General features: G+C 64.2%; 65 protein-coding genes and 1 riboswitch (1 of these 66 cut by a window edge). Of the genes, 26 read left to right on the forward strand and 39 right to left on the reverse strand.

Annotation, left to right across the window (positions count from 1 at the left end):
• Positions 1-107: 107 nt before the first annotated feature.
• The 3 genes from FJ988_RS22770 to FJ988_RS22780 form a co-directional block, all read right to left on the reverse strand.
• Positions 108-890 carry a GGDEF domain-containing protein gene (locus FJ988_RS22770; RefSeq protein ID WP_140820589.1) on the reverse strand — a complete coding sequence of 261 codons (783 nt, stop codon included), beginning with the start codon at positions 888-890 and terminating at the stop codon, positions 108-110.
• A gap of 415 nt (positions 891-1,305) precedes the next feature.
• A complete protein-coding gene (locus FJ988_RS31050; RefSeq protein ID WP_210242785.1) occupies positions 1,306-1,890 on the reverse strand; it encodes a hypothetical protein in 585 nt (194 codons plus the stop codon).
• 344 nt (positions 1,891-2,234) lie between these two features.
• A complete protein-coding gene (locus FJ988_RS22780; protein WP_140820591.1) occupies positions 2,235-2,747 on the reverse strand; it encodes a DinB family protein in 513 nt (170 codons plus the stop codon).
• A 60-nt stretch (positions 2,748-2,807) separates the two neighbouring features.
• Between FJ988_RS22780 and FJ988_RS22785 the strand changes: the two genes are divergently transcribed.
• Entirely contained in the window at positions 2,808-3,500 is a 693-nt protein-coding gene (locus FJ988_RS22785) for a glutathione S-transferase family protein (RefSeq protein ID WP_140820592.1), read from the forward strand.
• A gap of 15 nt (positions 3,501-3,515) precedes the next feature.
• Here the strand turns inward: FJ988_RS22785 and FJ988_RS22790 are convergent, their stop codons facing one another.
• A complete protein-coding gene (locus tag FJ988_RS22790; protein WP_140820593.1) occupies positions 3,516-3,734 on the reverse strand; it encodes a hypothetical protein in 219 nt (72 codons plus the stop codon).
• A gap of 154 nt (positions 3,735-3,888) precedes the next feature.
• Between FJ988_RS22790 and ndk the strand changes: the two genes are divergently transcribed.
• Entirely contained in the window at positions 3,889-4,311 is a 423-nt protein-coding gene (gene ndk / locus FJ988_RS22795; RefSeq protein WP_027165590.1) for a nucleoside-diphosphate kinase, read from the forward strand.
• Positions 4,312-4,420: 109 nt separating this feature from the next.
• Entirely contained in the window at positions 4,421-5,029 is a 609-nt protein-coding gene (locus FJ988_RS22800) for a class I SAM-dependent methyltransferase (RefSeq protein WP_140820594.1), read from the forward strand.
• Between the two features lie 41 nt (positions 5,030-5,070).
• Here FJ988_RS22800 and FJ988_RS22805 read toward each other — a convergent pair whose 3' ends face one another.
• The 3 genes from FJ988_RS22805 to crcB (FJ988_RS22815) are packed head-to-tail and all read right to left on the reverse strand — an operon-like array spanning position 5,071 to position 6,270.
• Positions 5,071-5,415: a DUF190 domain-containing protein gene (locus FJ988_RS22805; protein WP_140820595.1), complete on the reverse strand. Its 345-nt coding sequence runs from the start codon at positions 5,413-5,415 to the stop codon at positions 5,071-5,073.
• Between the two features lie 15 nt (positions 5,416-5,430).
• Positions 5,431-5,838 carry a fluoride efflux transporter CrcB gene (gene crcB, locus FJ988_RS22810; RefSeq protein WP_407067702.1) on the reverse strand — a complete coding sequence of 136 codons (408 nt, stop codon included), beginning with the start codon at positions 5,836-5,838 and terminating at the stop codon, positions 5,431-5,433.
• An 18-nt stretch (positions 5,839-5,856) separates the two neighbouring features.
• Positions 5,857-6,270, reverse strand: coding sequence for a fluoride efflux transporter CrcB (gene crcB, locus FJ988_RS22815; protein ID WP_140820597.1), 414 nt, complete (start codon positions 6,268-6,270; stop codon positions 5,857-5,859).
• A gap of 98 nt (positions 6,271-6,368) precedes the next feature.
• Positions 6,369-6,431: riboswitch (Fluoride riboswitch) on the reverse strand.
• Between the two features lie 203 nt (positions 6,432-6,634).
• On the opposite strand from crcB (FJ988_RS22815), the gene FJ988_RS22820 reads away from it, so the two are divergent.
• Both FJ988_RS22820 and FJ988_RS22825 read left to right on the forward strand, forming a co-directional pair.
• Positions 6,635-7,774 carry a helix-turn-helix transcriptional regulator gene (locus tag FJ988_RS22820; RefSeq protein WP_140820598.1) on the forward strand — a complete coding sequence of 380 codons (1,140 nt, stop codon included), beginning with the start codon at positions 6,635-6,637 and terminating at the stop codon, positions 7,772-7,774.
• Positions 7,775-7,880: 106 nt separating this feature from the next.
• The gene (locus tag FJ988_RS22825) at positions 7,881-8,720 is read left to right on the forward strand and encodes a DUF1194 domain-containing protein (protein WP_281407757.1); all 840 of its coding nucleotides are present in this window, start codon (positions 7,881-7,883) and stop codon (positions 8,718-8,720) included.
• Positions 8,721-8,798: 78 nt separating this feature from the next.
• On the opposite strand, the gene FJ988_RS22830 is transcribed toward FJ988_RS22825, so the two are convergent.
• The 5 genes from FJ988_RS22830 to FJ988_RS22850 all read right to left on the reverse strand — a co-directional run bounded on the left by FJ988_RS22830 (position 8,799) and on the right by FJ988_RS22850 (position 13,114).
• Entirely contained in the window at positions 8,799-9,275 is a 477-nt protein-coding gene (locus tag FJ988_RS22830; protein ID WP_140820600.1) for a molybdenum cofactor biosynthesis protein MoaE, read from the reverse strand.
• A 1-nt stretch (position 9,276) separates the two neighbouring features.
• Positions 9,277-9,528 carry a molybdopterin converting factor subunit 1 gene (moaD, locus tag FJ988_RS22835; protein WP_140820601.1) on the reverse strand — a complete coding sequence of 84 codons (252 nt, stop codon included), beginning with the start codon at positions 9,526-9,528 and terminating at the stop codon, positions 9,277-9,279.
• Between the two features lies 1 nt (position 9,529).
• Complete coding sequence (gene pgsA, locus FJ988_RS22840; protein WP_140820602.1) at positions 9,530-10,126, reverse strand: CDP-diacylglycerol--glycerol-3-phosphate 3-phosphatidyltransferase; 597 nt, start codon at positions 10,124-10,126, stop codon at positions 9,530-9,532.
• Between the two features lie 121 nt (positions 10,127-10,247).
• Positions 10,248-12,353 (reverse strand): excinuclease ABC subunit UvrC, encoded by a 2,106-nt coding sequence (gene uvrC, locus FJ988_RS22845; RefSeq protein ID WP_140820603.1) that lies wholly within the window; start codon positions 12,351-12,353, stop codon positions 10,248-10,250.
• Positions 12,350-13,114, reverse strand: coding sequence for an SDR family oxidoreductase (locus tag FJ988_RS22850; RefSeq protein ID WP_140820604.1), 765 nt, complete (start codon positions 13,112-13,114; stop codon positions 12,350-12,352). The genes uvrC and FJ988_RS22850 overlap by 4 nt, the downstream gene beginning before the upstream one ends.
• 413 nt (positions 13,115-13,527) lie before the next feature.
• Here FJ988_RS22850 and FJ988_RS22855 point away from each other — a divergent pair, with 413 nt between their 5' ends.
• On the forward strand, positions 13,528-14,175 hold the full coding sequence (locus FJ988_RS22855) for an outer membrane protein (protein WP_140820605.1): 648 nt from the start codon (positions 13,528-13,530) through the stop codon (positions 14,173-14,175).
• A 169-nt stretch (positions 14,176-14,344) separates the two neighbouring features.
• On the opposite strand, the gene FJ988_RS22860 is transcribed toward FJ988_RS22855, so the two are convergent.
• The 5 genes from FJ988_RS22860 to FJ988_RS22880 all read right to left on the reverse strand — a co-directional run bounded on the left by FJ988_RS22860 (position 14,345) and on the right by FJ988_RS22880 (position 17,602).
• Complete coding sequence (locus FJ988_RS22860) at positions 14,345-14,773, reverse strand: GFA family protein (protein WP_140820606.1); 429 nt, start codon at positions 14,771-14,773, stop codon at positions 14,345-14,347.
• A gap of 177 nt (positions 14,774-14,950) precedes the next feature.
• Positions 14,951-15,328 carry a TfoX/Sxy family protein gene (locus FJ988_RS22865; protein ID WP_140820607.1) on the reverse strand — a complete coding sequence of 126 codons (378 nt, stop codon included), beginning with the start codon at positions 15,326-15,328 and terminating at the stop codon, positions 14,951-14,953.
• A gap of 113 nt (positions 15,329-15,441) precedes the next feature.
• Positions 15,442-16,038: a glutathione S-transferase gene (locus FJ988_RS22870; protein WP_140820608.1), complete on the reverse strand. Its 597-nt coding sequence runs from the start codon at positions 16,036-16,038 to the stop codon at positions 15,442-15,444.
• Positions 16,039-16,299: 261 nt separating this feature from the next.
• Entirely contained in the window at positions 16,300-16,647 is a 348-nt protein-coding gene (locus FJ988_RS30940) for a hypothetical protein (protein ID WP_181183640.1), read from the reverse strand.
• Between the two features lie 403 nt (positions 16,648-17,050).
• Complete coding sequence (locus FJ988_RS22880) at positions 17,051-17,602, reverse strand: DinB family protein (protein ID WP_140820609.1); 552 nt, start codon at positions 17,600-17,602, stop codon at positions 17,051-17,053.
• A 157-nt stretch (positions 17,603-17,759) separates the two neighbouring features.
• Here FJ988_RS22880 and FJ988_RS22885 point away from each other — a divergent pair, with 157 nt between their 5' ends.
• Positions 17,760-18,347, forward strand: a complete 588-nt coding sequence (locus FJ988_RS22885) for a TetR/AcrR family transcriptional regulator (protein WP_140820694.1) — start codon at positions 17,760-17,762, stop codon at positions 18,345-18,347.
• Between the two features lie 36 nt (positions 18,348-18,383).
• On the opposite strand, the gene FJ988_RS22890 is transcribed toward FJ988_RS22885, so the two are convergent.
• On the reverse strand, positions 18,384-19,220 hold the full coding sequence (locus FJ988_RS22890; RefSeq protein WP_140820610.1) for a DMT family transporter: 837 nt from the start codon (positions 19,218-19,220) through the stop codon (positions 18,384-18,386).
• Positions 19,217-19,816, reverse strand: a complete 600-nt coding sequence (locus FJ988_RS22895) for a TetR/AcrR family transcriptional regulator (RefSeq protein WP_140820611.1) — start codon at positions 19,814-19,816, stop codon at positions 19,217-19,219. The genes FJ988_RS22890 and FJ988_RS22895 overlap by 4 nt, the downstream gene beginning before the upstream one ends.
• 186 nt (positions 19,817-20,002) lie before the next feature.
• On the opposite strand from FJ988_RS22895, the gene FJ988_RS22900 reads away from it, so the two are divergent.
• The 4 genes from FJ988_RS22900 (at position 20,003) to FJ988_RS22915 (ending at position 22,722) form a co-directional block, all read left to right on the forward strand.
• Entirely contained in the window at positions 20,003-20,407 is a 405-nt protein-coding gene (locus tag FJ988_RS22900; RefSeq protein WP_140820612.1) for a YciI family protein, read from the forward strand.
• Positions 20,404-21,693, forward strand: a complete 1,290-nt coding sequence (locus FJ988_RS22905) for an RNA polymerase sigma factor (protein ID WP_140820613.1) — start codon at positions 20,404-20,406, stop codon at positions 21,691-21,693. The genes FJ988_RS22900 and FJ988_RS22905 overlap by 4 nt, the downstream gene beginning before the upstream one ends.
• Positions 21,694-21,850: 157 nt before the next feature.
• A complete protein-coding gene (locus FJ988_RS22910) occupies positions 21,851-22,414 on the forward strand; it encodes a hypothetical protein (protein ID WP_140820614.1) in 564 nt (187 codons plus the stop codon).
• Positions 22,414-22,722, forward strand: a complete 309-nt coding sequence (locus FJ988_RS22915) for a transcriptional regulator (protein ID WP_140820615.1) — start codon at positions 22,414-22,416, stop codon at positions 22,720-22,722. Before FJ988_RS22910 ends, FJ988_RS22915 begins: the two co-directional genes overlap by 1 nt.
• Before the next feature lie 19 nt (positions 22,723-22,741).
• On the opposite strand, the gene FJ988_RS22920 is transcribed toward FJ988_RS22915, so the two are convergent.
• The 7 genes from FJ988_RS22920 to FJ988_RS22950 form a co-directional block, all read right to left on the reverse strand.
• Positions 22,742-23,356, reverse strand: a complete 615-nt coding sequence (locus FJ988_RS22920) for a LysE family translocator (protein ID WP_140820616.1) — start codon at positions 23,354-23,356, stop codon at positions 22,742-22,744.
• A 102-nt stretch (positions 23,357-23,458) separates the two neighbouring features.
• Positions 23,459-23,911: a hypothetical protein gene (locus tag FJ988_RS22925; RefSeq protein ID WP_140820617.1), complete on the reverse strand. Its 453-nt coding sequence runs from the start codon at positions 23,909-23,911 to the stop codon at positions 23,459-23,461.
• Positions 23,912-24,038: 127 nt separating this feature from the next.
• Positions 24,039-24,851 (reverse strand): class I SAM-dependent methyltransferase, encoded by an 813-nt coding sequence (locus tag FJ988_RS22930; RefSeq protein ID WP_140820618.1) that lies wholly within the window; start codon positions 24,849-24,851, stop codon positions 24,039-24,041.
• A 150-nt stretch (positions 24,852-25,001) separates the two neighbouring features.
• A complete protein-coding gene (locus FJ988_RS22935; protein WP_140820619.1) occupies positions 25,002-25,424 on the reverse strand; it encodes a VOC family protein in 423 nt (140 codons plus the stop codon).
• 5 nt (positions 25,425-25,429) lie between these two features.
• Positions 25,430-26,278, reverse strand: a complete 849-nt coding sequence (locus FJ988_RS22940) for a 23S rRNA (adenine(2030)-N(6))-methyltransferase RlmJ (RefSeq protein ID WP_140820620.1) — start codon at positions 26,276-26,278, stop codon at positions 25,430-25,432.
• Positions 26,279-26,280: 2 nt separating this feature from the next.
• Complete coding sequence (locus FJ988_RS22945) at positions 26,281-26,904, reverse strand: hypothetical protein (RefSeq protein WP_140820621.1); 624 nt, start codon at positions 26,902-26,904, stop codon at positions 26,281-26,283.
• Between the two features lie 32 nt (positions 26,905-26,936).
• Complete coding sequence (locus FJ988_RS22950; RefSeq protein WP_140820622.1) at positions 26,937-27,608, reverse strand: TetR/AcrR family transcriptional regulator; 672 nt, start codon at positions 27,606-27,608, stop codon at positions 26,937-26,939.
• A gap of 85 nt (positions 27,609-27,693) precedes the next feature.
• On the opposite strand from FJ988_RS22950, the gene FJ988_RS22955 reads away from it, so the two are divergent.
• From FJ988_RS22955 to FJ988_RS22970, 4 genes are all read left to right on the forward strand, one after another.
• Positions 27,694-28,164 carry a carboxymuconolactone decarboxylase family protein gene (locus tag FJ988_RS22955; protein WP_140820623.1) on the forward strand — a complete coding sequence of 157 codons (471 nt, stop codon included), beginning with the start codon at positions 27,694-27,696 and terminating at the stop codon, positions 28,162-28,164.
• Positions 28,165-28,321: 157 nt separating this feature from the next.
• Positions 28,322-29,239, forward strand: coding sequence for a lysylphosphatidylglycerol synthase domain-containing protein (locus FJ988_RS22960; protein ID WP_140820624.1), 918 nt, complete (start codon positions 28,322-28,324; stop codon positions 29,237-29,239).
• Positions 29,240-29,244: 5 nt separating this feature from the next.
• Positions 29,245-30,324 (forward strand): glycosyltransferase family 2 protein, encoded by a 1,080-nt coding sequence (locus FJ988_RS22965; RefSeq protein ID WP_140820625.1) that lies wholly within the window; start codon positions 29,245-29,247, stop codon positions 30,322-30,324.
• 78 nt (positions 30,325-30,402) lie between these two features.
• A complete protein-coding gene (locus tag FJ988_RS22970; protein ID WP_140820626.1) occupies positions 30,403-31,569 on the forward strand; it encodes an ATP-grasp domain-containing protein in 1,167 nt (388 codons plus the stop codon).
• Positions 31,570-31,587: 18 nt separating this feature from the next.
• Here the strand turns inward: FJ988_RS22970 and FJ988_RS22975 are convergent, their stop codons facing one another.
• The 8 genes from FJ988_RS22975 to FJ988_RS23010 are packed head-to-tail and all read right to left on the reverse strand — an operon-like array spanning position 31,588 to position 38,421.
• Positions 31,588-31,893: an addiction module antidote protein gene (locus FJ988_RS22975; protein ID WP_140820627.1), complete on the reverse strand. Its 306-nt coding sequence runs from the start codon at positions 31,891-31,893 to the stop codon at positions 31,588-31,590.
• Between the two features lies 1 nt (position 31,894).
• Positions 31,895-32,182: a type II toxin-antitoxin system RelE/ParE family toxin gene (locus FJ988_RS22980; RefSeq protein WP_140820695.1), complete on the reverse strand. Its 288-nt coding sequence runs from the start codon at positions 32,180-32,182 to the stop codon at positions 31,895-31,897.
• A gap of 52 nt (positions 32,183-32,234) precedes the next feature.
• On the reverse strand, positions 32,235-33,233 hold the full coding sequence (locus FJ988_RS22985) for a Rieske 2Fe-2S domain-containing protein (RefSeq protein WP_140820628.1): 999 nt from the start codon (positions 33,231-33,233) through the stop codon (positions 32,235-32,237).
• Positions 33,230-34,378, reverse strand: a complete 1,149-nt coding sequence (locus tag FJ988_RS22990) for a GNAT family N-acetyltransferase (protein ID WP_140820629.1) — start codon at positions 34,376-34,378, stop codon at positions 33,230-33,232. Before FJ988_RS22990 ends, FJ988_RS22985 begins: the two co-directional genes overlap by 4 nt.
• Positions 34,375-35,631 (reverse strand): F390 synthetase-related protein, encoded by a 1,257-nt coding sequence (locus tag FJ988_RS22995; protein WP_140820630.1) that lies wholly within the window; start codon positions 35,629-35,631, stop codon positions 34,375-34,377. The genes FJ988_RS22990 and FJ988_RS22995 overlap by 4 nt, the downstream gene beginning before the upstream one ends.
• Positions 35,628-36,449 (reverse strand): MBL fold metallo-hydrolase, encoded by an 822-nt coding sequence (locus FJ988_RS23000; RefSeq protein WP_140820631.1) that lies wholly within the window; start codon positions 36,447-36,449, stop codon positions 35,628-35,630. The genes FJ988_RS22995 and FJ988_RS23000 overlap by 4 nt, the downstream gene beginning before the upstream one ends.
• Positions 36,446-37,429, reverse strand: a complete 984-nt coding sequence (locus tag FJ988_RS23005; RefSeq protein ID WP_140820632.1) for an NAD(P)-dependent oxidoreductase — start codon at positions 37,427-37,429, stop codon at positions 36,446-36,448. The genes FJ988_RS23000 and FJ988_RS23005 overlap by 4 nt, the downstream gene beginning before the upstream one ends.
• A gap of 2 nt (positions 37,430-37,431) precedes the next feature.
• Positions 37,432-38,421, reverse strand: coding sequence for a 3-oxoacyl-ACP synthase III family protein (locus FJ988_RS23010; RefSeq protein WP_140820633.1), 990 nt, complete (start codon positions 38,419-38,421; stop codon positions 37,432-37,434).
• Positions 38,422-38,576: 155 nt separating this feature from the next.
• Here FJ988_RS23010 and FJ988_RS23015 point away from each other — a divergent pair, with 155 nt between their 5' ends.
• Positions 38,577-39,164 carry a T6SS immunity protein Tdi1 domain-containing protein gene (locus tag FJ988_RS23015; protein ID WP_140820634.1) on the forward strand — a complete coding sequence of 196 codons (588 nt, stop codon included), beginning with the start codon at positions 38,577-38,579 and terminating at the stop codon, positions 39,162-39,164.
• 152 nt (positions 39,165-39,316) lie between these two features.
• Here FJ988_RS23015 and FJ988_RS23020 read toward each other — a convergent pair whose 3' ends face one another.
• A complete protein-coding gene (locus FJ988_RS23020) occupies positions 39,317-40,282 on the reverse strand; it encodes a LysR family transcriptional regulator (RefSeq protein WP_140820635.1) in 966 nt (321 codons plus the stop codon).
• 111 nt (positions 40,283-40,393) lie between these two features.
• Between FJ988_RS23020 and FJ988_RS23025 the strand changes: the two genes are divergently transcribed.
• Both FJ988_RS23025 and FJ988_RS23030 read left to right on the forward strand, forming a co-directional pair.
• Complete coding sequence (locus FJ988_RS23025) at positions 40,394-40,984, forward strand: DUF4440 domain-containing protein (protein WP_246688644.1); 591 nt, start codon at positions 40,394-40,396, stop codon at positions 40,982-40,984.
• A gap of 121 nt (positions 40,985-41,105) precedes the next feature.
• Positions 41,106-41,528: a hypothetical protein gene (locus FJ988_RS23030; RefSeq protein WP_140820636.1), complete on the forward strand. Its 423-nt coding sequence runs from the start codon at positions 41,106-41,108 to the stop codon at positions 41,526-41,528.
• 36 nt (positions 41,529-41,564) lie between these two features.
• Here the strand turns inward: FJ988_RS23030 and FJ988_RS23035 are convergent, their stop codons facing one another.
• Together FJ988_RS23035 and FJ988_RS23040 are read right to left on the reverse strand one after the other, a co-directional pair.
• Positions 41,565-42,014 (reverse strand): DNA polymerase III subunit chi, encoded by a 450-nt coding sequence (locus tag FJ988_RS23035; protein ID WP_140820637.1) that lies wholly within the window; start codon positions 42,012-42,014, stop codon positions 41,565-41,567.
• A gap of 9 nt (positions 42,015-42,023) precedes the next feature.
• Positions 42,024-43,547, reverse strand: a complete 1,524-nt coding sequence (locus tag FJ988_RS23040; RefSeq protein ID WP_140820638.1) for a leucyl aminopeptidase — start codon at positions 43,545-43,547, stop codon at positions 42,024-42,026.
• Between the two features lie 361 nt (positions 43,548-43,908).
• On the opposite strand from FJ988_RS23040, the gene lptF reads away from it, so the two are divergent.
• The 8 genes from lptF to FJ988_RS23080 all read left to right on the forward strand — a co-directional run bounded on the left by lptF (position 43,909) and on the right by FJ988_RS23080 (position 52,468).
• Complete coding sequence (lptF, locus tag FJ988_RS23045; RefSeq protein ID WP_140820639.1) at positions 43,909-45,108, forward strand: LPS export ABC transporter permease LptF; 1,200 nt, start codon at positions 43,909-43,911, stop codon at positions 45,106-45,108.
• A gap of 3 nt (positions 45,109-45,111) precedes the next feature.
• On the forward strand, positions 45,112-46,194 hold the full coding sequence (gene lptG / locus FJ988_RS23050) for an LPS export ABC transporter permease LptG (RefSeq protein WP_140820640.1): 1,083 nt from the start codon (positions 45,112-45,114) through the stop codon (positions 46,192-46,194).
• On the forward strand, positions 46,194-48,605 hold the full coding sequence (locus FJ988_RS23055) for an LPS-assembly protein LptD (RefSeq protein WP_181183641.1): 2,412 nt from the start codon (positions 46,194-46,196) through the stop codon (positions 48,603-48,605). The genes lptG and FJ988_RS23055 overlap by 1 nt, the downstream gene beginning before the upstream one ends.
• A 203-nt stretch (positions 48,606-48,808) precedes the next feature.
• On the forward strand, positions 48,809-49,732 hold the full coding sequence (locus FJ988_RS23060; protein WP_140820642.1) for a peptidylprolyl isomerase: 924 nt from the start codon (positions 48,809-48,811) through the stop codon (positions 49,730-49,732).
• A gap of 182 nt (positions 49,733-49,914) precedes the next feature.
• On the forward strand, positions 49,915-50,949 hold the full coding sequence (pdxA, locus tag FJ988_RS23065; protein WP_140820643.1) for a 4-hydroxythreonine-4-phosphate dehydrogenase PdxA: 1,035 nt from the start codon (positions 49,915-49,917) through the stop codon (positions 50,947-50,949).
• Positions 50,950-50,973: 24 nt separating this feature from the next.
• Positions 50,974-51,807 carry a 16S rRNA (adenine(1518)-N(6)/adenine(1519)-N(6))-dimethyltransferase RsmA gene (gene rsmA, locus FJ988_RS23070; RefSeq protein ID WP_140820697.1) on the forward strand — a complete coding sequence of 278 codons (834 nt, stop codon included), beginning with the start codon at positions 50,974-50,976 and terminating at the stop codon, positions 51,805-51,807.
• Positions 51,808-51,878: 71 nt separating this feature from the next.
• Positions 51,879-52,187 (forward strand): type II toxin-antitoxin system RelB/DinJ family antitoxin, encoded by a 309-nt coding sequence (locus FJ988_RS23075; RefSeq protein WP_140820644.1) that lies wholly within the window; start codon positions 51,879-51,881, stop codon positions 52,185-52,187.
• A complete protein-coding gene (locus FJ988_RS23080) occupies positions 52,184-52,468 on the forward strand; it encodes a type II toxin-antitoxin system RelE/ParE family toxin (protein WP_140820645.1) in 285 nt (94 codons plus the stop codon). The genes FJ988_RS23075 and FJ988_RS23080 overlap by 4 nt, the downstream gene beginning before the upstream one ends.
• Before the next feature lie 47 nt (positions 52,469-52,515).
• Here FJ988_RS23080 and gmk read toward each other — a convergent pair whose 3' ends face one another.
• Positions 52,516-53,190 carry a guanylate kinase gene (gmk, locus tag FJ988_RS23085; RefSeq protein WP_140820646.1) on the reverse strand — a complete coding sequence of 225 codons (675 nt, stop codon included), beginning with the start codon at positions 53,188-53,190 and terminating at the stop codon, positions 52,516-52,518.
• 4 nt (positions 53,191-53,194) lie between these two features.
• Positions 53,195-53,387 carry the 3' end of a YicC/YloC family endoribonuclease gene (locus FJ988_RS23090; protein ID WP_140820647.1) on the reverse strand. It continues 698 nt past the right edge of the window, so 193 of the gene's 891 nt are visible here — the last part of the coding sequence; its start codon lies beyond the right edge, outside the window; it ends in the stop codon at positions 53,195-53,197.

Raw genomic sequence — 53,387 nt, forward strand, 5'->3', positions numbered from 1 at the left:
TTTCTTGCGATGGTTTCCTGGATTGCACCAAACTGCCTGATCGCTGACTACGGAACAGTTGGCTGCGCGCGTTCCATCGCAATTCAAGCGTGAAATCGCGAAAATGCTCAGTGCATCGTGCCGCCGGCAAGCGCGCTGCGCGGGACGGAGCTCTCGAGGCTCACCTGATCACGGCCATTGGACTTGGCCTTGTAGAGGTGGCGGTCGGCGACCTGGAACATGTCGTGATAGGTGGTGGGTCCGCTGAAAGCGATGCCGCCAATGCTGACCGACAGCGGCCAGGGACGGCCGTCGGGTGCGAACTCGGCCTCGCGGATGCAGCGCCTGATGGTCTCGGCGACCAGGAAGGAACGCGCGGCGTCGGCGCCCGGCAGGAAGACGGCGAATTCCTCGCCGCCGATGCGGCCGACAATGTCTGCGCCATGCACCTGCCCCTTGATGGTCGCGGCGATCAGCCTCAGCGCCTGGTCGCCGCAATCGTGGCCGAGCCGGTCGTTGATCGACTTGAAATGGTCGGCATCGACGATCAGCAGCGCGCCGGCGTCTGCGACCGTATGGCCGCGCGCCTGCTCGAGATAGGCCTCGACCAACATCGAGAAGGCGCCGCGGTTGAAGACGGTTGTCAAACTGTCGGTCGCCGCGACGATGCTGAGCTCCTTTTGGGCGATCGCCAACTGACGCATCTTCCACATCAGGAAGAACAGGAACGAGCCACCCAGGATCAGCGGCAGGAACAGATCCGTAAGCTGCGCCCAGAGCAAAGCTTCCGGCGACAGCGAGGGAAAGTTGAAGGAATCGACGAAGAACGCGGCGCCGATGAAAAAAGCTGTGCCGGCGATGGTGACCACCAGGACCCTGCCCCAGCTCGTGGGGGACAAATCGATGCGCATGCCATTGCTCCCCGTTGCGTTCCGGATTCCGTTGCGTCGGGCCATCTTGCCGCGGGAAGGCAAACGAACTGCTAATATAAGCTCGGTTCCACGAACTTGGTTAATTCTCATTAAGCGGCCGCGCCGCGTTTCAAGGTCATGACCAGAAAGCCGTCACGCCAGAAAGCCCACCACCAAGGTGGCGGGCTTTCCGACTGGCCGGAGGCTCTCGTCAGCGCGGCGCCGGCTGTGGTCGGCGACACGGTAGGAGAGTGCCGCAGAGCCTCACGGCTGGTCCGACACTCCCGGCTGACCGTTCAAGGAACTACCCGAGGCGGTCCCGGAAACGGCATGACATTCTCTGACCTTACGCATGGTCCTTGCCGAATCGGTTTTGGATCATGCGGCAATCGTTTGTTGATGCACCTCGTTCGCATCAGCGACGCGCTATCATCAGGCAAAGCGCCCTGAGGTCGCTGTCATACGTTCCTTCGCTGGAGAGAACGTCAGCACAGCGCTTCTTCATGCGCATGAGCTGAGTTCCCGACATCTGGGTGACAAGGCGGGCTGGATTGACGCCTGGGGTTCCAGGGGTTCCGGGCGTGCCGGGGGTTCCCGGAGTACCGACGCCAACGCCGACGCCCAGGCCCACGCCATCACCGACATTGGCGCTCACGCCGACGCCCACGCCGTTGCCGACATTGGCGCCGAGACCTGCGTTGACGCCGCTGGAGCCGCCGATGGAAGCAGTGGCGCCTGCGTCGATACCACCTGAACCGCCGACCGACGCGCCGGCGCCGGCATTGACGCCGCTCGAGCCGCCAACCGAGGCGCCGAGGCCCGCGTTCACGCCACCCGAACCGCCAACACTAGCGCCGACACCGGCATTGATGCCGCCGGAGCCGCCCACAGACGCGCCGACACCGACACCAAGGCCTGCCGCATTCACCGGAAAGGCCAAAATAGCGATAATCGAGCCACAGGTCGTAATTCTAGCGATATTTTTTACGATACTAGACATGACACTCTCCTCTTATATCTCACTATTTGCTGCGCTGCATCATGCCAATATCGTCTACTTGCATGTGCTTCACGCACCCAAACCTACGCAATAGGCTTCACTAAGGTTTCAGCGATATTGTTGCAAGAATAGGTTGTAGTTGTTGATTGTTATATCTACTTTCTACTATTAGAATCGACTTTGCTTAAATGTTTAAATTGATAACGATTCTTTCAACCAAAATTCGACCATGCGTTGTGCTTGGTTGCATTCGCGCTAAGAGGACCGCTGCATGGTCGCAACCATGCGGCTGGGGCTCCACTCACCACCTAAGTAAATTTGGAATACCGAATGGCTGGCACGCCTCAGGCGTAGGCGCGGCCTTCCTCGGAGCGCTGAAACAGCGTCAGATCGAGCGGCACGGAGGGCCGGCCGAGAACGGTGAGCACCATATGCGCCTGGCCGCGATGGTGGGTCTGGTGATTGAAGAGATGGCTGAGCGCCGGCGCCACACGCTGCGAGACGGTGCGCATGTCGGTCAGCGTCGTATAGGAGAAGCGGCCGGCGAGCGCCTTGTCGCTCATGCCGTTCACCCAGTCGACGATCCGCCTGTCCTCGGCCTCGCGCGCCGCACGCAGGCCAGGCAGGGCGCGGTGGAGAAGCGTCGCGGTATCGGACGGCGCGTCGCCCTCACCGGTGAAGCGCTTCATCCACACCCGGTCGACCGACAGCAGATGATTGAGCGTGCCCAGCATCGAGCCGAAAAAGGCGCCGACGTCACGGGCGAGCTCCTCCTCGCCGAGATTGGCAGCGGCATCGTAGAGCCGCGTATTGGCCCATTGATTGTAGGCCGCGAACATCATGAAATGCTGTTTCATTCTTTGACAGGCTCACCACCGAATCCCGGCTCTTCGTAAACTGCCGCAAGGGACCCGCCAATGACCATTCTGCTCTACGACCTCGTCGGCCATGACGCCGGCCGCCCGTTCAGCCCGCATTGCTGGAAGGCCAAGATGGCGCTGGCGCATAAGGGGCTCGACGCCGCCAAGGTGCCGACGCGCTTCCTCGAGGTGCCCAAGGTCGAGGGCGGCGTGTCGAAGACGGTGCCGGTGATCCGCGACGGCGACAAAATCGTGGCCGATTCCTTCGCCATCGCGCTCTATCTCGACGAAGCCTATCCGGAGCGGCCGACGCTGTTTGGCGGCGAAGGCGGTAAGGCGATGGCGCGCTTCGTCGAGCGCTGGTCGCAGCTCACCATCCACCCCTATATCGCAACGGTGGCGCTGACCGACCTGCACGCCATGCAGGACGAACCGAACGCCGCCTATTTCCGGGAAAGCCGCGAGCAGCGCTACGGCAAGCGGCTGGAAGAGGTCATCGCGGGCCGCGACGCAGGTCTTTCCGCATTCCGCGCCTCACTGGAGCCGTTGCGCGCGACGCTCACCTACCAGCCATTCCTCGGCGGAGCTTCGCCGTTGTTTGCCGATTACATCGTGTTCGGCGCGCTGCAATGGGGCCGCATCGCTTCGCCCTTCCGGCTGCTCGACGACACGGACAGCATCGCACAGTGGTTCGGGCGCTGCCTCGACCTCCATGGCGGGATCGGCAGGGAGGTCGAGGCGGCTGCGTGATCTGCGCCAGCCGAACTACTTCGCTTCGTCCTTGTCGAGCAGCCTGACGCAGATCGGGTCGCCCTTTCCGACGGGCGCGCACTGCCATTCGGGACCGAAGCCGTAGTTCCCCTCACGCAGGGGATGCAGAAGCGCGTAGCCGACCACGGCAAAAACCGCGGCCATCAAAAGAATGCCGGCAAGGTCGCCGAGTCTGAGATAAGGCCGGTGCATCGCCTCGAACTCCTTCGGCACGGCGCCGACATTTCGACGGCCCGGCGCGCATGCAGCCGTCTAGTTATCCGCCAAACCATGGCTTCTGGCCAGATGCCGCCTCCCCTTGGCAAGGCGCAATGCGGCTTGTATAGAGCCCGCCACTCCCATCTCCATTCGAAAACAAGGACGACCTATGGCGATCGAACGCACCTTCTCCATGATCAAGCCGGACGCGACCAGGCGCAACCTGACGGGCGCCATCACCAAGATGCTGGAAGACGCGGGTCTGCGTGTCATCGCATCGCGCCGCGTGTGGATGAGCCGCCGCGAGGCCGAGGGTTTCTACGCCGTCCACAAGGATCGGCCGTTCTTCGGCGAGCTGGTGGAATTCATGTCGTCGGCCCCGACCATCGTGCAGGTGCTGGAGGGCGAGAACGCGATCGCGAAAAACCGCGAAGTGATGGGCGCCACCAACCCGGCCAACGCCGCCGAAGGCACCATCCGCAAGGTGCATGCGCTGTCGATCGGCGAGAACTCGGTGCACGGCTCGGATGCGCCCGAGACCGCCGCGCAGGAGATCAAGTACTGGTTCTCCGACACGGAAATCGTCGGCTAAGCCGCGAGGCACGCCCTTTATCAACGAAAGGCCGGCGGTTCGCCGGCCTTTTTGTTGTTCAGCGGTCGTCTTAGGCCGGCAGCTGCGATAGGCTTCGGCTGGAGGGACGATGACCAGCAGCATTCCAGGCTTCTTCCAGGGCACGGAGATGCCGTCCGCCACATGGTGGGAGGCGCTGTGGCCAGATCCCGCCGGCGTGCTTTCGGCAACGGGCTTCAAACCGGGCATGAATGCGGTCGACCTCTGCTGCGGCGACGGCTGGTTCACGTTGCCGATGACGAGACTTGCTTCGCATGTCACGGCCATAGATATCGATGCCGAGCAGCTCGATTTTGCCCGCCGCCGGCTAGCCGAGACGGGTGTAGCCGGCTGCGATTTCGTGGCGGGCGACGCTTACGCACTTGCCGAGCTGGTGTCCCGGCCATCCGATTTCATCTTCATGGCCAATGCTTTCCACGGCGTGCCCGACCGGCCGCGCCTGACGCGCGCGGTCGCGGCGGTGCTTGTGGCGGCCGGACGTTTCGTCATCGTCAACTGGCACCAGAAGCCGCGCGAGACGACCAAGGTGCTTGGCGAGCCGCGCGGGCCGAGGACGGAACTGAGGCTTTCGCCGGAGCAAACCATCGCCGACGCCGAGGCGGGGGGCCTTCGGCTCACGGCGCTGGTCGACGTGCCGCCCTATCACTACGGCGCGGTGTTCGCAAAGGCAGGGCAATAGGCAGCTGGGCAGTACATCCCCAATCCGCCATTGCCGACGCCTTATTCCCCATCGCCGTAGCGGATGACCTCGACCTTCTCGCGAGTGATCAGACAGCTCTTCGCCTTGGTCAGCGCCTTGATCTCGGGGATTAGAGCGTCGATCTTTTCCGGCGCGTCGACAATCTCGACGACGATCGGCAGGTCCTGCGACAAGCGCAGGATCTTGGCGGTGTGGAGCACGCTGGAGCGGCCGAAGCCGAGCGGACCTCTCAGCACTGTGGCGCCGGCCATGCCGTTTTCACGGGCCTTGATGACGATCGCCTCATGCAGTGGCTTGCTGTCGGCCGACCGGTCGTCCTCGCCGAAAAATATCCTGAGCAGCGCGCATTGCGTGGGAAGTTCCATTTTTCTCCTCCCTGGTCAGTTGCCGGCCGGCAGACGGTTAAGCCTGGACGCCATGAGATAGCCCAACCAGGCGGAGGCAAGCGACAGGCCGACCACACTGATGAGATAGGTCGCGGCGAGCTTGAAGTCGCCCTTGAACAGCAGGATGAAGGTGTCGAGGCTCATCGCCGAAAAGGTGGTGAGGCCGCCGCAGAAGCCGGCCATGACGAAGGCGCGGCCGGCGGGGCCGATCATCAGCCGGCCGTCCGGCCGAGTCAGCGTGGCGAAGGCCATGATGATCCAGGAGCCGGCGACATTGACGAAAGCGGTAGACCAGAGCGCGTTCAGGCCGAACAGCGAGACGATGACATAGCCCGACAGGAAACGGGCAAGCGAGCCGATCGCCGTGCCGCAGCCCACCGCCAGATAAAGCCGCGTTGCCATTTGTCTGTCCGTCATCTCTCAGCCTGCTGCCAAGGTGGTTGAACCAACCATCCAGACGACGGCCCAGAAGCCGAGGGCGACGGCAAGCACGCAGAGCGCGGACGAAGCGACGACGTTGAAAGCGGCAAGCCGCCCCTCGCCTTCGAGCGCCAGGTTCAGCGTCTGCAGCGAGAAGGAGGAGACGGTGGTGTAGCCGCCGAACAGTCCGACGACGATCAGGTCGCGAACGAGATCGCTGGCGAAGACGCCGCCGATGGCGCGCGCGGCGCCGGCGAAGGCGCCGATGGCCAGCGCGCCGGAGACGTTGACCAACAGCGTGCCCCACGGAAAGGTCTCACCCACGCCGCGGCCGACGAGACCGGACAGGAAGAAGCGGGAAATGCCGCCGAAGAAACCGCCGATCAGGACCAGGGCGCAAGCCGCAAAGGTCATCGCTTCACCACCTCTCAACCGGCGATTCCAGTGTGGAATCGCGCCACAGAAGAAGACGTGAAGCGTGCAGAAAAAACAAATCCTGCCGCGCAAGAGCACGCCTGGCAGGAGTCATCAGCCCATAAGGGCGGTTTCGGGGGAACCCCATCCCCATTTTTCACAGCAAAACTAGGCGTCTGCGAAGTCGCGGTCAATCGGCTAGAGGCAATTGGTCGGCGCCAAACGGCAATGCCGCGAATTCGCTGCGGAAACACCCGCTTCGCCAAGTCCCCGCCGGATGGCGCGAAGGAACTTGCGATTTTCTGATCCACAAGCTTATGCTAATATGAAGGCGTGGAAGCCCGTCCACTCAGGGTCAATTCGAATGGCCGCCAAGAGGGGTATCGCGTCCGCGATCGAGGATTGCTACGACGCTGCCTTCGAATTCGGGCGGTGGCCGCAGGCGCTGCAAAATCTCGCCGATACGCTGGGTGCGACGAGTTGCGTCATCCGCGTGTGTGATGACACTCACCCTTTCCGGAGCGACCAGCGCAAGCGGACCGCACCGAGGCCGGACTCGACAGAACATGCCGAATTCTCGGCTCTCTGGCTCAAGAACATCGAAGGTGCTCCCGACCCTCGTGACGAGAGGTTGAAGCGGCGGGCGAAACCAGCAACCTGCTTCATCGTCGAGGACGAAGTCACCACTCCCGAGGAGCGACGGTTTTCTCCGTACTATCAGGAAATAGCTTGCCCTGGAGACCGTGAGTGGTGGGCAGCCGTCTACTTTTTGGCGAAGAAACACAGGTGGTTCCTGTCGGTGTTCCGCGATGCCCGCAGCGGGGCCTTTGATCCGTCCGAGGCCGGCCATTTTCTGCGCGTGGCTCCGGACCTGGCTCGGATCATCAGCCTGGCCGAAAAGATCTGGGAGGTTTCAATCGACCCCGCGCTGGCCGTGCTCGACCAATTCGATTGCGCGGCGCTGCTGCTTGATTGCCGTGGCCGCGTCAAGCGCTGCAACGAGCATGCGGATGCCTTGTTCGGCTCCGGCCTGATGATCCGGCATGGTCGCGTCCGCGCCGCCGATCACGAGAGCGATAGACGTCTTCAATCGATGATTCAGGCTTCCGTCTCAAGCGCCTCGGACGGAACGTTTTTCGCCGAGCCGCAGGTCGTCAGCCGCAATGGGTCGTTCTGGCTGCTGGCCGAACTCGTTCCGATGACGGCCTTCCTGCGCGACCTGTTCAATTGCGGCGACTTCCTGCTTTGCCTTACAGATCTTGTCAGCCAACGGCCGCCCTCGGAACGGTTGCTTGGCCGGGCCTTCCAACTGACCGCGGCCGAGTCACGGCTCGCCTCCAGCCTCGCCGCCGGCGAGGGTATCGATGCGGCAAGCGCACGACTGGCGATCGGCCGCGAGACGGCGCGCACACAACTGCGCGCGGTCCTCGCCAAGACCGGAACGCATCGCCAGGCCGAGCTCACGGCCTTGCTGTCCCGCCTGCGCGCGCCTTCACGCCACTGAGGGGTGCCCTCACCCGTTCGGGTGAAGCGCCCGGCGGCTCGTCGCTGCACAATTCCCGATCGGATTGACGAAATGGGCCTGCGAACGAGGGCACTGCCAAATGGCAATGGCGTTGGGCTGGGGGCTTCGACCAGCGCGCAAGGGATCGCGGCCGGTACGGTCGCGTCTCGTCGCGACGGCGCTCATCGCCTGCGCTCTCTGCTTGCCTTCGACGGGCCATGAATTCGCGACAAGCGGCGTCGACCTCGAACTGGTGCTTGCCGTCGATGTCTCGTCCTCGATGACCCTCGCCGAGCAGCGTGTCCAGCGCGACGGCTATGTCAACGCCTTCCGGCACCCCGATCTTGCCAAGGCGATACGATCCGGCGCCCGCGGCATGATCGCGGTTTCCTACCTTGAATGGGCCGGGCCAAGCCATCAGCGCGTCGTGCTGCCGTGGACGATTGTCGGCAGCGCCGAGGATGCGAGGCGTTTTGCCGACGCCCTTGCCGCGAAGCCGATCGTGGCGCAGCCCGGCACGTCAATTTCCGGTGGACTGCTGGCGGCGGCTGCCCTCTTTGTCAAAAGCCCGGTGGTCGGTGAACGCCGGGTGGTCGACATTTCGGGCGATGGGCCGAACAATGCCGGGCAGCCGGTCGGGCCGGTACGCGCCATGCTCACGGGATCAGGGGTCACTATCAATGGCCTGCCGGTCTCTCTGCCGCGCAGCAGCTCGAACGGCTTTCAATCCTTTGCCCGGCAGTATCTCGCGCTTTATTACGAGCACTGCGTCATCGGCGGGCCCGACGCTTTCGTAATCGGCATCGACGATCTAGCCATGTTCGAGGTGGCGATTCGCCGAAAGCTGCTGCTGGAAATTGCCGGCCAGCCTATACGACCCAGGCTCGCTTCCTTTGCGAGGTCGGCGGCATTCGACTGTTCGATGCCCGGGGCAATTCCCCGCTGAATTCAGGCGGAAGCATTCCGCACGCCGGCCTATTGGCGAGACATCCGGCGTCAGGTCGCCGCCAATTTCAGCGACGGTTCATCCACCCGATTTCTTCCAGCGATCCGCCGCTCGGTCATCAGCCTCCTTGGCCTCGACCCAGCCGCCATGCGAGCCGTCGGTGAGATGCTCTTTCTTCCAAAACGGCGCGCGCGACTTCAGGTAATCCATCAGGAAATTGGCGGCCTCGAAGGCGGCTTGCCGATGCGCGGACGCGGCGACCACCAGAACGATGTTCTCGCCCGGCGCTATCTTGCCGTGACGGTGGATTACGGTCAGCCCTTGCAGTGGCCAGCGCTCGGTCGCTTCGGCGGCGATGCGGCCGATCTCCGCCTCGGCCATGCCGGGATAATGCTCGAGCTCGAGCTCCGACAGCGCGCCCTGCTCGTCGCGGCAGAGACCTGAGAAGGTGACCACGGCGCCGATGTCGGCGCGGTCCCTGGTCAGGGCCGCGATCTCGGCGGCGACGTCGAAATCCTCGCGCTGGATGCGGATGCCGGGCACAGCGCCGGCCATCTCAGCCTCCGGTCATTGGCGGAAACAGCGCGATCTCGCGCGCGCCCGCGATCTTCTCGCGGTGGCCGACATGTTCCTGGTTGATGGCGACGCGGATCACGTCGGGAAATTGCAGCGCGTGCTCGTACTCCTCGCCGCGCGACTTCAGCCAGCGCAGCAGGTCGGCGACGGTCTCGATGCCGGCGGGCAGCTCGACATCCTCTTCCGGCTTGCCGATCCGCTCGCGCACCCAGGCGAAATAGATCAGCCGCATCTCACTCGTCCATGATGTGCTTGAGGCCGGCGCGGAAATAGTCGTAGCCGGTGTAGAGCGTGACGAGAGCCGCGACCCACAGCAGCACCAGCCCGGTCTGCGTGGTCAGCGGAAAGATCTTGTCGCCGGCCGGGCCTGCCAGCAGGAAGGCGATGGCGACCATCTGGATGGTGGTCTTCCATTTGGCGAGCTGGGTGACCGGCACCGAGACTTTCAGCGCCGCCAGATATTCGCGCAGGCCTGAAACCAGGATTTCGCGGCACAGGATGATGATCGCCGCCCACAGCGACCAGCCGGCGATGCCGGCATGGCGGTCGGTGTCGGCGGCCAAAAGCAGCAGGCAGGTGGCGACCAGCAATTTGTCGGCGATCGGGTCGAGCATCTTGCCGATGTTGGAGGTCTGCTGCCAGGCGCGGGCAAAATAGCCGTCGAAGTAGTCGGTGATCGAGGCGAGCAGGAAAATGGCCAGCGCCGACCAGCGGGCGAAGTCGGACGACTTCAGATGGCCTTCGAGGAAAAAGCATAGCACGACCAGCGGCACCGCGACGATGCGGGCGTAGGTGAGGATGTTCGGCAGGTTGAATGCGCGCTGGGCCATGTCGTCTCGGAATATCTCCTCCGCCACAGGTACTCAAATCAGAAGCCAATGTAGGGGGTCAACAGGCGAGATTCGATTGGACAGGGAAAAATGGCGTGAGATGCCGGTGGGCAACCACCCCTCAACTCTCGTGAAAATGATTGTAGACGAGCTTCGCCACGTGCTCGGAAATGCCGTCGACCTTGACCAGGTCCTCGACCGCGGCGCGGCTGACGGCCTTGGCGGTGCCGAAGGCGTGCAGCAGCGCGCGCTTGCGGCCGGGGCCGATGCCGGCGATCTCGTCGAGCGGGCTCTTCACCATCTCCTTCTTGCGCCGCGCCCGGTGGGAGCCGATGGCGAAGCGGTGCACCTCGTCGCGCAAACGCTGGACGAAATAAAGCACCGGATCGCGCACCGGCAACATGAAGCTCTCCCTGCCCTTGACGAAGAAGCGCTCGCGGCCGGCATCGCGGTCCGGACCCTTGGCGATGCCGATGGCGACGACCCGGTCCTCGACGCCGAGATCGGCGAGGATCTGGCGCACCGCCGTCATCTGGCCCTGGCCGCCGTCGATCAGGATGACGTCGGGCCAAGCGGGAAAGCTCCCATTGCCGGTGACCAGATCTTCCTCTCCGCCGTCGTCCTCGGCTTCCGCGCCTTCCGATGCGGAAGGCTTCTGCTCGTCGCCGTGCTCGCGCAGCAGCCTTGAGAAGCGGCGCTGCATCACTTCGCGCATCATGCCGAAATCGTCGCCGGGCGTGATCTCGGTCGAGCGGATGTTGAACTTCCGGTACTGGTTCTTCACAAAACCTTCCGGCCCGGCGACGACCATGGCGCCGACGGCATTTGTGCCCATGATGTGCGAGTTGTCGTAGACCTCGATGCGCACCGGCGGTTTTTTGAGGCCGAAGGTCTCGGCAAAACCGTTGAGCAGCCTCGCCTGAGTCGAGGTCTCTGCCAGCCTGCGGCCAAGCGCCTCGCGCGCGTTCTGCAGCGCGTGGTCGGTCAGGTCCTTCTTCTCGCCACGCTGCGGCACCGAGATCGCGATCTTGCGCCCTGCACGGGTGGAGAGCGCCTCGGCGAGCAATTCCTGCTCCTGCACGGCTTGAGAGAGCAGAAGCGTCCGTGCGGGCAGTTTGTCATCGTAGAACTGCGCCAGGAACGAGCCCAGCACCTCGGCCGGCTCCAGCGCCGGATCGGCCTTCGGGAAATAGGCGCGATTGCCCCAGTTCTGGCCGGTGCGGAAGAAGAACACCTGGATGCAGGTCTGGCCGCCCTCGGTGTGGATGGCGAAGACGTCCGCCTCCTCCACCGTCTGCGGGTTGATGCCCTGATGCGCCTGCACATGCGAGAGCGCCGCCAAGCGGTCGCGATAGATGGCGGCGCGCTCGAAGTCGAGTTCTTCGGAGGCCTGCTGCATGGCGCCTGAAATCTCGGTCCGCACCTTCTGGCTACGGCCGGAGAGGAAATCCTTGGCTTCGGCGACCAGTTCGGCATAGCCCTCATGCGAGATCTCGCCGGTGCAGGGCCCGGCACAGCGCTTGATCTGATAAAGCAGGCAGGGCCTAGTACGGTTCTCGTAGAAAGAATTGGTGCAGCTTCTGAGCAGGAAGGCGCGCTGCAGCGAATTGATGGTGCGGCCGACCGCGCCGGCCGACGCGAAAGGCCCGAAATAGTCGCCTTTGCGCGAGCGCGCGCCGCGATGCTTGTAGATGCCGGGCGAAACATGGTCGCCGGTCAAAAGGATGTAGGGGAACGACTTGTCGTCCCGCATCAGCACGTTGAAGCGGGGCCGGAGCCGCTTGATCAAATTCGCTTCGAGCAGCAGCGCCTCGATCTCGGTGCGGGTGACGACGAACTCCATCGTCGCCGTCTCGCGCACCATGCGGCCGATGCGGACGGTGTGGAAACGCCCTTGCGCGTACTGGGTGACGCGCTTCTTCAGGCTGCGCGCCTTGCCGACATAGAGCACATCGCCGTTAGCATTCATCATGCGGTAGACGCCGGGCTGGTTGGGCAGGCGCTTGACGAAGGTCTGGATCACCTCGGCGCCGACCATGCCGTCGGCATCGCCGGCATGAGGCGTCCAGTCGATGGCCGTGAAGGCGACATCGGGACCGCTGGGCGCGACTTCCGGCTCGACGATCTCTTCGGTCGCCTCGTCCTCGATGTCGAGATCGGGGTCGAGATCGCGCGGCATGTCGTCGGCGGCGCCGCCGCGTCCAAGTTTGCGGGCTGAAGGACTCATTCCACCATGCCTGTCACATCCGGCGTCTGCCACGCAAGATGCTGGCCCCCGTCGAGCGCGATCATCTGTCCGGTGACCGAGCGCGCCTGCCAGAGATAGCGGATCGTAGCGCCGAATTCGGCCAATTGCGGGCCGCGCTTCAGGATCAGGCCCTCGACCTGCCGGTCGAAATCGCGGTCTTCCTGGCGCGTATTCTTCAAGGTCGGACCGGGACCGATGGCATTGACGCGGATGCGCGGACCCAGCGCCTGGGCCAGCATCTCGGTCTGCGTCCACAGCGCCGACTTCGACAGCGCGTAGGAGAAATAGCGCGGCGTCGGGCGCCAGACGCGCTGGTCGATGATGTTGACGATCAACCCCTCCTCGCGCTCCGGCAAGGCTCGGGCGAATTGCTGCGCCAGGAGCGCCGGCGTCTTGACGTGGATGGCGAAGTGGCGGTCCCAAGCCTGCCAGTCGAAATCCTCGACGCTGTCGTCGACGAATAAAGAGGCGTTGTTGACCAGCAGCGTCACCGGACCGAGCGCGGCCTGCGCACGGCCAATGAGGCCGGCGACGGCATCCATGTCGGTGAGATCGGCTGCGACCACGGCGGCGCGGCCGCCCTCGCCCTTGATATGGTCCGCCAGGGCTTCCGCGTCATCGCCGGAACGATTGGCGTGGATGGCGACGGCAAAGCCGTGCGCGGCCAGATCCTCCACGATTGCCTTGCCGATCCTTTTGGCTCCACCCGTCACCAGCGCGACGGCGGTCGCTTTGCTCATGCTGTCAATCCTCAATCGGCTTCACGATTCCGGGGAGCCGGCACAATATGACGGACCAAGCGTTAAATGCCATTTCCACCTGGGGCGGGAATGTGGCGAAGCGGCCCGCGGACACACTCTGCCAGGCCCGGATTCGGACGTGTCGTCGCCGAATATAGGCCGCGAGACCCCATGAACCAAGCGGTGTGCGGCGCAACATCATTAGCCTGCTGACATCTCGCTGTTGCGAAGATGCAACGTCAAGTTTCAGCCTCATTCGCGCCGGGGAATGACCCAAGTTCAGGTTCGCTTCAGCCGCATTTGAGCACGACATTTGGAACCGTCGAGCGCCAGGCCCGTTTATCCCCCCGGACGGGCCGGGGCATTCATGAACAACCAAGCCTAAGTGTCTTAGTGGCTTAAGGAGTATAACAATGAAGACCAATCTCAAATTCGCGCCGCTCGCCGCTGCGCTCGGGCTGTTCGCCTTTGCCGGTACCGCGTTTGCTGCGGACGTCGTTTCGGAAGAGCCGCCGGCTCCCGCCCCGGTTGCCGAGCAGCCCGTCGCTGCCTGGGCCGGCCCCTATGCCGGTGTCACCCTGGGCTACGGCTTCGACGGCCATGCCAATGCCCGTGACGCCGGTACCAATGTGAAGACCAAGGGCTTCGTCGGTGGCGTTTTCGGCGGCTATCAGTGGCAGCAGGAGAACTTCGTTTATGGCGGTGAAGCCGACCTCGGCTACAACGGCACCAAGGGCGACAGCAACGGCATCAGCGCCAAGTCGGGCCTGGAAGGCTCGCTGCGCGCTCGCCTGGGTTATTCCGTGACGCCTGAGATCCTGCTCTACGGCACGGGCGGTCTTGCCGCGAAGAACCAGAAGATCGAGACCGCCGGAACCAGCGACAGCAACGCCATGCTGGGCTGGACTGCCGGTGTCGGCACCGACATCAAGATCACGGACAACGTGTTCGGCCGTGTCGAGTACCGCTACACCGACTACGGCAGCAAGGACTTCGACAATGTCGGCAACGTCAAGTCCAAGGACAACCGCGTCACCTTTGGCGTCGGTATGAAGTTCTAAGTCGCATAAGCCACGACACGGAAAAGCCGGGCCTCGCGCCCGGCTTTTTTGTTGGGTGGCGCCTCCAATTTGTCCTACGGGAAGCTGAAGCGTCCCGTTGTGCCTTCCTAGCCCGATCGCTTGCAGGTTTCGAAAACTTTGTACGAGCAGACAACAAACTGACTGCGCGTCAGGGCCTCTCGGCTGGCGGACGCGGCGACGGTTCCTGCTGGAAACCGTCATGCGCCGGGATCAACGGCAGCTGGTCCAGCCACTTCGCCTTGGAGCGGATCAGGACTTGCGCATCGGGTCGGTACTGGCCCGGATCGGCCAAGGTGGCGGCATGGACGTGGATCTCGGACGGCCATCTGTCGGAGCGGAAGTAGAGCCTGGTGCCGCAAGACGGGCAGAATCCGCGAAACGTGTTCGGGGTGCTTTCATAGTGGTTGATGTCCCCGGTCCAGTTCACCTCATCGCGCCTTAGGCCCAGGAAGGCGGTGATGGGTGAGGACGTGGCGCGCTGGCAATCGGCGCAGTGACAGACCAGGTTGCGCGTGACCTCCCCGGAATAGGCCCAGGTGACTGCACCGCACATGCAACGTCCCGTCAAAGATGTCATTGCGCCCTCCGCGGCCGCCTGTCCAGGACGGCCAGCCATGCAGCGTAGAATAGGCCGCGCAACTTCTCTCAGGCTGGCCGTTTTGCGACCTCAATGCATGTCGCCCAAAAGTGCGTAGCGGTTTTGGGACAACGACATGCATAAAACAACAATCTAAAGCGCGTCGCATAAGGCCGTTCAGGCGCGACGCGCTTTGGCTGGCTTGACCTTGGGCGGCAGCGTTTCGACGAAAGCCAGCGCGCGATCGAGCCAGGCGGCGAGGTCGGCTTCGTTCGCCACCCCTTCCGGCGCGACACGGACATAGCCTTCCATCGAGCGCCCGCCCATCTCCATCGGGCTCGCATGAGGGCCGCCGGCCGCGGTCGCATGCGCGGCTTTGCCGACGCGAACCAAGAGCCCGCGCTTCGAGGTGCCGATCAGCATGTTGCCGTTGAGCATGAAGCAGGTGCCGCCGAACATTTTCTGCTCGGTGAAGGCGCGCGATCCAAGGGCTGCACGCAGGCGCCCTACCATCGGATCGATTGCGACGCTGGTTTTGCTAACCGACTTCGCCATACCACCGCCTCCGCGATTTTGCACCGCGACAGGCAAGCATGGAAGTGCCGGGTGTTCAAGCTGGCGCGGGGCCGAAGCCGCCAATCTCCCGACAACAGGAGATCGGCTTTACCTCACGCCGGCACCGCCGGCTTCAGCTCCGGGAACTTCTCGTCGAAGCGCGCGGCCCAGCGCACGAGCCGGCCGCGGCCCTTTTCCCATTGGCCGCCGAAACGCAACGCCAGATAGCCAAGCGTGGCGCGCAGCGCCATCTGGCCGGCGGTGATCTTCTTCGGCAGTTTCGGCGGGTTGGCGTTGAGAAGATCGAGCGCGGCGGTGATCTTGGTCCACTGCCGGTCGAGCCAGGGTTGATAGACCATCTCCTGCGGCCGCGTGCGCCGCTCATAGACCATCGAGAGCGCGCAGTCGCAGATGCCGTCGGCCAGCGCTTCGAGAGTTTCGGCCTCGAGCCGCTTGTCCGGATTGCGCGGCAAGAGCGCGTTCTTCGACAGCCGGTTGAGGTGTTGCGTGATGGCGCGGCTGTCATAGATCGAGCGGCCGTCATCGAGCACCAGCACCGGGATCTTGCCGAGCGGATTGGCCGAGATCAACTCGGCCGGCTTCTCCTCGGTCTTGATCGGCACGAGGTCGATGGCGATGCCGGCATAGGCGGCGGCCATGCGGACCTTCGAACTATAGGGAGAGGTGGAGGCGTAGAGCAGCTTCGGCATGATCGGTTCCCGGTTGTTTGCCGATACTGTTGACCGATCATGGCCTGCAAGACAACGGCCAGTGGCGGGAAACAAGCCAGCCAATCGACGAGCGGGAAATGTTGCGACGACAGCGGCAAACAAAAAAGCTCCCGGAAGTTTGCCCTTGGCAAAGTTCCGGGAGCTTTAGGAGGAGCGTCCGCTCCGTTACGCCAGACTGGCGAGAGGGGCGCCATCGGCGCCCACCCTCGCCTGCTCACGCTCGGGAGCGAAGCTACGCGATTACTTCTTGCCGGCCGGCTTCTTGGCCGGAGCTGCCTTCTTCACGGCTGCAGGCGCCTTGGCGGCCGCTGCCTTCATCGGAGCCTTGGCGGCGGGCTTGGCCGCTGCCTTCGCTACCGGCTTCTTGGCGGCGGGCTTCGCGGCTGCCTTCGCGGCCGGCTTGGCTGCTGCCTTGGCGGCGGGCTTTGCCGCGGCCTTGGCCGCCGGCTTCGCTGCTGCCTTGGCCGGAGCCTTGGCGGCTGCCTTCGGTGCCGCTGCCTTCTTCACTGCAGGTTTCGCGGCAGCCTTAGCTGCCGGCTTCTTTGCCGGCGCTTTCGCCGCCGGCGCCTTGGTTGTCGTCTTTGCCATGCGATGCCCCTTGCGTTTTGCCTAGGGTCGTGAGTGACCCGGCGTCTTCATGCATATCTGACTCGCGACTGTCTAGCCAGCGAAGCAACACAATGATTTTCAGTTATTGAATTTTGGTTACTTCTGATACGCGATGATGCATGTCAGGGGAAAAATTGTGAGCGAATCTTTCACTTTCGCAGTGACGGCCTGGGTGACAGACTTTCGCGCACCTTCTATCGCTGGATCATCGGACCGAAAGCCGGGAAACCTTGATATCTGAATGTGAGCTATCTGCTCATAATAGACAATCGATCCAGAAACGTCCGTTTGATCTTGTCCAACGAAAACATCTACAGATGAACGAGCACAAAACGGAGATACCCAGCAACGAAAGCTAGTGCCATTAAAGCGAGCTATCGGCTCACATTCTATTGGCCCGCGGCTGAGGCCCCCGTGCCTCGGGGCTACCCGCCAGACGGCGCGCCGGTTCGGCCTGGTGCAGGTGGACGGAGTAAGTGTCCCAGGGCGGCGAGGCCAAGATCCCGGCCAGCATTCGGCCGATCTCGCCGCGATGATAGCTGCCGTGCAGCACGACATGGGTGAGCATCTCCTGCCTGGTCATGCAGCCTTTGTCGCCATCGGTGAAGATGAAGGCGACGGGCTCCGCAAGCCCTTGCTCCGAAACGGTTTCGAGATAGTCGAGATACCAGCGATCGGTCTCGGCCACCGCGGCGCGCAGCGCGTCCGGCAGCGGCGTCTCCTCGGTGTTGTCGCTGGCATAGCCATGGGCAGTGCCGGCCAGATGCGCGGCGAATATCCGCGACACGACATGGATGTGGTTCATCAGCCGGATCGCTGCTTGGCGCTCTTGCGCATTGCTATCCGGATCCATACCGACGAGCCTTTCCAGAAATTCGTCATTGGCCCAGGCCTGGTAGACAAGCAGGTCCTTCAGCAACATCTTGGCGCTCATGCGTCGGCTCCATTTGCGAGCGTGGTTCGTGCAATTCCGGACGCAAACCGCTCCAAATTCCACCCGGATTTGCGTTGGCGTCGAATGTGAGTAAGCTGTTCATATCTTCGGGGAACCGGCCAGGATGTCTACTCGCATTGCAAAGTCCGTTCCACGCATGCGCAAGGCGCCGCGCCAGGCGCGTTCGATCGCAACCGTGGAGGCGATCATCGAGGCCGGTGCTCGCGTTCTGAGCGAGCTCGGCTGGGGCGGCTTCAGCACCAACAAGGTCGCCGAGGCAGCCGGCGTGAGCATCGGCTCGCTCTATCAATATTTTCCCGACAAGCTCGCTTTGGTCGAAGCGATTCGGCGCCGACACTTCGATCATGTGCTGTCCGTGATTCGCGAAGCGGCAGCGGATGAGAAGCCGCTCAGGCAATTCGCGCGCGAATTGGTGCGCGGCATGATCGATGCACACTCGATCCATCCGACGCTGCATCAGGTGCTGCTCGACGAGGCGCCCGGCGACCGTGGCTCGCGCGCCGCGCACGCCTCGTTCCAGTCACGCTATCTCGAACATTATACCGCCGCCGTCACGCAATACCGCCGGCGCCGCAAGGACACAGAGACGATGGCGCGCGTGCTGTCCTCGGCGATCGAGGGCGTGATCCACAACGCGGCGCGCCGCAACATGCTGGAAGCGCCGGAGTTGCAGAAGCAGCTCGTCGAACTGATCTTTGCCTATCTGTCGCCGGCGACGCGTTGAGCGCCGGATCGGCAGGCGACAGCCGAGGACCGGCGCTTACCCCTGATAACCGAGGCAGATGGCGCCAAGCGCGACGACGGCGCAGGCGCCGACGCGCCGCGGCGTCAGTTGCTCGCCGAGGAAGAAGCGCCCGATGAAGGCGGCGAAGACGACGCTGGTTTCGCGGATGGCGGTGATCGGGCCGGCAGGACCGAGCGCGAAGGCGGCGACCACCGCGCCATAGGCGAGCAGCGCGAACAGACCGCCGGCAAGCGCCTGCCGCGTCTGCGGCGCGCGCCACTCGACGGCGAGACGGCCGCGCAAAGCGATGAAGGTGGCGGGCAGCAAGGCGCCGTAGGCGAGCAGCACCCAGGCTGTGTAGGCGCCGCTGCTGCCGGCCGCGCGCACGCCGATCGCATCGACGGTGGCGTAGGCGGCGATGATCGCGCCGGTGGCCAGCGCATAGAGGATCGAAATCGTCGAGGCCCGCTCCCGGCCCAGCGACAGGCCCATGATGCCGCACGCGACCAGCGCGACGCCGACGATTTCGGGCATGCTGAGTTGCTGGCCGGCCAGGCCAAAGCTGCCGAGCGTGACCAGCAGCGGCACGCTGCCGCGCACGATCGGATAGACTTGGCCGAGCTCGCCATGGCGATAGGCGGCCACCAGGAAGACGCTGTAGCCGACCTGAAGCACGGCCGAGGCTACGACATAAGGCCATGCCGCGGCGGCCGGCAAGGCATGCAAGAGCGCCAGCGGAACGGCAAGCACGGTGCTGGAGAAACTCATCACGGTGACCGTCCACAGGCGGTCGGCGCCGGTGCGCAGGAAGGCGTTCCAGCGGGCATGCAGGATGGCCGCGAACAGCGCGAGCCCGACCACCGCCGCGCTCATTGCAAGTTGCTCCCGCTGGGCAGGCTGCTCGCGCCGGCCATAATTGCGGCGGCCGCCTTGCGGGCATTGCCGATGGCCGCGTCCACCTCGCCCATCTGCGCCATCAGCGTGGCGCCCTCGATCAGCATCAGCAGCGCGGCGGCTGCGCCTTGCGCCCGTTCGCGCGGCATCGCCGCCTCGAGGATCGCCTGCATGCGTTGCCGCAGACCGTTCTTCTGCCGCGACACAGCCTGGAATACCGGATGTCCAGGATCGCCGAACTCGGCGAGCGCATGCGCGAACAGGCAGCCGTGGAAATCCGGATCGCGAAACCAGCGCTCGTGCCAGTCGAGGATCGTTGCGATCTTTTCTTGCGGCGTCGCCGGTTCGGCCATCAGCCGGTCGAGTTGGCGTTCGAAACGGCGGGCGCGATGTTCCAGCACCGCGACGATCAGCTCGTCCTTTGCCGGGAAGTGTCGATACATGGTCATCTTGGCGATGTCGGCCTCGGCGATGATGCGGTCGATGCCGGTGGCGTGGAAGCCATCGCGCTTGAACAGCGCATAGGCGGTGTCGACGACATGCTGCCGCTTGGCCGAGGATGATGGAGGTGTCATGGCGCTAAGATCTAACTGGTGATGAGACAGGTCTGTCTCTTTTCTAGCGATACCTCCGCCTTATGTCAATTGGCGAAGTCGGATCGACCTCGCAGCCGAGCGTTTGATTTATTTTCTCAGAGCGCTGTCGATTCCGCCGAGGCCCGTTCGTCGTATCATCGCAACCAACCAACGAAGGACAATTCAATGCGTTTCATGATGCTGATGATCCCCGGCGGCTACGCGACCGCGGCTCCCGACGTCAGGCCCGAGGCGGAAGCCGTGGCGGCGATGATGAAATACAATGAAGAGCTGAAGCGGGCCGGTGTGCTTTTGGCGCTCGACGGGCTGCATCCGCCGTCCTCGGGCGCGCGGGTCAGCTTCAAGGGCGGCAAGCCGACCGTCACCGACGGGCCCTTCGCCGAGGTCAAGGAAGTGCTCGGCGGCTATTGGATGATCGACGTGCGCTCGCGCGAGGAAGCGATCGAATGGGCTCGCCGCTGCCCGGCCTCCGACAATGAAGTGATCGAGGTCCGCCAGGTCTTCGAGATGAGCGACTTTTCCGACGACGTGCAGAAGGTGGCCGAAGGCTTCGACGGGCTCAAAGGTTGACCACGACGGCAACCCTGGAAGCGGTCTGGCGGATCGAGCAGCCAAAGCTCGCCGCTAGGCTGACCCGCATCCTGCGCGATGTCGGCCTGGCCGAGGAGGTGGTGCAGGATGCCTTCGTGCTGGCGCTGGAACGCTGGCCGGCGGACGGCATCCCGTACAACCCGGCGGCCTGGCTGACGCGCGTCGCCACCAACCGGGCGCTCGACCGGCTGCGCCGCACCACCCTGATCGACGGCAAACATCGCCAGCTTGCGATCGACCTCGCCGAACTGGAGCGGCGCATCCCCGAGATCGAGGCGGCGCTGGACGAAGACATCGACGACGATCTGTTGCGGCTGATCTTCACCGCCTGCCATCCGCTGCTGCCGGCCGAGCAGCGAGCAGCACTTGCGCTGAGGATGCTGGGCGGGCTGTCGACGCCCGAGATCGCCCACGCCTTCCTGGTCCCGGAAGCGACCGTCGCCCAGCGCATCGTGCGCGCCAAGCGGGCACTGCGCGACGCAGCCATCGCCTTCGAGACGCCGCGTGACGAAGAACGAGCCGGACGCCTCGGCGCCGTGCTGGAGGTGGTCTACCTGATCTTCAACGAGGGCTATGTCGCTTCCTCAGGACCGGACTGGCTGCGTGCGGATCTCAGCAACGAGGCGATGCGGCTCGGCCGCCTGCTCGTGGCGCTGATGCCGGACGAGGCGGAGGCGCTCGGCCTGCTTTGCCTGATGGAGCTCAACGCATCGCGCTTTGCCGCCCGCAGCGACAGAGAGGGCAATCCGGTCCTGTTGCTCGACCAGGATCGCGGCCGCTGGGACTGGTCGCTGATCCGGCGCGGTCTCGACAGGCTCGGCCGCGCGATGACGCTCGCGCCGACGCCTGGCCCCTATCAATTGCAGGCGATGATCGCCGCCTGCCAGGCCCGCGCCAGAAATGCCGCCGACACCGACTGGATCGCCATTGCCGCCTACTACCAGGCGCTGGCTTTGACTGCCCCCTCGCGCATCGTCGAGGTCAACCGCGCCGTCGCGGTCGGCATGGCCTTCGGACCGGCGCAGGGCCTGGCCATCGCCGACGCGCTGCGCGACGAGCCACGGCTGAAGGAGACGCATCTGTTGCCCACCGTGCGCGCCGAGATGCTGCAAAGGCTCGGACGGCTGGACGAAGCCCGTGCGGAGTTCCGCCGCGCCGCCGCGCTGACCGGCAACGAGAAGGAACGCGCTGTGCTCACCGCCCGCGCCGACGCCGCTGGATCGCGTACGGACAATCCCAACAGGTCGGGTGCCGCGCGCCTATAGCGCCTTCCCGTCTGAAAAACGTCCTCTGCCATATCGCAAAGGAGTTAGGCGTCCGAAACCGCCGGGACAGAATGGATCGTCATCACCGGTTTGTGAGTGTGCTTGCCAAGCGACTCTGTGATACAGAGTAATCTGCAAGCTACGAAGGAGCATCATCATGTCGATCGCCCATGAGCAGGCGGCGCTGTCGCTTTCCGAAATCTCCGAGGCCGAGCGCCGCACCCGACAGGCGCTCGATTACGGCCGCGCCAGCGATTTTCTTATCCTCTGGGGCATCGTGACGGGAGCAGCCTTCGCGCTCGTCCAGTTCTTGCCCGGACGGGCGAACGAGATCTGGCTCGGCGCGGATGCCGTCGGCATTGCGGCGTCGGTAGCGATCGCCCGCTGGCCCGGCCGCCGGCAGCTATGCGCCCGCCGCGACCCGCGCCTGCTTGCCGCGTTTGCCGTTCTGTTCTGCTACGGCATCGCCTGGTCGTTTCTCTTCGTCGGCGTCGATCCGCGCAAGATGGCGGTGTTCTGGGCGACGCTGATGATGAGCGGCTATGTCATGGCCGGCCTGTGGCGCGGTTATGTGCTCGGCCTCTGCGGACTGGCGATCAGTGCGCTGGCGTTTGCAGGCTATTGTCTCGCGGGCGCCTGGTTTCCCCTGTGGATGGCGGCGACCTATGGCGGCGGGCTCATCGCCGGCGGCCTGTGGCTGCGGCATGTCGGGGCACGCTGATGGGCGCCGACGAGATCATCCACCAGAGCACGCGGCTCAAGATCATGGCGGCGCTTAACCTCTTGGAGAAAGGCGCCGCGCTCGAATTCACCCGGCTGAAGGCGATCGTCGGCGCCACCGACGGCAATCTCGGCGCGCATCTCGATACGCTCGGCAAGGCCGGCTATGTCGAGGTCGAAAAACTGTTCGTCGGGCGCCGGCCGCAGACGCGCGTCACGGCGACGGCAGCCGGGCGGCGCGCTTTCCGCGACCATGTCGTGTTCCTGCGCACCATCCTCGACCAGGCCGAACAGCCGGGAGCCGGCTGAGCGCTCTCGGTGCCGGATCTCAGCGCGTGGCGACCACGGCCACGCCGGCGCCGATCATCACGCCGCCCGCCACGCGGTTGACGCGGCGAACGATCTTCGGCGTACGCAACAGCCTGCGGGCGCGGCCGGCAAGCAGAACATGGCCACCGATGACCACGACCTCGACCGCCAGGATCACCGCCATGAGCATGCCGAGATGGCCTGGCGTGAGCGATGCGCCGACCACGTTCGGCAGCAGCGCCACGTAGAAAAGCGGCATCTTCGGATTGCCGAGATTGAGGGCAATGCCGGTGGCAAAGACCATCAGCAATCCGCGCCGGCCGGAGACGGGTTGCAGCTCCGGCACCACGGGTGCCGCAGTCCAGAGCCTGACGCCCATCCATATCAGATAGGCAGCACCGCCATAGCGAAGCACGGTCATGACGACAGCCATCTTGGCGGCGATGATCGACAGACCGAAAGCGGCCAGCGTCAGGAAGACGAGGATGCCCACCACCGTTCCGGCGCCATAGGCGATGCCCGATGCGGCGCCATTGGAGATGGTGCGGGCGATGATCGTCATATTGTCCGGGCCGGGGCTGGCGGCAAAAACGAAGAAGGCAGCCGCGAAGGCGAGCAGGGTGGAAAGATCCATGAAGCTTCCCGTTTCACAATCTCATGGCGGCGCCGGCGCCGCGCAAACAGAAACGCCGCGGACATTCCAGCCGCGGCGCATTATCCCGGACCGTCAGATGCTTCAGCGCAAGACGCGGCAGCGGCCGTTATACACCAGCCAGCGGTCGAAGCCCGAGACGCAGAACTCGACATTGTCGCCGATCGAGGCAAAGCCCTGGCCTTCCTCGATCAGGTAGAAGATCGAGCGGTCGCGGCCGTCCGACAGGTTGACGGTGGCGCGGCAATAGTGGCGGCCGATCGGCCATTCGTCGCTGGCCGCCTCATAGCGATGCTGGCGGATGTTGCGGAAATCGGTAATCGCGACATTCGGCAGATGGGGCACGTGATGCACCTGGTAAGAGAAGCGGTGCGTGATCCTGCTCAGCACCCAGCTTTCGCCACAGACGCTGCCATCGTCCCCGGAATAGGTGCCGAGGTCGGCGGCCTGCGCCGCCTGGGTGAAGCCCAGAGGAGCGGCAAAGGGTGTGGAGAGCGCAACCAGCGCGGCAAGAGCGGAATGGGCGAAGCGAGTCATGACAGCCTCCCGAAGGTGATGCGCGCACTGTGCGGATTCGCTCGGCAACGGTCAAGCGGTTGCGAAAACAATGGTTTCCGCAAAACTTCGTTCCTCGGCGACCCGGCTAAAGAGAGAGCACCCCACATCAGGCCACGGCGACAATCACATGCGCCTGGATTTTGGCCGCGACCGCGCCGCTGCCGTGCCTGTCCGCGATCGCGGCTTCGGCGTAGTCGGTGGCTGCCCGTAGCTTTACGGCGTCCCTTGCCTCGATTTCGTTGCGCAGCAGCGTTCCCTGACAATAGGCGACGGCGGGGATGCGTGGCGAGGCCGCCCTGCTCTGCTCGGCTCTTGTCTCGATAGCCGTATCGGAAAAGCCTGCATCCTGCAGCTCGCCACGGATCAGCGCCGTGTCGTGGTAGCCGTGCGGCGTACGCGCCAGAAAGCGGGGTGGATCGCCGGGAAAAATGCTGGCGAGCGCATTGGTCACGTCATCGGCGAACACATTCTCCTCGATGCGGTCCCACACGTTGAACAGGAAACGCCCGCCGGGCTTGAGCACACGCCTGGCTTCTCGATAGGCGGACACGCGGCTGGGGAAGAACATCGCGCCGAACTGACAGCAGACGACGTCGAAGGCTGCATCATCGAACGGCAGCGCCAGGGCATCCGCCTGACGCCATTGGATGCGGGCGTCGGCACCTTGCCGCGACGCGGCGTGGTCGAGCATCGGCTGGTTGAGGTCGGTCACAACATAGCTTGCGTCGGGAGACAGCTTTGGCGCCAAGGCGCGGGTGACGACCCCGGTACCAGCGGCGGTCTCCAGGACGGCGCCAGGCGAAAAGGACGCCGCCCGTCTGGCAAGATCCGCGGCATAGGGCTCGAAGATCAACGGCACCATGTAACGGTCGTAGTTTTCCGGCACCGAGCCAGCAAAGATCTTGTCCGTTTCCAGCATGTCGCTCTCCCCTCCCCGTAACCGGCCCGAGAGGATAGCATATGCCTGTTTCCCGCGGCCGTCCTTACCCGCATGGGAGGCGTCCTTCTATGTCACCCTCGCCAGCTCGATGCCTGCAAAAACGAATACGCTGCCGAGAAGGCTCGGCGCTCAATCCTCAGGGACGAAAGCGGGGTTGTAGACGACTTCCCAAAGATGATCGTCGGGATCCTGGAAATAGCCGGCATAGCCGCCCCAGAAGGTTTTCTGCGCCGGCTTGACCAGCCTGGCGCCGGCTTCGATCGCCTGCGCCATCACCGCATCGACCTCGCTTTCGCTACCAACATTGTGGCCGATGGTAAACTCGGTCGGGCTGCGCCCGCTTTGCGGCACACCGGCGTCATGGGCGATGCTGGCACGTTCGAAAATGGCGAACTTCAATCCGCCGGCGAGGTCGAAGAAGGCGACAGCGCCATGCTCGAATTCGCGGCCGATGATGCCTTCGGTGGGCAGGCCGAGCCCGTCACGATAGAATTTGAGCGACGCCTCCAGATCGTCGACGCCGAGCGTCAAAACAGCGATGCGCGCTTTCATTGCTCTCACTCCCCCGCAAGCCACTCCAGCGTCCAGCGCGACGGCTGGGCGACCGCCAGCAGCTTATGTAGCGCCGGCAGCAGCGTTCGCAACTCGCCCTCCAGCGTGTAGGGCGGATTGACCACCACAAGGCCGCTGCCGTCCAGGCTTGGCTCGTTGGAGACCGGGCGGACGTCGAAGGCAATGTCGAGGATCTTCGGGATGCCCGCTTCTTTCAACGCCGTGCGGAAGGCGTTGACCGCCTTGCGGTCCTTGATCGGGTACCAGAGCGCATAGAGCCCGCCCGGCCAGCGCCGGTGCGCCTTTTGCAGGCCTTCGACGAGGCGAGAGAATTCGCCCTGCTCCTCGAAAGGCGGATCGATCAGCACGAGGCCGCGCTTTTCCTTCGGCGGCACTTGCGCGCCGAGCGCCAGCCAACCGTCGAGTTCGATCACCCTTGTCTGGAAATCGGCGGCAAAAACCGACTTCAGCCGTTCGGCGTCCTCGGGATGCAATTCGACCGCAGTCAGCCGGTCCTGCTTGCGCAACAGATGGCGCACGAGCACAGGCGAGCCGGGATAGCGCCGCAGCTCACCATCGGGGTTCTGCGCCCGCACCGCTTCCAGATAGGGCGTAAGCAGCGCCGCCGCTTTCGGCTCGAGCGCCGCCTCGAACACCCGGCCGATGCCGCTTTGCCATTCGCCTGTCTTGCCGGCCTCGACCGAGGCCAGATCGTAGCGGCCGATGCCGGCATGGGTGTCGATAACGCGAAACGCCTTATCCTTCTGCTTCAGATATTCGACCAGGCGAGTGAGCACGGCATGCTTGACGACATCGGCGAAATTGCCGGCGTGATAGGCGTGACGGTAGTTCATATTTACCTCGCCGACCCATTGCGGCCCCAGCGCGGCGGTGGCGGCTGCGAATTGGGATTCTGCGGGGGCTTGTCGCCGCGACCGAAAACCAGCGTCAGCACCAGCCCGCTAAGGCCGATGCCCATCAGCGTATAGCCCGCCGGCTGCGCGCGCTCGTCGATCGAACCGGTGCCGGCGCGCAGGATGAGATCGACCGCGCGCATGTCGATGCCGTCGGCGTCGCCCGGGCCGACGGTGAAGACATAAGGCCCTGGCGTGACGGTTTCGATCACGCCGGCCTCGTCGCGAAAAATCTTGTCGGGTAGTTGCGGGCTGACCTCGCGCGGATTGTCGGTGTGGTTGAAGGAGAGCGTCGACGCCAGCACTGTCCGGCCGCCGCTGGCGGCGGTCAGCGTCAAAAGCGTGCGTTGCTGCCCGGCGATGCGCTCGGCGCGCGCGGTGAGATCGACCAGCACGCGCAGCGGCGCATCGCCGGCGGCAAGCTGCACCGTCACCGGCTTGAAGCGGCCGCCCTCATAGACGCGGTACGTGCCGATGGCATGGCCGGAGAAGTTGCTCATCGCCCAGGGATAGAAGATGCCGATGGCGGCGCCGGCGATGAGGAGCAGAAGGGAGAGGAAGCGCATTCAATGCCTTGGTTTTCGGGGCGGGACTGCCGCTATCTTTTCGCGGTTTCGTTTCGGGCAGCTTCGCGGACCCGCTCCATCTCGTCCAGAAACATTTCCAGGCCAAGCTCGAAAGTCTTGTCGAAGCCGCCGGCCCCGAAATAGGCGCCGGCTTTCACGACGCTCGGATAGTCGCGCGCCAGTTCCTCGTCGCTGACGGTGGTGACCGCCGAAGGCCCCTTGGCGTAACCGGCCGTCTCGTCGAGGATCGCGCCCATCAGGTAATAGCCGGCGGCGCGGAACAGGCGGGCGCTGAGCTCTGGCCCGAAGCCACCATCCTCGAACAGGCCGATGATGGCGTTGAGCTTGGCAAGGCAGGGCGGCGAGTTCATGCGGTAGACGACGATGAACGGCGCGAACGCCGGATGCTCGGTCGCGACGCGACGGAACTCCTGCATGCCGATGCGTGCCCGCTCGCGCCAGGGCAGGCTGTCGTCGGGAATGACCAGCCCGCTCATCTGCCGGTCGACCAGCGCCTCGTAGAGATGCGCCTGCGAGGGGAAGTGATGGTAGATGCTCATCGCCTCGCAGCCGAGCGCGGCGGCGAGCTTGCGCATCGAAAAGCCGGACAGCCCTTCCCGCTCGATAACCTCGAAGGCGGCGTCTTCGATGAGTTCGCGGGACAGTTTTCCGCGAGTTCGCTTTTTTTTGATCGATGAATCCATGGCGCCGCTTGACAACTTACACTGTAAGGTTCATTTTCTCGCATACCTTACATCGTAAGGCCAATAAAAACCAGAGGAGAACATCATGTCAGTCATTCGCGCAATCCATATCGTGCATTCCTGCTTCCGTTCCGCCTCGCTGCTCGCCGCCGCCGGCATGCTCGCCACGACTTTGGCCACGACCGCCAGGGCCGACGACTATGACGCGGCCGTCAAGGACATCCAAGCGACCATGGGCGGCGTGCCCAGTTTCGTGAAGCAATTCCCGAAGGCCGGTCTGCCCGGCGCCTGGGCCGAGGTCAAGGCCATCGAGCTCAGCGACAAGACGGCGTTGCCGCCGAAGGTCAAGTCGCTGATCTCGCTGGCGGTCGCGGCGCAGATCCCTTGCAGCTACTGCATCTGGTCGGACACCGAGAACGCCAAACGCGCCGGCGCCACCGACGAGGAGATCCAGGAAGCGGTCGCCATGGCCGCGCTGACAAGGCATTGGAGCACCATCTTCAACGGCATGCAGGTCGACTTCGACACGTTCAAGAAGGAAATGGGCGGACAGTGAGTCGCAAGGCTCAAGGATGGGCGGGCTACCGGTCCGCCCATCCAGCCATTGAGATTTCTCCTGCCGGTCGACGCATCAACCAAGCCGGTGGATTCGCCGGGGCCGCTGCTCTATAGGAACAGCCTTCGCCAGACGGGCGAAGCCTTTGGAGACCTGGTTGAAGCGAGCGATATCGATAATCGTCACTCTGGCGCTGCTGGCATGGCTGGTCAGCGACTCGCGCTGGAAGATGGTCGGCGATGCCTTCGCCAGCATTACGCCCGGCGCCTTCGCGGCGGTGACGGCGGCGCTGTTCGTCACCTATGTGCTGCGTGCATTGCGCGTCCTGGACGAGTTCCGCGACGACGTCAACGGCCGCTTCGGCGCCGTGCTGCGCGTCATCCTCATCCACAACGCCATGATCAATGTCGTGCCGTTCCGCGGCGGCGAGACGGCCTTCCCGATCTTGCTGCGACAGGTGTTCGGCATTTCGATCGTGCGCGCCAGCGCCTCGCTTTTGTGGTTCCGGCTGCAGGACGCCTTCGTCGTCGGCGTGCTCGCCTGCCTGGTGTGGCCCGGCCTGCACCCGGCGCTGAGGGCCGCCGGCATAGCGGTGCTGATCGCCGCCGCCTGGTACCTGCCGCGCTGGGCGCGCGCGCCGCACGACTGGACCGGGCGCGGCAGGATCGTCTCGAAGCTCGGCAAGCTGCGCGACATCTTTACCGAGGCGACCGGGCGCTCGCGCTACGGCTGGTGGTGGACGGTGGCCAATTGGGCGCTGAAGCTTGCCGTGCAGGGCTGGCTGCTCGGCATGCTGCTCAACACTTCGTTCCAGACCGCCTTCCCGGGCGCCGTCGGCGCGGAAGCCGCGGCGATCCTTCCCGTGCAAGGCGTAGCCGGTTTCGGCACCTATGAAGCGGGCGCCGCGGCCGCCCTGCTCTATTCCGGCATCGCCATCAAGCAAGGCCTGCAGGCCGCCCTGGCGCTGCATCTCTTCATCTTTTGCTCGGCCGTCGCCACCGGGGCGATCGCCTGGCTGTTCCCCTCCAAATCGACGCTGCCGGAGACGCCGGCGGCGGGACCGGCAAGGAAATGACCGCGATGAACGTGCTTCCCATCCCGCAATCGGGATTGCCCGAGGGCGCCGTCATGCCCGAGCACAGGCTCTCCATCGTCATCCCGATGTACAACGAGGCCGACAATGTCGAGCCGCTGCTCGCGCGCATCCACCAGGCGATGGAGAATTACAGCCAGCCCTGGGAAGTGGTGCTGGTCGACGACGGCAGCACCGACGCGACGCCGGCGGAGATCCGCAGGTTGGCCGCGGTCTACGGCCCACATGTGCATGGCGTGGAACTGGTGCGCAACTACAAGCAGACCGCCGCCATGCAGGCCGGGCTGGATGCCGCGCGCGGCGATGTCATCGCGACGCTCGACGGCGATTTGCAGAACGACCCGTTCGACATTCCGCGCATGGTCTATCGCCTTTTGACCGAGGATCTCGACCTCGTCGCCGGCTGGCGCAAGAACCGCCAGGAGGGGTTCTGGATGCGTCGCCTGCCGTCGCGCATCGCCAACCGGCTGATCGCGCGCGTCACCGGGGTGAAGCTCAACGATTATGGCTGCAGCTTGAAAGTGTTCCGCGGCAGCGTCATCCGCAGCGTCAGGCTCTACGGCGAGATGCACCGCTTCATTCCGGCGTGGCTCGCGACGGTGACGACGCCGCGCCGCATCGCCGAGGAGGTGGTGACGCATCACGCGCGCATCTACGGCCAGTCGAAATACGGTATCTCGCGCACCTTCCGCGTCGTGCTCGACCTCGTCTTCATGTTCTTCTTCATGCGCTACCGCACAAGGCCGGGGCATTTCTTCGGCGGCATCGGCATCGTGCTCGGCCTGCTCGGCTCGCTGATCCTGGCCTATCTGTTTTCGATCAAGGTGTTCTGGGGTCAGGACATCGGCACCAGGCCGATGCTGATCACCGGCTTCTTCCTGGTGATCGCCGGGCTGCAAGCTGTGACGTCCGGCGTTCTGGCCGAGATGCTGTCGCGCATCTATCTCGAGGCCAATGGCGCGCTCGCCTATGTGGCACGGCCGCAGCCGGCGCATGGCGAGGGCGACGGGTGGCGCCTGCCGGGCAAGCCCGCGCCTGTCGAAAAGCCGAAGGCGCGGCGGAAGTGATCGCGGCGACCGCGCCGCGTTGCCAATCGCATTGATTTCGCGCAACGGTCTTCGCAAGGGAACGATCGCGAATGACCGATGCCGGGGGCTGTTAGAACCATCCTCATAACAGGGGCGCGCGCGCCGGTGGCGCTGCATCTTGCGCGGCTGCTGCGCGGCGCCGGTGCCCGTGTGATCCTGGCGGACACGCCATCGCGGCCGATCGCCGCCGCCAGCAAGGCCTGCGCGCGCTATCATCGGCTGCCGCCGCCGCGCTTCGAACGCCAACCCTATGCCGAGGCGGTCGAGGCGCTGATCCTCGCGGAAGGCATCGAGCTGGTCATCCCGACCTGCGAGGAAGTTTTTTATCTCGCGCTCGCCTGGGGCGGACGGGAGATGACGGCGCGATTGTTCGCTCCCGGCATCGAGCTTCTGGCCGAGGTCCACAACAAGCACAGCTTCATCCGACTTGCCGAACGGCTCGGCGTGGAGGTGCCGGAAACGACGCTGCTTGCCTCACGCGGCGATCTCGAAGCGGTGCGCGGCCGATCGCGCGAGCTGGTGTTCAAGCCGGCATGGTCGCGCTTCGCCAGCCATGTGCTGCTCAAGCCGGCGCCGGAAACGCTCGACGCGATCGTCCCTTCGCCCGCCATGCCCTGGGTGGCGCAGCGTTTCGTCGAAGGCGAGGAGATCAGCGCCTATGCGGTGGCGCGCGACGGCCGCCTCAAGGCGCTGGCGCTCTACCGCTCGCTCTACCGCGCCGGCAGGGGCGCGGGCATCTTCTTCGAGCGGATCGAGGATCAGGCGGCACGGACATTGGTCGAGCGCATCGTCGCCGGCACGGCGTGGTCAGGCCAAATCTCCTTCGACCTGATGCGTGAGCCGGATGGCCGCGTGCTGCCGCTCGAATGCAATCCGCGCGCCGTCAGCGGCCTGCATTTCTTCCGCGATCCGGCGCGGTTTGCCGATGCGGTGCTTGGCGATGGCGCGGAGGTCAGGCCGGAGGTCACCGCGCCGCAGACCGTGCGGCTTGCGATGTGGGTCTATGGTTTGCCGGCGGCTTTGCGTTCAGGAAGGTTTGGCGGCTTTCGAAAGGCGATGGGCGAAGGCCAGGAACTCCTGGATTGGCCGGGCGATCCCGCGCCGGTGAAAGCGCAATGGCGAGCGCTGGCTGAGATTGCCAGCGTGGCCTTTCGCGAGCGGATCAGCCTGCAGGCGGCATCGACGCGGGACATTGAGTGGAACGGGCCAGACGAGCATGCCTGACCAAAGCTTCCCAATCTCTCATGTGCCGAGGGAATCGGGGCCGGCTGGCCTAGTGTAAAGCTGTAGACCCAATGCCTTCGTGACACCCAATAAAGTACTGAGGCGAGGATCGCCTTTCTCACTCAATGCCTTGTAGAGCGCCTCGCGCGTAACACCGGCATCCTTGGCTACAGCCGTCATACCGCGCGCACGTGCGACAACACCAAGCGCATGTGCGATATAGGTTGCGTCGCCCGTCTCAAATGCGTCAGCAAGGAGTTCGGCTTGGGACTCTGCGTCGTTGAAATATTCAGCGGCGTCAAATGGTGTAGTTTTGAGGACCATATCAAACCTCTTTAGCCATCTGTTTGGCTTTTCTGATGTCCCTGTCCTGGGAGGATTTGTCTCCTCCGCAAAGCAGGATGATGAGCGTATTGCCGCGTCGTACGAAGTAGACGCGATAGCCCGGCCCATAATCGATCCGCAGTTCGCCGATGCCTTCAAAGAACTTGGCGTCCCCCAGCAGACCGGCTCCAACCCGGACGAGCCGCTCAGCAATCTTTCTGGCTGCGCGGATATCCTTGAGATTCCGCAGGTATCTCCTGAATTCGTCGGACTGCCGAACCTCTATCATCTGTGAACTATAATTCACAGATGCATTCAAATCAAGGCGTGTGAACTATAATTCACAGCTCGATCTGGTGCACCCTCGCCTCCGCTGCCGCCGTCGGCATTTTCCCTTCCATGATCGCCGCGATGTCGCGGCGCAGGAAGTCGAGCGGGCCGATCACCGGCAGTGCCGCGGGCGCGAAGCGGGCGTTGTCGCTCGCCGATTTCAGCACGCGGCGGTCTTGCTCGAGCGCGATGTTGAACAGCGGCTTGAAGGCCAGCGCCTTGAGCTCGCCGAGCAAGCCGTGGCGGCGGCCGATCAGCCAGCCGACGCCCTCGACAGTGCTAGCATCGGCTTGGCGCAGGTGGAAGGTCGTGGCCAAGACCAGACCGTCCCTGCTCCAATATTCGAGCTCGGCGATGCCGGGATGGCGGAAGCGGCCGATAGTCCGCGTGCGTTCGCCTTCCAGCAGACGGCTGATCAGGCCCTGCTGGTGGTCCTCACCGGTGTAGCAGGCCTCGACCCAGCCTTCGCCGCCGCTCACCTCGACACGCACCAGATGGCGTTTCGCGGTCAGGCCGCGCAGCAGGCCCTTGTGGGTGAAATGGGTGTGGGTGGCGTCGAGGATGTTTTCCGCGGCATCGATGACCGTCGACCGCGTCGATGAGCGCACGCGCCGCACGATGATGTCCTTGCCCTGCATGCAATGCAGATAGGGTTCGCTTTGGGGCGTTCCGGAAGAGACGAAGACGACGCCGTCGCGTTCGATCGCGGCATAGCGGCGGACGCGATAGTGCGGCATGGAGCCGACATGGCCTGGGATGGCGGTGCAGCGGCCTTCGCCATCATAGCGCCAGCCATGGTAAGGGCATTCGATCTCGCCGCCGACCACCTTGCCGGTCGACAGTTCCACCAGCCGATGCGGGCAGCGATCGAACAGCGCCGCAACGCCGTGCGCCGAGCGGAACAGCACCACCGGCTCGCCGTCGAACAGGATGCGCTTCGGCCGCTTGCCGATATCGGCCGACAGCGCAACGGCCTGCCAGAAATCGTTCCTGTCGCGGCGCTCGCTCACAATTCGAACCTTTTCAGCAACGGAATGCCGACCAGCGCCAGCACGCTCTCCATGATGCGGATCGCGATACGCCGGCGCAGCGGAAGATGGCCGGCATAGACGGCGATATATTCGATCGCTGCGACGGCGCCGCGCAGGCGCTTGAAGCCAGCCGCCCCGGCGCTCATGTTGAAGAACAGGCCGCGCGCCGTCGCATGATCCTGCCCGATCGCCATCACCATGCGGTAGAGTCCCTCCCCGAGCGGCAGGCTGGTGTCGTAGCCGACGATCGGCTGGGTGAGCGTACCGCCATTCTCGAACAGGCCGGTGACGGCAACGAGCTCGCCGCCCGGGCGGCGCAGGCCGGCCAGGCTGATGATGCCGCGACGGTGCATCTCGGCGATATAGCGGGCGGTGTAGTGCGGATTGAGCGGGGTGTATTTCTCAAGATAGAGCATGTTGTAGAGCTGCTCGGCGCGCGCATAGTCGGCCTCGGAGAAATCGGCGTCGCCGACCCGCTCGAAAGGCGTGGTGCCGAGCTGCTTGCGGTCGCGTTTCAGGTTTTTTGTCATGGCGGGTGCCGAGCTGCGGTCAACAAAGATGTAGATCTGCCGCGCCGCCAGCATGCGGAAGCCCTCGGCCTTCAACGCGGCAATTGTCGCCGGATCGGCGATCTCGTTTAGCGAGCGGATGACGATGGCGCGGTCGGGGAATCGCGCGACGAGTTTGGCCCGCAGCGCCGCAACGGTCGACCGGTCGAGCAGCGGCACCGGATTGGTCGAAAAGAGCCAGTTGTTGACCTGCGCCTGATGGCCGAGGCCGCTTGCCCTGACCAGTGGCGCGCAGGCGCTGATCAGCGCCTTGAGCGCGCCCCGCAGCAACGGATGGGCGGCGAAGTTGCGCGTCTCGTCGATGGCATAGTCGATATAGGCGCTGGACGGGCAGCAGATGTAGCAGTTCGGCGCGTCGGAGGCGTCGTTCAGCGTCAGCGGAAAGGCGCGACCGGCGACCTCGAAAGTCTCGACCCTTGTCGTTAGATTAGCAATGAGCTCACCGACCGGTATCGCGTTGAAAAGGCTTGCAAATACCTCGACTTTGGCCGGCTTGTTCTCGACGCGGTCGACCTGCTGCGCAGGTCGGTTCACTATGGCTGCGGAGCCGCTCATGGCGTCGTCTCCAGCCGGCATTCGACGCGTCGCAATTTGCGGCCGGTCTCCAGCGGCATCGGCGTGCGGATCAATGCGATTGTGGCTTTCGCCTTTCGCGTTTCCAACAGCGCATTCACCGCTTGATAGACGGCTGTAACCGCTTCGTCGGCGAGGGTCGGTGGAAGCTTCAGCTCGATCACGTCCAACGAGGCCTGGACGAGGCGGAAATCGTCGATGCGGCGGTCGGCCTTCAGCACGGCGTTGCGCAACACATCCGGCGTGACCAGGATCGGCCCATAAGCCGATTGAAGGCGAAAGATATCATCCATGCGGCCGACGATTTCGTCGACGCAGCGCAACGGCGAGCCGCAGCGGCAGGACCGATCCGACAGTCGCAGCAGGTCGTTCATGCGGTAGCGCGCCATGATCTGGGTCTGACGGCGGAAGGCGGTGACCAAAGGCGTCACCAGCCCCTCGCCGGCCGCTTCGAATTCGAAGAAGACGGAGTCCTCGGCCAGATGCACGCCGCCCTGCCGGCAGGTCACGGCGAACAGACCCTCGGTCGCCATGTAGATCTGGTCGAGTGGCAGCCGGAAGAAATTTTCGATGACGGGGCGGTCGACCGGATCGAGCGTTTCGGCGGCGGAGAAGATGCGCTTCGGCTGCAGACGGAAGCGCTCGGCAACAAGGTGCCGCAGGATCTTCGGCGGTGCGATGATCACCGTCGGATCGAAGGTTTCGAGCGCGCCGCGCCAGCTTTCCGGGCCGCGCGCCAGATCGAAGAAAGCGAGCTTGACCAGCCGCGATTTGCGGGCGCTATCGTACAGCCCCGTGTTCTGCGGCAGGATGACGGCGACGCGCATGCCGTGCCACAGAAGATCGGGGGCCGCCTTGGCCAGGATCGTGCCCAGCCAGCGGTATTTCTCGGCTTCAGAAATCACGAACAGGCCGCGATTGCCCGACGTGCCCGTGCTAGCGCCTACCGTCAGCGCGCCGACGCGGCCGTTGCTGGCTTGAGCCTCCCAGGCCTCGGTCGCGGTGAGGCCATGGATGTTGAAATCCGCGAAGCGCGCCATCAGCAGCGCCTTGTCGGTGACAGGCAGACCGGTGAGGCGCGCCGGCGCCTTACCGTAAAAGGGCGCGCGCGGCAGGTCGCGGTCGAGGAAGCGGCGCAGGGCGGCTGCCTGCCAGCGCTCGAAGTCTTCGCGGCTCTTGCGCGACACCCAGCGTGTCAAGGCAAAGGCGCCGACCGCTTCCGCTAGGCCGTTCATCCGGCCTCCGCAAGGTCGTGGGATGTCGGCGCGGGGTCGTGACAGAGCATTACTTCGCCGCCCGTGCCAAGAAAGCGGCGCAGCATGGCACTGATCGGTTCGATGGCGGCTGCATCCTCGGCGATCAGCGTTGCCGGAAAACCGGGCGTGCGGTTTTCGGTCAAGGCTTTGAGCAGCCATTGCGCGTCGACGGCATAAAGCAGCGGGCGCTCAAGGCCGGCGAACAGCAGGCCGAACTGGCCGTCGGCATGTCCGGGCAAATCGACCGCGATCATGCTGCCGTCGCCGAACAGATCGGCGCCGCCCGGGATATCGCCGCGCGGCTCGATGCGCGGCTTCGCGGATATGCCATCGAGCCGCGCCTCGAAGTCGGTGGGAAAGAGTTCGGTGAAGACGCCGTGGCGCAGATTCTGGCGCGGCTTGCGCGCCTTGGCGCGCACCCAGGCGGCATCGCTGGCGATGAAGCGGGCGTTGCGGAACAGCGACAGGCCGGAAATGTGGTCGGCATGGAAATGGGTGACGATGACGGTGCGGATGTCGTCCGGCGACAGGCCGAAGCGCCCCAACACCGGCAGGACCTGTTCGGCGGCGTTGAGCTCGGGCTTCAGCAACGCGCCGTAGAGGCGCAGGGCGCGGCCGCGCCGCTCACTCGTCAGCGCTTCCGGCGTATAGCCGGTGTCGACGAGCACCGGACCGGCGACGGGATGAAAGATCAGTCCATAACGGACGCGCAACCTGACACTCTGCCAGCTGCCGCCGCGCAGGATCAGACGCTCGGCGGCGCTCACCCAGGCGCTGTTGGCGAAGACGATCCTCATGCCGGCGCCCTTGCAGCAAAAGTACGATCGAGCCCTTGTTCGAACGCTATTTTCGGCGCCCAGCCGAGCATGCGTTTTGCCTTGGAGAGGTCGAGGCTCTGGGCATAGGCGAAAAGGCCGAGCCCATAGCGGGTGACCGGCGGCTCGGGCCGGCCGGGCAGAGCGAGGGCCGCCCTCTCCATCACACCCGCCGCCAGCATCGCCGGCAGCAACGGCATCGGCCGCCAGCGCGGCTTGAGACCGGCGCGGGCGCAAGCCTCGTCGGCGATGCGGCGCACCGGCAGCACTTCGCCGCCCGACACATTGAAGATTTGTTCTTCAGCCTGCGCAGGCGCGGCAAGGGCAGCGATCACCGCATCGACGACATCGTCGACATGGGTGAGATCGATGGCCGCCCGGCCACCGCGAAACAGCGGCAGCGGCCGGCTTTGCGCAGCCTTGACCAGGCGCGGCAGCAGTGTGCGGTCGCCGGCGCCGTAGATGCCGCGCGGCCGCAGCACGACCGGATGAATTTTGGGCGCCCGCAGCACGATCTTTTCCGCCGCGCGCTTGGTGCGGGCATAGTGGTTGACGGGTTCCGGCAAGGGCGCGTCCTCGGTGAGCCCGATCTGGTCGCGAAATGCAAAGCAGACGGTCGGGCTGGAAATGTGGACGAAGCGGCTGACGCCCCGCCGCTTGGCGAAGTCGACGAGATTTTGCGTTGCCGCAACATTCGCCGCCACGAAGTCCGCTAGTCGCCCGAATGGCGAAGAAAGCGCGGCGCAGTGGATGATCTGATCCACCCTGCCGAGGCGCGTGTCGATCTTCTCGTCAAGCGGCAATGACAAATCGCGCCGGATCATCGCATGGCCGGCTCGCTCCATGGCGCGGCAGCGTTCGGCGTCGCGGCCGATGCCGATTGCCGGCATCCCCATCACCGCCAGCCACTCGAGCACATTCGAACCCAAAAAACCGCTGGCGCCGGTGACGAGCACGACCATCGTCAGGCTTCCAGCGCCATGCCGCCGAAGGAGACGCCGGCCGACGTGCCGAGGAACAGCAGCTTTGCACCCGTCGCCACGCGGCCTTCACGACGCGCGACGTCAAGCGCGAAGGGCATGGAGGCGGCGATCTGGTTGCCGAAGCGGGCCGAGATGTCGACCAGCTTTTGCGGCGGAAAACCGGTCTGGCGCGCCATATGCGCCAGCGCGAAGGGGCTTGCCTGGTGCGGCACGACGAGATCGACGTCTTCGTGCCTCCAACCGGCGCGCTCCAGCAAGTCTCCGACGAAGGCGTTGAAGTGGCGCGAGGTCAGCCGGAACAGTTCCTTGCCGTCCATGTGGAACAGGCTGTGCGCGGCGAAGGCCCGCGGCTCGTTGCGGAAATCGAAGCGCGTGCCGCCCGAGCCGATGCCGCAGGCTTCCCAAGCGGAAGGGTAAGTCCGCATCAGGCTTGCGGCCACCTTGCCCTCGCCTGGGTTGGCCCGGCGCAGCACGGCAGCCGCGGCGCCGTCGCCGAACAGCGCGGCGATCTCCGGCGCATCCTGCCAAGGCAAGGCGCGCGAGGCCACTTCCGACGAGAACACCAATGCCGTCTCGCACTGCCCGGCCTCTAGCATGCGGCCGGCGGTTTCGAAGGCGGTGAGGAAGCCGAGGCAGGTGCTGTTGACGTCGAAAGCGGCGGCTGAACCATCGGCAAGGCCGAGACGCTGCATGACCAGCGGCGCGGTCGCCGGTAGCGGCTGGTAAGGCACGCCGCAGCCGCCGATGATCAGATCCAGCGCGTTGGCTTCAAGCCCGGCATTCTCAAGCGCCAGCCGCGCCGCGCTGCAGGCAAGGTCGATCTGCGATTCGCCCGTGCAGACATAGCGCTCGACGACGCCGGTGGCGGTTTCGAGCGCGCCTTCGCCGAGGCCCAGTCTTTCCTCCAGCGCCCGCGTCGTCACCCGCTCAGCCGGCACCGCCCTGCCGGTTCCGACGATCTTGATGCGCATCCTCTCCCCGCCGCGTGAGCTTGGCTCTATCTAGCGCAAAATATGGTCGGTAGCGACGGCCACCATCAAAACCAGCACGAATGCATCAGGCTCTGCGATGCACTTCGATTGCAGGTGGAATCGGCTCAAAGTATACAGCTCGGAGGGGGTGACTTATGACCAATCCTTTTTCTCGCTTTATTTCTTCGATGTTTGGCGCAGTCGGCGCCAATCAGAAAACCGCGGGGCAAGCCAACGCATCGAGCGCACTTAAGGCCATTTGGCCTCGTGACCTTCAGTCCTTCTTCATCGAACCTTCCAATGGAGATCTCACGCAAGCGCTAGAGAGTTGGAAGTGGATCGGGCTGGAAGGTTTAGAGCCCGCGGCGGCTTCTGCGTTTGGCGACATTTTCTTTCGAGCCTCTGATGGATCCGTTAGGCTTCTGGATATGATCGAGGGTCGTTTAACGCAGGTGTCGAGTAGTTGGACGGAGTTCACGACGCAGTTGAACGATACTGACCGTCAAGACGATCTCTTGCTCGCCGGGCTGGTTGTAGCGGCACGAAAGAAGGGTTTGGTCCTAGGTTCTGGAGAGTGTTACGACTTCGAACAGCCACCAGTGCTCGGTGGCGAAATGAATGTTGAGCAAATGGAGAAAACGTTCTTCGTGGTGAAGGTCAATATTGCCGGCCAGATTCATCAGCAAGTGAAGGACCTCCCGCAAGGCACGAAAATCAACAAGGTGACGATCAGCGATCGCTGATCGTTAAGCTCTCGATTGAGCAGGCGCCTGGCAACAGCGCTGCCCGGGTGGCTAGAGCAATTCCAGGAAAAGTGTGAGCGGTTTTCCGTCCGGAATTGCGTAAAAACAAATAGATAGAGCGGTTCGCCGTTTCCATGAAACGGTGAAACGCTCTAGTCTGCCCCGCGTAATTGCGTTTCGCGCGCCGCCTGCTCCAGCTGACCGACCAGCCAGGCAATGCCTGCATCCATCATCGCGACCTTCGGCACCACGGCACTGATCTGGAAACGCGGCAGCACCAGCGGGGCATCGACGGCGATGACGCCGAAGCGGGGCGCATGCGTGGCAACGAAGCGGCGCGGCAGCGCCGAGACAAAGTCCGTCTCGGCCAGCACCGCGAGCGCGAACATGAAATTGGGTACGGTGAGCGCGATGCGCCGCGACAGGCCATGCGCGGCAAGCGCGATATCGACGAATCCCTGCGCGTCGGCGGTCTGCGACACCACAAGATGCTCCATGGCACAGTACGCCTCGATGCCGGTGTCCCGCGCGAACCGGTGTCCCGCCCGCATGGCGACGACGAAATCCTCTTCATAGAGCGGACGCCGAAGTAAGCGCTCGGGCGCATTGTCGATCGGGATGACCGCGACATCCATAAGCCTTGCCTCAAGTTCGGCGATCACATCGCCCCAAGCGGGCAGAGGCGACGTCTCGTTCTGCCTGGGCAGCAACTGGCGAATGCCGATGTCGATGCCCGGCGCGCTTCGATGCAGGACTTCGAGCAGCGGCGGCAGGAACACCGCCGACGCGCCGTCGGGAGCGCCGATGACGAAGCGACGTTTGGTGCGGGCGGGATCGAAGGGCTCGGCGCTGGCGACGACGCTCCTCACCCGCGCCAGGATTTCGGCGACAGGGGCCGCCAGTTCCAGCGCGCGGTCGGTCGGCACGACGCCCCTCGGCGTACGCAAGAACAGCGGATCGCCAAGCAAGCCGCGCAGCCGGCCAAGGCCGTGGCTGACCGCCGATGGCGACAAGTTCAGCCGCGACGCCGAGCGGCCGACATGGCGTTCTTCCATGACGGTCTCGAACAGGACCAGCAGGTTGAGGTCGATGCGTGATAGATCAATTTGGTGCAGCATATTGCTGAAATCATATCACTGGATTCATCTCAGCTGAAGTGAGATCCCCTCCCGCATCGATCGGATGGCGAAAGTCGTCCGGCTTCGTTTCCGATTTTCGAGGAGATTCTGATGTCTAAATCCATCCATACGACCCGTAGGGCCGGCGCGCCGCTTGAGCGCAAAGCCCGCAGCAAGGTTGTTTCCAGGCGGCTGGCGCTAGCGGCGCCGCTCGCCCTGGCGCCTGCGATGCAGGCTGCCACGAGCGAAGCCGCGCCACAGGCGGCCATCGACGGCGCCGCCCTGAAGGAGCTTCTGGCACGGGCGGAAGCCGCCAGCTCGGCCTTCATGCGCGGCGACATGAAAGCCTATCTCGACCTGATCGAGATCGCGCCCGACTTCACCCTGATGCAGCCCTTCGGCGGTCCATTCTCGAGAGGGTTCGACAGAAGCCCCGAGCATTTGGCTGAACTCGCCAGCTACTTCCAGGACGGCGGGGTGAAAATGGAGCTGGTGCAAACCTACGCATCGGGCGACATGGCGGTGCTCGCCGTAATCGAATGGGGGCATGGCAAGGTCGGCGGCCAGGACCAGGAATGGCCGCTCAGGGTGACGCTGGTTTTCCGCCGTGAAAACGGCGAATGGCTGCTGGCGCACCGGCATGCCGACCCGCTTGTCCACAAGATCAGCCTGGAACAATTGTCAGCGCTGGCAAAGGGTTAAGCGGAGAATATTCGGGCGCATGACCTCGCTGGTTCCGGCCAACGATCGGTTTCGAGACACTGGTCACGTATTTCATAGATCGGTGCTAAGAGGTTGTGGTCACGGAGGATCGAAAACCCCAGTGAAACACTCGATCGGTCTCGCATTGGTTTTGCTGCTCGCCATGTGTTCTTGTAGCTTCGCCGCGAGCGATTTTCTAAGGGTATCCGTCGAGTGCCCGAACCCCGATGGCAATGGGGTTCTCAAGACCATCGATGAAAAACCCAATGGCAGCGAGTCGCGCGTATCGACGTCCTACATCGGCGGGCAAGTAGACCGAGTCACGGTGGCCAGTTCGCAAGATGGGTCGAACTTCAAGGATCGGTTCACGCTCAGCCGCTTGGCCAGCGCCGGAACGAAAGAGTTGCCAGCATTCCGCGCGTTCGAGGATCGCGCCAACGAGTTGTTGCGGTTCTTTTGCAATGCCACGCCTGAAGAAAAGCAGCGCTATCTCGATCTGCTGCAGGCCAATCGGGCCCTGCTTCAGCAGTTGAAAGCTCACTAGGGACCCAAGCTTAATCAAACATCCCGCCGACTGCGCTTAAGCCTTACGCTCCCAGCGGCGGTCGGGGGTCTGCTGCCAGTAGGTGACGACGTGGCCAGCGGCCTTGAGCGTCTTCCAATGCGTGCGCGCGCCTTCCAACTGGGCGGCGTCATGGCCGTCGAACAGGAAGACGGCGCGCTCGTAGCCGGAAAGCTCCGGCGGTGTCGCGCCGTCGACCAGGAAGCGGATCTGCGCGGCGTTGGCGTTGCCCTCGCCTGTCGTGAGCAGGATCGGCTGCTCGGACGGATAGGCCTCGCGGTCGGTGGCATGGGCGAGAAAGGAATCGTCGCGGAAAATCCACAGATGCTGGTCGAGCGCGTCGCGCCGCTCCTCGGTGCCGGTCTGGACGACCGCGCGCCAGCCGCGGTCGACGCTGCGCTCGAGCAGGCCGGGCAGCGCCTCCTCGAGAGTCGATTCGGTCAGATGGTAGAAGAGGACGTCGGCCATCCCGCAGCTCTATCCTTCGTAGTGATCACGCACTAGTCTATCGAGCAAGCGCACGCCGAAGCCCGAGCCCCAGGACTGGTTGATCTCGCTCGACGGCGCGCCCATGGCTGTGCCGGCGATGTCGAGATGCGCCCAGGGGGTGTCCTTGACGAAACGCTGCAGGAACTGGGCGGCGATGATGGCGCCGCCGTAGCGGCCGCCGATGTTCTTCATGTCGGCGTTCTTGGACTCGATCAGCTTGTCGTATTCAGGTCCGAGCGGCATGCGCCAAAGCCGCTCCTGGCTTGCCTGCCCGGCGTTGAAGAGCCGGCCGGCAAGCTCGTCATTGTTGGAGAACAGGCCGGCGTAATGCTGGCCAAGCGCGACCATGATGGCGCCGGTCAGCGTCGCCAGATTGACCATGAATTTCGGCTTGAACCGATCGTTGGCGTACCAGAGCGCGTCGGCCAGAACGAGGCGGCCTTCGGCGTCGGTGTTGAGCACCTCGATGGTCTGGCCGGACATCGAGGTGACGATGTCGCCGGGGCGCTGGGCATGGCCGTCGACAGCGTTCTCGACCAGGCCGATGACGCCGACCACATTGGCCTTCGCCTTACGCGCGGCAAGCGCATGCATCAAGCCGGTGACGGCGGCCGCGCCGCCCATGTCGCCCTTCATGTCCTCCATGCCGGAGGCCGGCTTCATCGAATTGCCGCCGGTGTCGAAGGTGACGCCCTTGCCGATGAAGGCAACCGGCGCATCCTTGGGCTTGCCGCCCTTCCATTGCATGACGGCCATGCGGGCGCCGCGCGGCGAGCCCTGCGCCACACCAAGCAGGGAACCCATGCCGAGCTTCCTCATCTCCTTCTCGGCGAGGATCTCGACCTCGACGCCGAGCGCTTCCAGTTGCTTGACGCGGTCGGCGAATTCGACCGGACCGAGCGCATTGGCGGGTTCGTTGACAAGATCGCGGGCCAGCAGCACGCCGTCGATCACCGCCTCTTCATTGGCGAAGGCCTTCTTGGCAGCGGCGGGGTCGGCGCAGTGGATGGTCACCTTGGCGGGTTTCCGCTCGGCCTTCTTGACCTCGGACTTGTTCCCTTCGGATTGCCCGTCGTCCTTGTCCTTCCTGGTCTTGTACTTGTCGAAGGCATAGCTGCGCAAAAGAATGCCGGCGGCAAGGTTCGCCGCCTGGCGCGCATCCGGCTGCAACTCCGGCAGGTCGAGGATGACGGCAACCTCGGTCGCCTTGCGCAGCGATGCCGCGATGGCGCCGCCGAGCCTCAGCCAGGCATAATCATCGAGGCTCGCCACCTTGCCGGCGCCGATCGCCACCAGCCGGTCGAGCGAGGTGCCTTCGGGCGCCAGCACTTCGGCCGAGCTTGCGAACTTGCCGGAGAAATCCGCGACTGGAAACGCACGCGCCAATGCACCGGCGGGGTCGCAGGCCTTCGCGGCTTCGCCAAGGATGCCGCCCTCGGCCGCGAGCACGAAGATGCTGCCCTTTTTGGGCGCGGCGAATTTGGCGAAGGCAATGGTTGGTCTCGACGTCATCAGGTCCTGCTTTCGGGGATGGCCGCAAGTGTCGGCAAGGTAATTTGAGCAAGCGCGAGCTTTGGCAAGCGTGCGCGACATTTGGTCGTTTTCACCCATTTGGCAAGACTTTGGCCGAAATCGCGGTCTATACCAGCGCCGAAAATGCCGCAGGATTCGTCGCGGCACGACGTAAGCCTCCTGCCGCAACATGCTGTTAACCATCAATGTTTCGTATTTCTTATCGATTGGCGCTCAGACTCCGGCGCGCCGGGGGGCGACAAAGCGGAGCGAGCGCCGATGACCCAGTTGTGCGGGCGCCGCCGGATCACTATTTTGTCCGCGGGCATGATGCCGTTCGGCAAGATCGAGAAAAGCCTTCATGAAGGTCGTTGAACGCTACATCATGCGTCGCGCGCTGGCGATGTTCCTGGCGGCGCTGGTCTGGACGCTGGCGATCGTGTGGACGACGCAAGTGCTGGCCAAGATCGACCTCGTCACCGACAACGGCCAGTCGGCACTGACCTTCTTCGAGGTCGCCGCGCTCATTATCCCTTCGATCATCCCGATCGTCGTGCCGTTCGCGCTGGTGGTCGCGGTGGCGCAGACGCTCTCCGCCATGAACACCGATTCGGAGCTGGCGGTGCTGAGCGCCGCCGGCGCATCGCGCTGGACCATCGCGCGGCCGATCCTTTTGCTGGCGCTTGCTGCCTGCGCCTTCTCCTTCGTCGTCGACAACGGCATCGATCCCTATGCCCGGCAGAAGAATCGCCAGTTGGTCGCGGCCTCGCGCGCCGATCTTTTGTCGCTGATCATCCAGGAGGGCACGTTCCGCAAGATCGACGAGGGGCTCTATCTGCAGATCGGCGAGCGGCTTCCCGGCAACAGGCTGGGCGGCATCTTCGTCGCCGATTCGCGCGAGGAAGGCGCAAGCCTCGTCTACTACGCCAAGTCCGGCAGCATCGTCGAACAGAAGGGCGAGAAGGTCTTGATGATGAATGACGGCGTCATCAACCGCAAATCGCTGACCGGCGACCTCTCCGTCATCCGCTTCACCTCCTATGCGTTCGACATGTCGGCTTTCCTGTCTGCAGCCAACGACATCACGCTTTTGCCCAAGGACCGCACGACGCAATATCTGCTCAATCCGGACCCCAACGACAAGATGTACCAGCGCGAACCGGGCAGCTACCGGGGCGAGCTCAACCAGCGCTTCTCGGAATGGAGCTATTCGCTGGTGTTTGCGCTCATCGCGCTGGCCGTCGCCGGCGACGCGCGCTCGCACCGCGAGGCGCGAATCCACCCGCTGATCACCGCCATCGCCATAGCGCTTTTCGTGCGCTGGATCGGATTCTTCGTGGCGGGCAAGGCCGACAAGGTCTGGTACTTCGTCTATCTGCTCTACGCCGTACCGCTTACCGCTACCGCGGTTTCGATCTGGTTCATCGTTTCCTCGCGTACCATGGAACTGCCCACCGCCTGGGCCGACTGGCTGACCAACCTCGCCGGCCGAGTCAGCAATTCATGGTCGGCGCTGAAGCTGTGGCTCGTCCGGCGCAGCGCTTCCGGCCAGGGAGCCTGAGCAATGGGCTGGACGCTTGGCCGTTATTTCTTCTTTCGCTACGTCACCATCACGATCTGGTTCTTTTTGGGCCTGCTGGCGCTGGTGTTCCTGATCGACTTCACCGAGCTTTCCGGCCGCACCACCGGCCTGCCCGGCTTCACTTACGGCACCGCCTTCGCCATTTCGGCGCTGCGGATGCCGATGATCATGCTGCAGACCGTGCCCTTCGTCGGGCTGTTCTCGGCGATGGCGACGCTGGTGTCGCTCAATCGTCGCTACGAGCTGGTGATCGCGCGCTCGGCCGGCGTCTCGGCCTGGCAGTTCCTGTTTCCCTGCTGCGTCGGCGCGCTGATGTTCGGCGTTCTGTCGGTAGCCGTGATCAATCCGATCGCGGCGCACGGCTTTTCCTGGTCCGAGCAGATGGAGAACGACCTCAGGGCCGGCAAATCGAATGCCGTCACCACCACCGAGACGCCCTGGCTGAGGCAGAAGACTGATTCGGGCGACACCATCATCGGCGCCCGCGCCATCCTCAACCAGGGGCTGGAGATGGCGGACGCGGTATTTTTCATCCTCGACCAGCAAGGCAACATCGCCGAGCGCAAGGATGCCGCCAAGGCTTTCCTGCGCGAGGGCTACTGGGACCTGCAGGACGTCAAGATCTTCAAGGGCGGCAATATCCAGACGCTGGCGTCCGACAAGGTGGCGACGAATCTGCGGCCGGAATTCGTGCAAGAGCGCCTGGCGCGCCCCGAAACCATCCCTTTCTACGAGCTGCCGCGCAAGATCGAGGTTGCCCGCTCGTTCGGGCTCAAGGCAAATGCCTTCGCCATGCAGTTTGATTCGCTGGTGGCGTTGCCGTTCCTGCTGGTGGCCATGACACTGATTGCGGCAACAGTTTCAATGCGATTTGCGCGAATGGGGCAGTCGGCAACGATGATTCTGGGTGGCGTCGTGGCCGGGTTTCTGCTTTATGTCGTTTCGGTACTGGTCAAGGCATTCGGTGTCGCCGGATTCGTGCCTACAATGGTGGCTGCATGGGTTCCGGTTGTCGTGGCTATGTTCTTTGGGGTGACATTTCTGCTATACAAGGAAGACGGCTAGTGAGGGAGGCTGGTTTGCGCAGCCATAGGCAGGCCGGTTTGGCACGCCTTTATGGGGCGACCGCCTTGGCATGTCTTTTCGCTTGCGCGGTGCCGACTGCACCGGCGCTGGCGCAGGTCGTTACTGCCAAAGCCGTCCCGTCCGGCACGCAGATGCTGCTGGCCGCCGACACGCTGGTCTACGACAACGACAAGCACACGGTGACCGCCGTCGGCGGCGTCCAGATCGATTATGGCGGCAACAAGCTGGTGGCCCAGCGCGTGGTCTACAACCGCGACACAAAGCGCCTCGTTGCCAGCGGCGCCGTCGAGCTGATCAACAGCGACGGCACCAAGATCAATTCCGACCACATGGACATCACCGACGACTTCGCCGACGGCTTTGCCAACGCGCTGCGCGTCGAGACGATCGACAAGGCCTATTTCGCCGCCGAGAGCGCCGAGCGCATGGGCGGTGTGCTGACCACCTTCCACAACGGCGTCTACACCGCCTGCGAGCCGTGCGAGGACAAGCCCGACAAGGCGCCGACCTGGCGCGTCAAGGCGCGCAAGATCATCTGGAACGGCGAGAAGAAAACCGTCCGCTTCGAGAATGCGAATTTCGAATTCTTCGGCTTCCCGCTCGCCTATCTGCCGGCTTTCGAGATCGCCGACCCGACGGTGAAGCGCAAGAGCGGCTTCCTCTTGCCCGGCATCGTCTTCAACAGCCACCTCGGCACCGGCGTGAAGATTCCGTATTACTTCGCCCTGTCGCCGACCTACGACCTGACCGTCACCGGCACCGGCTATACCAAGCAGGGTTTCCTCGGCGAGGCCGAGTGGCGCCAGCGCTTCAACAACGGCCAGTACACGCTGAAGATCGCCGGCATCAACCAGCAGGATCCCGGCGCCTTCGTCGATGAAAACGGCTACAACGTGAATTCGGGGCCGCAAAACGATCCGAACAAGTTCCGCGGCATGATGGGCACCAAAGGGCAGTTCGCCATCAACGAGCGCTGGAATTTCGGTTGGGACGTGCTGGTGCAGACCGACAAGGAATTCTCGCGCACCTACAATATCGACGGCTACAGCGACCTTATTCATCAATCGTCGATCTATCTGACCGGATTGAGCGACCGCAATTACTTCGACGTGCGCGCCATGCGCTTCGAAGTGCAGGAAGACACGCTCTCCAGCGATCCGACGGCGCGCGCGGCCAAGCAGCCCTGGGTGCTGCCGTCGTTCGACTATGCCTATATCCCCGACATGTCGGTGGCCGGCGGCCAGCTGTCGCTCAACGTCAACGCGCGCGTCATCAGCCGCAACCGGCTGGACGCGGTGCTGGCTGATAGTGCGGTTCCCACCTCGATCAACAATGTGCGCGGCATCGAGGGCGAGTCCAGCCGGCTCACCGCCGAGGCCGAGTGGAAGCGCACATTTACCACCGACGACGGCCTGCAGTTGACCCCGTTGCTCGCGTTCCGCGGCGATGCGGGCTATGTCGACGCCAATTCGGCTTCGATCGCCGCGGTCAACCAGATGGCCACCAATCTCGGCGAGAGCGTCGATATGCGGTCGTCCTTGGCCCGTTACATGGCCACACTCGGCCTCGATATGCGCTGGCCGCTTCTGTTCTCGATGGCGAACTCCAGCCACATTCTGGAACCGACAGCGCAGGTCTTCGTGCGCCCGAACGAGCAGTATGTCGGCGGCCTGGCCATTCCGAACGAGGACGCCCAGAGCTTCGTCTTCGACGCCACCACCCTGTTCGAGCGCGACAAGTTCTCCGGCTACGACCGCATCGAAGGCGGCACGCGCGCCAATGTCGGCTTCCGCTATTCCGGCTCGTATGACGGCGGCTGGAGCACCAACGCCATCTTCGGCCAATCCTATCAGTTGGCGGGACAAAACTCATTCGACGCGCCGGATCTGGTCAATGTCGGCGCCTATTCAGGCCTGCAGACAACCAAATCCGACTATGTCGGCCTGGTTGGCTTCAACAGCCCGAGCGGATTCTCCGGTTCGGTCAGCGGCCGTTTCGACGAGGACACCTTCGAAGTCAGGCGTGCCGAACTGAAGGCCGCCTATTCCAGCACGCCGATATCGCTCAGCGCCAAATACGCCTTCATCCAGGCACAGCCGCTCTATGGCTTCACCACCGACCGCCATGAAGTCACGCTCGGCGCCTCGACGCATCTCAACGAGAACTGGCGCCTCTTCGGCACCGGCACCTACGATATCGAGCAGAACGTGCTGGTCAATGACGGCGTCGGATTTGCCTATAACGATTCCTGCTTCACCTATATCATGACCTATTCGCAGACCCGCGATACCGTCACCAAGGAGTTGTCGCAGAACATCGGCTTCAACCTGTCGTTCCGCACGCTTGGCGATTTCGGATCCTCGACCAAGTCCGTCGATACCATCCAGTAGAGCCTGCCGGTGGCCGTGTCGCCGACATATCGGCGCCGCGGGTCTTGATTTGGCGCGCGATCCCTCGAAAATGGCTTGATTCCGGGGTTGGGTACCGGCGACATCGTTTCGCCGCATAGGCCGGGCATGGGGTTGGCCACGTGGCGCATGCGTTCGGAGGGACGCGCGGCGCCAAGCGTGGCGGGAAAATGGGGAAGGTTAAGATGAGGAAATACCTGTTTTCGGCAGGCCTGGCACTGCTGGTGGCGGCAACCTCGGTTTCGGTGACGGCCTCTGTTCAGCCTGCTTTCGCGGCGCAGATCAAGTATATCGTCAACGACATACCGATCACGACCGGCGATATCCAGCATCGGGCCGCCTTCTTCAAGCTACAGCACAAGAAGGGCGATGCCGCGCAGGAGATGATCGACCAGACGCTGCGGTTGGCCGAGGCCAAGCGGCTCGGCATCCGCATCACCGATCAGCAGGTCGACGCGGCCTATCAGCGCTTTGCCTCTGGCAACAAGATGCCGCTGGCCAAGCTCGACGCCATCATGGCGCAATCGGGCGTCACCAAGGAGCACTTCAAGGAATTCATCCGCGCGCAGATGGCCTGGAACCAGGCGCTCGGCGCCCGCTACCGTTCGGGCGAAGGCGGCTCGGTGACCGAGCAGGACGCCGTGCGGCGCATGCTGGACAAGGGCGGCGCCAAGCCCACCGCCATGGAATACATGCTGCAGCAGGTGATCTTCGTCGTGCCGGCCGCAGAGCGCTCCGCCACGCTTGCCAAGCGCAAGCGCGAAGCCGACGCGATGCGCGCGCGCTTCAACGGTTGCACCACCACGCGCGAATTCGCCAAGGGGCTGATCGACGTCACCGTACGCGATCTCGGCCGGGTGCTGGCGCCGCAATTGCCGACCGACTGGGCCGACCAGATCAAGGCGACCAAGGTCGGCGGCGCGACGCCGACGCGCGAGACCGAGCGTGGCGTCGAGTTCATCGGTATCTGCTCCTCGCGGGAGGTTTCCGACGATAAGGCGGCGCAGATGGTTTTCCAGGCCGAAGGCAGCAACGACAAGGACGCCGACGAGCTCAGCAAGAAATATGTCGCCGAGCTGCGCCAGAAGGCCAAGATCGTCGAACGCTAGGACGTCCGGACTGCCAAGGAAGCGTGAAGCGGTTTCATCTGTAACTGCGTCAAAAACAGGGGATAGAGCGGTCGTTTCGTGAACGACGATCCGCTCTCAAGCGGCAGGGTTCGACGCGTGCCTCGTCACGGCAACATATCCGAGATTTGCCTGCGCGCGGGCTGCGCGATCGGCGAGCTCGCATGAGCGCTCAGAAGACCGATGCGCCGCTGGCGCTCAGCGTCGGCGATCCCTCCGGCATCGGGCCGGAGATCGCCATCGCCGCCTGGCAGGCGGGTGACAGCGCCGGCGTGCCGCCCTTCTACCTGCTTGCCGACCCTGCCCTGATCGAGGCGCGGGCGCGCCGGCTCGGCGCCGCGGTGACGATCGCCGAGACACTGCCAGGACAAGCCGCGCACCACTTCCATCGCGCGCTGCCCATCGTGCCGCTCGACGCCCGCCACAGCGACCGGCCGGGAGAACCGGACACCGCCAATGCCGCCGGCACCATCGAGGCGATCGACCGCGCCGTGGCCGACTGTTTCGCTGGCCGCGCCGCGGCCGTCGTCACCTGCCCGATCGCCAAAAAGCCGCTCTACGACGCCGGCTTCCGCTTTCCCGGCCACACCGAATACCTGGCGCATCTGGCTTCGCGTCATACCGGCACGGAGGTGACGCCGGTGATGCTCTTGGCCGGGCCTGAATTGCGCACTGTTCCGGTGACCATACACATCCCGCTGGCGGATGTGCCGAAGGTACTGACGACGGAGTTGATCGTCGCCACCGCGCGCGTCACGGCGGCAGATCTCAAGAGCCGCTTCGGGATCGCGCGACCGCGGCTGGCGATTGCGGGGCTCAATCCGCATGCCGGAGAAGGCGGCGCCATGGGCCAGGAGGATGCCGCGATCGTCGCCCCGGCCGTCGAGGTGTTGAAGGCGCAAGGCATCGAGGCGGTCGGACCGCTGCCGGCCGACACGATGTTCCACCCGCGTGCGCGGGCCGGCTATGACGCAGCACTTTGCATGTATCACGACCAGGCGCTGATCCCGGCCAAGACGCTGGCCTTCGACGAGGCGGTCAACGTCACGCTCGGCCTGCCCTTCATCCGCACCTCGCCCGACCACGGCACCGCTTTCGACATCGCCGGCAGGAGCATCGCGCGCGCCGACAGCCTGATCGCGGCGCTCAGGCTGGCGCGCCGGCTGGCCGACAGCGGCCGCCAGGCCGCCGCGGCATGAGGATCTGATTTGAGCGAAGGGCGCGTGACCATCGACGGCTTGCCGCCGCTGCGCGAAGTGATCGAGCGCCACGGCCTGCAGGCGAAAAAATCACTCGGGCAGAATTTCCTGCTCGACCTCAACCTGACCGGCAAGATAGCGCGCGCCGCCGGCGATCTTGGCGAGGCGACGGTGATCGAGGTCGGCCCGGGCCCGGGCGGGCTGACCAGGGCGCTGCTCTTCAACGGCGCGCGGCGCGTGATCGCTATCGAGCGCGACGAACGCTGCCTGGATGCGCTGGCCGATATCGCCAGTCATTATCCGGGACGGCTGGAGGTGATTGCCGGTGACGCGCTGAAGACGGATTTTGCCGCCCTTGCCGCCACGGCGGATGGCGCCCCGGTAAAGCTAGCCGCCAACCTGCCCTACAATATCGGCACCGAGCTTCTGATCCGCTGGCTGACGGGAGCCGAGTGGCCGCCCTTCTACCAGTCGATGACGCTGATGTTCCAGCGCGAGGTGGCTGAACGCATCACCGCCTTCCCCGGCAGCGATGCCTACGGCAGGCTCGGTGTGCTGACCGGCTGGCGCACGGAGGCAAAAATCGCCTTCGACGTGCCGCCACAGGCTTTCACCCCGCCGCCCAAGGTCACCTCCTCGGTGGTGCATCTGGTGCCGCGCGCATCACCCCTGCCCGCCGATGCCAAAAAGCTCGGCCGCGTCACCGAAGCCGCCTTCGGCCAGCGCCGCAAGATGCTCAGGCAAAGCGTGAAGAGCCTCGGCGGCGAAGCGCTGCTGACGCGCGCCGGCATCGACCCGACGCGCCGCGCCGAGACGCTGAGCGTCGAGGAGTTTGTAAGGCTGACGAACGCGGTTTAGTTCTCTGCTCCGCAAATGGGCCATTGGCAATTGTCATTCGAATGCATTACCTTCCTGCAAAGGAGACTGCCATGCCAACGAATGCACTTGTCCAGACGCGCATCGACGCCGACATCCGCGATCGAGCTTCCGCAGTGCTCGAAAGCATGGGGCTTACGGTCTCGGACGCGGTGCGGATATTACTCACGCGCACCGCCAACGAAGGTGCGATTCCCATCGATCTGATCACGAACAGCGAGGCCTACGACGTGTGGTTTCGTGCCAAGGTGCGCGAGGCCCTCGACGACACCCGGCCTGACATTCCTGACGACCAGGTCGAGGCGCATTTTGCCGAAAAACGCGCCGCAGCGCGTCGCAGGGTCAATGGGCCTAAATCTTGAAGATCGTATGGTCGGCGTTCGCGCTTTCGGATCGCGACGGCATTTTTACGCATATCGAGGCTAATAGCCCTGCGGCCGCGATCCCCGTCGATAAGCGGATTGTCGCAGCCGTCAGTCGCCTTCGAGACTTTCCCGAGTGCGGCCGGATCGGCAGACTCTCGGCGACACGAGAGCTTGTCATCGTCGGCACGCCATACGTCGCGGCCTATCAGCTGACCGAGGGCAGAATTCGAATCCTACGCGTGCTTCATGGGGCACAGCGTTGGCCGGACGATCTGTAAGACGGCTGATGCGGTTTATTCGGCTCGGCGACGCAACGGCGCCCGCCTCACTCCGTCTTCTCGTCCAGCAATCCCGAGACGAAATCGAACAGCCCCGGCCGCCTGTCGCGCCGCAGCCGTTCCGCCGTGACGATGGCGCGGACTTCGGCGAAGGCTCGGTCGAGATCGTCGTTGACGATGACGAAGTCGTATTCCTTCCAATGCTCGATCTCGAGGCGGGCGTTCTTCAGCCGGGTCTCGATCACCGATTCCTGGTCCTCGGCGCGACGCTTCAGGCGCGCCTTCAACTCCTTCATCGACGGCGGCAGGATGAAGATCGAGACGATGTCGGCACGCATCTTCTCCTTGAGCTGCTGGGCGCCCTGCCAATCGATGTCGAATAGCATGTCGCGGCCCTCGGCCAGCGCCAGCTCGGCCGGCTCGCGCGGCGTCGCGTAGCAATTGCCGTGCACCTCGGCCCATTCGAGCAGCGCGTCGGAATCGCGCAGCCGCTCGAACTCACGCATGGTGCTGAAATGATAGTGGACGCCCTCGATCTCGGAGCCGCGGCGCGGCCTGGTGGTAACAGAAACCGACAGCTCCAGGCTTCCATCGCTTTCCAGAAGATTGCGCGCGATGGTCGACTTGCCGGCACCGGACGGCGACGACAGCACAAGCATCAATCCGCGGCGGCGGATGCGGGACCCCAGATCCCTGGCAGCCGTCGGCTCCTTGGCAACCATTCCCTCACTCCAGATTCTGGACCTGTTCGCGAAACTGGTCGACCACCGCCTTGAGCTCCAGCCCGATCGCGGTGACCGCGGCGGCGTTCGACTTTGAGCATAGGGTATTCGATTCGCGGTTGAATTCCTGCGCCAGAAAATCGAGCTTGCGGCCGACCGCACCGCCGCTTCTCAACAAAGCATGGCCGGAGGCGACA

This window comes from Mesorhizobium sp. CU3, from assembly GCF_006442965.1.
Lineage (GTDB): Bacteria > Pseudomonadota > Alphaproteobacteria > Rhizobiales > Rhizobiaceae > Mesorhizobium.

Coding starts and splice junctions, on each gene's coding strand:
- FJ988_RS22770 (WP_140820589.1), bottom strand. CDS start 890: ATGCGCATCGATTTGTCCCCCACGAGCTGGGGCAGGGTCCTGGTGGTC.
- FJ988_RS31050 (WP_210242785.1), bottom strand. CDS start 1,890: ATGTCTAGTATCGTAAAAAATATCGCTAGAATTACGACCTGTGGCTCG.
- FJ988_RS22780 (WP_140820591.1), bottom strand. CDS start 2,747: ATGAAACAGCATTTCATGATGTTCGCGGCCTACAATCAATGGGCCAAT.
- FJ988_RS22785 (WP_140820592.1), top strand. CDS start 2,808: ATGACCATTCTGCTCTACGACCTCGTCGGCCATGACGCCGGCCGCCCG.
- ndk (WP_027165590.1), top strand. CDS start 3,889: ATGGCGATCGAACGCACCTTCTCCATGATCAAGCCGGACGCGACCAGG.
- FJ988_RS22800 (WP_140820594.1), top strand. CDS start 4,421: ATGACCAGCAGCATTCCAGGCTTCTTCCAGGGCACGGAGATGCCGTCC.
- FJ988_RS22805 (WP_140820595.1), bottom strand. CDS start 5,415: ATGGAACTTCCCACGCAATGCGCGCTGCTCAGGATATTTTTCGGCGAG.
- crcB (WP_407067702.1), bottom strand. CDS start 5,838: ATGGCAACGCGGCTTTATCTGGCGGTGGGCTGCGGCACGGCGATCGGC.
- crcB (WP_140820597.1), bottom strand. CDS start 6,270: ATGACCTTTGCGGCTTGCGCCCTGGTCCTGATCGGCGGTTTCTTCGGC.
- FJ988_RS22820 (WP_140820598.1), top strand. CDS start 6,635: ATGGCCGCCAAGAGGGGTATCGCGTCCGCGATCGAGGATTGCTACGAC.
- FJ988_RS22825 (WP_281407757.1), top strand. CDS start 7,881: ATGGCGTTGGGCTGGGGGCTTCGACCAGCGCGCAAGGGATCGCGGCCG.
- FJ988_RS22830 (WP_140820600.1), bottom strand. CDS start 9,275: ATGGCCGGCGCTGTGCCCGGCATCCGCATCCAGCGCGAGGATTTCGAC.
- moaD (WP_140820601.1), bottom strand. CDS start 9,528: ATGCGGCTGATCTATTTCGCCTGGGTGCGCGAGCGGATCGGCAAGCCG.
- pgsA (WP_140820602.1), bottom strand. CDS start 10,126: ATGGCCCAGCGCGCATTCAACCTGCCGAACATCCTCACCTACGCCCGC.
- uvrC (WP_140820603.1), bottom strand. CDS start 12,353: ATGAGTCCTTCAGCCCGCAAACTTGGACGCGGCGGCGCCGCCGACGAC.
- FJ988_RS22850 (WP_140820604.1), bottom strand. CDS start 13,114: ATGAGCAAAGCGACCGCCGTCGCGCTGGTGACGGGTGGAGCCAAAAGG.
- FJ988_RS22855 (WP_140820605.1), top strand. CDS start 13,528: ATGAAGACCAATCTCAAATTCGCGCCGCTCGCCGCTGCGCTCGGGCTG.
- FJ988_RS22860 (WP_140820606.1), bottom strand. CDS start 14,773: ATGACATCTTTGACGGGACGTTGCATGTGCGGTGCAGTCACCTGGGCC.
- FJ988_RS22865 (WP_140820607.1), bottom strand. CDS start 15,328: ATGGCGAAGTCGGTTAGCAAAACCAGCGTCGCAATCGATCCGATGGTA.
- FJ988_RS22870 (WP_140820608.1), bottom strand. CDS start 16,038: ATGCCGAAGCTGCTCTACGCCTCCACCTCTCCCTATAGTTCGAAGGTC.
- FJ988_RS30940 (WP_181183640.1), bottom strand. CDS start 16,647: ATGGCAAAGACGACAACCAAGGCGCCGGCGGCGAAAGCGCCGGCAAAG.
- FJ988_RS22880 (WP_140820609.1), bottom strand. CDS start 17,602: ATGAGCGCCAAGATGTTGCTGAAGGACCTGCTTGTCTACCAGGCCTGG.
- FJ988_RS22885 (WP_140820694.1), top strand. CDS start 17,760: ATGCGCAAGGCGCCGCGCCAGGCGCGTTCGATCGCAACCGTGGAGGCG.
- FJ988_RS22890 (WP_140820610.1), bottom strand. CDS start 19,220: ATGAGCGCGGCGGTGGTCGGGCTCGCGCTGTTCGCGGCCATCCTGCAT.
- FJ988_RS22895 (WP_140820611.1), bottom strand. CDS start 19,816: ATGACACCTCCATCATCCTCGGCCAAGCGGCAGCATGTCGTCGACACC.
- FJ988_RS22900 (WP_140820612.1), top strand. CDS start 20,003: ATGCGTTTCATGATGCTGATGATCCCCGGCGGCTACGCGACCGCGGCT.
- FJ988_RS22910 (WP_140820614.1), top strand. CDS start 21,851: ATGTCGATCGCCCATGAGCAGGCGGCGCTGTCGCTTTCCGAAATCTCC.
- FJ988_RS22915 (WP_140820615.1), top strand. CDS start 22,414: ATGGGCGCCGACGAGATCATCCACCAGAGCACGCGGCTCAAGATCATG.
- FJ988_RS22920 (WP_140820616.1), bottom strand. CDS start 23,356: ATGGATCTTTCCACCCTGCTCGCCTTCGCGGCTGCCTTCTTCGTTTTT.
- FJ988_RS22925 (WP_140820617.1), bottom strand. CDS start 23,911: ATGACTCGCTTCGCCCATTCCGCTCTTGCCGCGCTGGTTGCGCTCTCC.
- FJ988_RS22930 (WP_140820618.1), bottom strand. CDS start 24,851: ATGCTGGAAACGGACAAGATCTTTGCTGGCTCGGTGCCGGAAAACTAC.
- FJ988_RS22935 (WP_140820619.1), bottom strand. CDS start 25,424: ATGAAAGCGCGCATCGCTGTTTTGACGCTCGGCGTCGACGATCTGGAG.
- FJ988_RS22940 (WP_140820620.1), bottom strand. CDS start 26,278: ATGAACTACCGTCACGCCTATCACGCCGGCAATTTCGCCGATGTCGTC.
- FJ988_RS22945 (WP_140820621.1), bottom strand. CDS start 26,904: ATGCGCTTCCTCTCCCTTCTGCTCCTCATCGCCGGCGCCGCCATCGGC.
- FJ988_RS22950 (WP_140820622.1), bottom strand. CDS start 27,608: ATGGATTCATCGATCAAAAAAAAGCGAACTCGCGGAAAACTGTCCCGC.
- FJ988_RS22955 (WP_140820623.1), top strand. CDS start 27,694: ATGTCAGTCATTCGCGCAATCCATATCGTGCATTCCTGCTTCCGTTCC.
- FJ988_RS22965 (WP_140820625.1), top strand. CDS start 29,245: ATGAACGTGCTTCCCATCCCGCAATCGGGATTGCCCGAGGGCGCCGTC.
- FJ988_RS22970 (WP_140820626.1), top strand. CDS start 30,403: ATGCCGGGGGCTGTTAGAACCATCCTCATAACAGGGGCGCGCGCGCCG.
- FJ988_RS22975 (WP_140820627.1), bottom strand. CDS start 31,893: ATGGTCCTCAAAACTACACCATTTGACGCCGCTGAATATTTCAACGAC.
- FJ988_RS22980 (WP_140820695.1), bottom strand. CDS start 32,182: ATGATAGAGGTTCGGCAGTCCGACGAATTCAGGAGATACCTGCGGAAT.
- FJ988_RS22990 (WP_140820629.1), bottom strand. CDS start 34,378: ATGAGCGGCTCCGCAGCCATAGTGAACCGACCTGCGCAGCAGGTCGAC.
- FJ988_RS22995 (WP_140820630.1), bottom strand. CDS start 35,631: ATGAACGGCCTAGCGGAAGCGGTCGGCGCCTTTGCCTTGACACGCTGG.
- FJ988_RS23000 (WP_140820631.1), bottom strand. CDS start 36,449: ATGAGGATCGTCTTCGCCAACAGCGCCTGGGTGAGCGCCGCCGAGCGT.
- FJ988_RS23005 (WP_140820632.1), bottom strand. CDS start 37,429: ATGGTCGTGCTCGTCACCGGCGCCAGCGGTTTTTTGGGTTCGAATGTG.
- FJ988_RS23010 (WP_140820633.1), bottom strand. CDS start 38,421: ATGCGCATCAAGATCGTCGGAACCGGCAGGGCGGTGCCGGCTGAGCGG.
- FJ988_RS23015 (WP_140820634.1), top strand. CDS start 38,577: ATGACCAATCCTTTTTCTCGCTTTATTTCTTCGATGTTTGGCGCAGTC.
- FJ988_RS23020 (WP_140820635.1), bottom strand. CDS start 40,282: ATGCTGCACCAAATTGATCTATCACGCATCGACCTCAACCTGCTGGTC.
- FJ988_RS23025 (WP_246688644.1), top strand. CDS start 40,394: ATGTCTAAATCCATCCATACGACCCGTAGGGCCGGCGCGCCGCTTGAG.
- FJ988_RS23035 (WP_140820637.1), bottom strand. CDS start 42,014: ATGGCCGACGTCCTCTTCTACCATCTGACCGAATCGACTCTCGAGGAG.
- FJ988_RS23040 (WP_140820638.1), bottom strand. CDS start 43,547: ATGACGTCGAGACCAACCATTGCCTTCGCCAAATTCGCCGCGCCCAAA.
- lptF (WP_140820639.1), top strand. CDS start 43,909: ATGAAGGTCGTTGAACGCTACATCATGCGTCGCGCGCTGGCGATGTTC.
- lptG (WP_140820640.1), top strand. CDS start 45,112: ATGGGCTGGACGCTTGGCCGTTATTTCTTCTTTCGCTACGTCACCATC.
- FJ988_RS23060 (WP_140820642.1), top strand. CDS start 48,809: ATGAGGAAATACCTGTTTTCGGCAGGCCTGGCACTGCTGGTGGCGGCA.
- pdxA (WP_140820643.1), top strand. CDS start 49,915: ATGAGCGCTCAGAAGACCGATGCGCCGCTGGCGCTCAGCGTCGGCGAT.
- FJ988_RS23075 (WP_140820644.1), top strand. CDS start 51,879: ATGCCAACGAATGCACTTGTCCAGACGCGCATCGACGCCGACATCCGC.
- gmk (WP_140820646.1), bottom strand. CDS start 53,190: ATGGTTGCCAAGGAGCCGACGGCTGCCAGGGATCTGGGGTCCCGCATC.